At 60.8% G+C, this 56,113-nt stretch carries 53 protein-coding genes and 4 pseudogenes (1 of these 57 only partly in view); 37 read left to right on the top strand and 20 right to left on the bottom strand.

What is annotated here, in order from left to right:
• Nucleotides 1-243: 243 nt before the first annotated feature.
• From P6U23_RS12040 to P6U23_RS12090, 11 genes are all read left to right on the top strand, one after another.
• Entirely contained in the window at nt 244-441 is a 198-nt protein-coding gene (locus P6U23_RS12040; protein WP_407181428.1) for a hypothetical protein, read from the top strand.
• Nucleotides 442-501: 60 nt separating this feature from the next.
• On the top strand, nt 502-1,527 hold the full coding sequence (locus P6U23_RS12045) for a FecR family protein (RefSeq protein ID WP_407179985.1): 1,026 nt from the start codon (nt 502-504) through the stop codon (nt 1,525-1,527).
• Between the two features lie 189 nt (nt 1,528-1,716).
• Nucleotides 1,717-4,335: a TonB-dependent hemoglobin/transferrin/lactoferrin family receptor gene (locus P6U23_RS12050; protein WP_407179986.1), complete on the top strand. Its 2,619-nt coding sequence runs from the start codon at nt 1,717-1,719 to the stop codon at nt 4,333-4,335.
• An 83-nt stretch (nt 4,336-4,418) separates the two neighbouring features.
• Nucleotides 4,419-5,186 (top strand): hypothetical protein, encoded by a 768-nt coding sequence (locus P6U23_RS12055; protein WP_407179987.1) that lies wholly within the window; start codon nt 4,419-4,421, stop codon nt 5,184-5,186.
• A complete protein-coding gene (locus P6U23_RS12060) occupies nt 5,186-7,027 on the top strand; it encodes a type I secretion system permease/ATPase (protein ID WP_407179988.1) in 1,842 nt (613 codons plus the stop codon). The genes P6U23_RS12055 and P6U23_RS12060 overlap by 1 nt, the downstream gene beginning before the upstream one ends.
• On the top strand, nt 7,014-8,324 hold the full coding sequence (locus P6U23_RS12065) for an HlyD family type I secretion periplasmic adaptor subunit (protein ID WP_407179989.1): 1,311 nt from the start codon (nt 7,014-7,016) through the stop codon (nt 8,322-8,324). Before P6U23_RS12060 ends, P6U23_RS12065 begins: the two co-directional genes overlap by 14 nt.
• Nucleotides 8,325-8,384: 60 nt before the next feature.
• Nucleotides 8,385-9,038, top strand: a complete 654-nt coding sequence (locus P6U23_RS12070; protein ID WP_407179990.1) for a biliverdin-producing heme oxygenase — start codon at nt 8,385-8,387, stop codon at nt 9,036-9,038.
• 83 nt (nt 9,039-9,121) lie between these two features.
• On the top strand, nt 9,122-9,490 hold the full coding sequence (locus tag P6U23_RS12075) for a hypothetical protein (RefSeq protein WP_407179991.1): 369 nt from the start codon (nt 9,122-9,124) through the stop codon (nt 9,488-9,490).
• Nucleotides 9,491-9,815: 325 nt separating this feature from the next.
• Nucleotides 9,816-10,976, top strand: a complete 1,161-nt coding sequence (gene exbB, locus P6U23_RS12080) for a tonB-system energizer ExbB (RefSeq protein ID WP_407179992.1) — start codon at nt 9,816-9,818, stop codon at nt 10,974-10,976.
• Between the two features lie 5 nt (nt 10,977-10,981).
• Nucleotides 10,982-11,497 carry a TonB system transport protein ExbD gene (exbD, locus tag P6U23_RS12085; protein ID WP_407179993.1) on the top strand — a complete coding sequence of 172 codons (516 nt, stop codon included), beginning with the start codon at nt 10,982-10,984 and terminating at the stop codon, nt 11,495-11,497.
• Nucleotides 11,494-12,357: a TonB family protein gene (locus P6U23_RS12090; RefSeq protein ID WP_407179994.1), complete on the top strand. Its 864-nt coding sequence runs from the start codon at nt 11,494-11,496 to the stop codon at nt 12,355-12,357. The genes exbD and P6U23_RS12090 overlap by 4 nt, the downstream gene beginning before the upstream one ends.
• Before the next feature lie 177 nt (nt 12,358-12,534).
• On the opposite strand, the gene P6U23_RS12095 is transcribed toward P6U23_RS12090, so the two are convergent.
• Together P6U23_RS12095 and P6U23_RS12100 are read right to left on the bottom strand one after the other, a co-directional pair.
• Complete coding sequence (locus P6U23_RS12095) at nt 12,535-13,203, bottom strand: siderophore-interacting protein (RefSeq protein WP_407179995.1); 669 nt, start codon at nt 13,201-13,203, stop codon at nt 12,535-12,537.
• 75 nt (nt 13,204-13,278) lie between these two features.
• The gene (locus P6U23_RS12100; RefSeq protein WP_407179996.1) at nt 13,279-13,974 is read right to left on the bottom strand and encodes an O-methyltransferase; all 696 of its coding nucleotides are present in this window, start codon (nt 13,972-13,974) and stop codon (nt 13,279-13,281) included.
• Nucleotides 13,975-14,128: 154 nt separating this feature from the next.
• On the opposite strand from P6U23_RS12100, the gene P6U23_RS12105 reads away from it, so the two are divergent.
• Entirely contained in the window at nt 14,129-14,941 is an 813-nt protein-coding gene (locus P6U23_RS12105; RefSeq protein ID WP_407179997.1) for an AraC family transcriptional regulator, read from the top strand.
• Nucleotides 14,942-15,120: 179 nt separating this feature from the next.
• A pseudogene (locus P6U23_RS12110) lies at nt 15,121-15,248 on the top strand (IS21 family transposase); the annotation flags it as partial.
• Nucleotides 15,249-15,288: 40 nt separating this feature from the next.
• On the opposite strand, the pseudogene P6U23_RS12115 reads toward P6U23_RS12110, so the two are convergent.
• From P6U23_RS12115 to P6U23_RS12125, 3 genes and pseudogenes are all read right to left on the bottom strand, one after another.
• Nucleotides 15,289-15,666 (bottom strand): annotated as a pseudogene (locus P6U23_RS12115) (alcohol dehydrogenase catalytic domain-containing protein); the annotation flags it as partial.
• A gap of 107 nt (nt 15,667-15,773) precedes the next feature.
• Nucleotides 15,774-16,172 carry an Hsp20/alpha crystallin family protein gene (locus tag P6U23_RS12120; protein ID WP_407179998.1) on the bottom strand — a complete coding sequence of 133 codons (399 nt, stop codon included), beginning with the start codon at nt 16,170-16,172 and terminating at the stop codon, nt 15,774-15,776.
• Nucleotides 16,173-16,234: 62 nt separating this feature from the next.
• Nucleotides 16,235-16,660: an Hsp20/alpha crystallin family protein gene (locus P6U23_RS12125; protein WP_407179999.1), complete on the bottom strand. Its 426-nt coding sequence runs from the start codon at nt 16,658-16,660 to the stop codon at nt 16,235-16,237.
• Between the two features lie 225 nt (nt 16,661-16,885).
• On the opposite strand from P6U23_RS12125, the gene P6U23_RS12130 reads away from it, so the two are divergent.
• Nucleotides 16,886-17,113, top strand: coding sequence for a hypothetical protein (locus P6U23_RS12130; RefSeq protein WP_407180000.1), 228 nt, complete (start codon nt 16,886-16,888; stop codon nt 17,111-17,113).
• A gap of 516 nt (nt 17,114-17,629) precedes the next feature.
• Here the strand turns inward: P6U23_RS12130 and P6U23_RS12135 are convergent.
• The 5 genes from P6U23_RS12135 to P6U23_RS12155 form a co-directional block, all read right to left on the bottom strand.
• A complete protein-coding gene (locus P6U23_RS12135) occupies nt 17,630-17,992 on the bottom strand; it encodes a hypothetical protein (RefSeq protein ID WP_407180001.1) in 363 nt (120 codons plus the stop codon).
• 84 nt (nt 17,993-18,076) lie between these two features.
• Nucleotides 18,077-19,714, bottom strand: a complete 1,638-nt coding sequence (groL, locus tag P6U23_RS12140) for a chaperonin GroEL (protein ID WP_407180002.1) — start codon at nt 19,712-19,714, stop codon at nt 18,077-18,079.
• A 38-nt stretch (nt 19,715-19,752) separates the two neighbouring features.
• Nucleotides 19,753-20,067 (bottom strand): co-chaperone GroES, encoded by a 315-nt coding sequence (locus P6U23_RS12145; RefSeq protein ID WP_407180003.1) that lies wholly within the window; start codon nt 20,065-20,067, stop codon nt 19,753-19,755.
• A gap of 90 nt (nt 20,068-20,157) precedes the next feature.
• Entirely contained in the window at nt 20,158-21,093 is a 936-nt protein-coding gene (rpoH, locus tag P6U23_RS12150; RefSeq protein ID WP_407180004.1) for an RNA polymerase sigma factor RpoH, read from the bottom strand.
• A gap of 418 nt (nt 21,094-21,511) precedes the next feature.
• Nucleotides 21,512-22,249: a hypothetical protein gene (locus P6U23_RS12155; RefSeq protein WP_407180005.1), complete on the bottom strand. Its 738-nt coding sequence runs from the start codon at nt 22,247-22,249 to the stop codon at nt 21,512-21,514.
• Between the two features lie 94 nt (nt 22,250-22,343).
• Between P6U23_RS12155 and P6U23_RS12160 the strand changes: the two genes are divergently transcribed.
• Nucleotides 22,344-23,024: a hypothetical protein gene (locus tag P6U23_RS12160; protein WP_407180006.1), complete on the top strand. Its 681-nt coding sequence runs from the start codon at nt 22,344-22,346 to the stop codon at nt 23,022-23,024.
• Between the two features lie 239 nt (nt 23,025-23,263).
• On the opposite strand, the gene P6U23_RS12165 is transcribed toward P6U23_RS12160, so the two are convergent.
• The gene (locus tag P6U23_RS12165) at nt 23,264-24,400 is read right to left on the bottom strand and encodes a glycosyltransferase family 4 protein (RefSeq protein WP_407180007.1); all 1,137 of its coding nucleotides are present in this window, start codon (nt 24,398-24,400) and stop codon (nt 23,264-23,266) included.
• Nucleotides 24,401-25,109: 709 nt separating this feature from the next.
• Between P6U23_RS12165 and P6U23_RS12170 the strand changes: the two genes are divergently transcribed.
• The 3 genes from P6U23_RS12170 to P6U23_RS12180 all read left to right on the top strand — a co-directional run bounded on the left by P6U23_RS12170 (nt 25,110) and on the right by P6U23_RS12180 (nt 27,062).
• The gene (locus P6U23_RS12170; RefSeq protein ID WP_407180008.1) at nt 25,110-25,565 is read left to right on the top strand and encodes an Hsp20 family protein; all 456 of its coding nucleotides are present in this window, start codon (nt 25,110-25,112) and stop codon (nt 25,563-25,565) included.
• A gap of 84 nt (nt 25,566-25,649) precedes the next feature.
• Nucleotides 25,650-26,147 (top strand): Hsp20/alpha crystallin family protein, encoded by a 498-nt coding sequence (locus P6U23_RS12175; RefSeq protein WP_407180009.1) that lies wholly within the window; start codon nt 25,650-25,652, stop codon nt 26,145-26,147.
• A 693-nt stretch (nt 26,148-26,840) separates the two neighbouring features.
• Nucleotides 26,841-27,062 carry a hypothetical protein gene (locus P6U23_RS12180; RefSeq protein ID WP_407180010.1) on the top strand — a complete coding sequence of 74 codons (222 nt, stop codon included), beginning with the start codon at nt 26,841-26,843 and terminating at the stop codon, nt 27,060-27,062.
• Nucleotides 27,063-27,156: 94 nt separating this feature from the next.
• Here P6U23_RS12180 and P6U23_RS12185 read toward each other — a convergent pair whose 3' ends face one another.
• Nucleotides 27,157-28,863: an ATP-binding protein gene (locus P6U23_RS12185; RefSeq protein WP_407180011.1), complete on the bottom strand. Its 1,707-nt coding sequence runs from the start codon at nt 28,861-28,863 to the stop codon at nt 27,157-27,159.
• The gene (locus P6U23_RS12190) at nt 28,850-30,337 is read right to left on the bottom strand and encodes an ATPase domain-containing protein (RefSeq protein ID WP_407181429.1); all 1,488 of its coding nucleotides are present in this window, start codon (nt 30,335-30,337) and stop codon (nt 28,850-28,852) included. Before P6U23_RS12190 ends, P6U23_RS12185 begins: the two co-directional genes overlap by 14 nt.
• Before the next feature lie 317 nt (nt 30,338-30,654).
• Between P6U23_RS12190 and P6U23_RS12195 the strand changes: the two genes are divergently transcribed.
• Nucleotides 30,655-31,281: a MarC family protein gene (locus P6U23_RS12195; RefSeq protein WP_407180012.1), complete on the top strand. Its 627-nt coding sequence runs from the start codon at nt 30,655-30,657 to the stop codon at nt 31,279-31,281.
• A gap of 311 nt (nt 31,282-31,592) precedes the next feature.
• Here the strand turns inward: P6U23_RS12195 and P6U23_RS12200 are convergent, their stop codons facing one another.
• Together P6U23_RS12200 and P6U23_RS12205 are read right to left on the bottom strand one after the other, a co-directional pair.
• Nucleotides 31,593-31,829, bottom strand: coding sequence for a Lar family restriction alleviation protein (locus P6U23_RS12200; protein WP_407180013.1), 237 nt, complete (start codon nt 31,827-31,829; stop codon nt 31,593-31,595).
• A gap of 161 nt (nt 31,830-31,990) precedes the next feature.
• Nucleotides 31,991-32,173: a hypothetical protein gene (locus tag P6U23_RS12205; protein ID WP_407180014.1), complete on the bottom strand. Its 183-nt coding sequence runs from the start codon at nt 32,171-32,173 to the stop codon at nt 31,991-31,993.
• 404 nt (nt 32,174-32,577) lie between these two features.
• Between P6U23_RS12205 and greA the strand changes: the two genes are divergently transcribed.
• From greA to P6U23_RS12260, 11 genes and pseudogenes are all read left to right on the top strand, one after another.
• On the top strand, nt 32,578-33,051 hold the full coding sequence (greA, locus tag P6U23_RS12210; RefSeq protein ID WP_407180015.1) for a transcription elongation factor GreA: 474 nt from the start codon (nt 32,578-32,580) through the stop codon (nt 33,049-33,051).
• A 294-nt stretch (nt 33,052-33,345) separates the two neighbouring features.
• Nucleotides 33,346-33,660, top strand: coding sequence for a co-chaperone GroES (gene groES, locus P6U23_RS12215; protein ID WP_407180016.1), 315 nt, complete (start codon nt 33,346-33,348; stop codon nt 33,658-33,660).
• Between the two features lie 48 nt (nt 33,661-33,708).
• The gene (groL, locus tag P6U23_RS12220) at nt 33,709-35,328 is read left to right on the top strand and encodes a chaperonin GroEL (RefSeq protein WP_407180017.1); all 1,620 of its coding nucleotides are present in this window, start codon (nt 33,709-33,711) and stop codon (nt 35,326-35,328) included.
• A gap of 1,255 nt (nt 35,329-36,583) precedes the next feature.
• Nucleotides 36,584-36,875: pseudogene (locus P6U23_RS12225) on the top strand (group II intron reverse transcriptase/maturase); the annotation flags it as partial.
• Between the two features lie 355 nt (nt 36,876-37,230).
• Entirely contained in the window at nt 37,231-37,929 is a 699-nt protein-coding gene (locus P6U23_RS12230) for an enoyl-CoA hydratase-related protein (RefSeq protein WP_407181430.1), read from the top strand.
• Between the two features lie 38 nt (nt 37,930-37,967).
• On the top strand, nt 37,968-38,828 hold the full coding sequence (locus tag P6U23_RS12235) for an FAD binding domain-containing protein (protein ID WP_407180018.1): 861 nt from the start codon (nt 37,968-37,970) through the stop codon (nt 38,826-38,828).
• A 4-nt stretch (nt 38,829-38,832) separates the two neighbouring features.
• Nucleotides 38,833-39,315 (top strand): (2Fe-2S)-binding protein, encoded by a 483-nt coding sequence (locus P6U23_RS12240; RefSeq protein ID WP_407180019.1) that lies wholly within the window; start codon nt 38,833-38,835, stop codon nt 39,313-39,315.
• The gene (locus P6U23_RS12245; RefSeq protein ID WP_407180020.1) at nt 39,312-40,073 is read left to right on the top strand and encodes an N-acyl homoserine lactonase family protein; all 762 of its coding nucleotides are present in this window, start codon (nt 39,312-39,314) and stop codon (nt 40,071-40,073) included. The genes P6U23_RS12240 and P6U23_RS12245 overlap by 4 nt, the downstream gene beginning before the upstream one ends.
• The gene (locus tag P6U23_RS12250) at nt 40,066-42,468 is read left to right on the top strand and encodes a xanthine dehydrogenase family protein molybdopterin-binding subunit (protein ID WP_407180021.1); all 2,403 of its coding nucleotides are present in this window, start codon (nt 40,066-40,068) and stop codon (nt 42,466-42,468) included. Before P6U23_RS12245 ends, P6U23_RS12250 begins: the two co-directional genes overlap by 8 nt.
• On the top strand, nt 42,461-43,210 hold the full coding sequence (locus P6U23_RS12255; protein WP_407180022.1) for an SDR family NAD(P)-dependent oxidoreductase: 750 nt from the start codon (nt 42,461-42,463) through the stop codon (nt 43,208-43,210). The genes P6U23_RS12250 and P6U23_RS12255 overlap by 8 nt, the downstream gene beginning before the upstream one ends.
• 9 nt (nt 43,211-43,219) lie before the next feature.
• Nucleotides 43,220-44,761, top strand: a complete 1,542-nt coding sequence (locus tag P6U23_RS12260; protein WP_407180023.1) for a class I adenylate-forming enzyme family protein — start codon at nt 43,220-43,222, stop codon at nt 44,759-44,761.
• Nucleotides 44,762-44,775: 14 nt separating this feature from the next.
• Here the strand turns inward: P6U23_RS12260 and P6U23_RS12265 are convergent, their stop codons facing one another.
• The gene (locus tag P6U23_RS12265) at nt 44,776-45,816 is read right to left on the bottom strand and encodes a winged helix-turn-helix transcriptional regulator (protein WP_407180024.1); all 1,041 of its coding nucleotides are present in this window, start codon (nt 45,814-45,816) and stop codon (nt 44,776-44,778) included.
• 187 nt (nt 45,817-46,003) lie between these two features.
• Between P6U23_RS12265 and P6U23_RS12270 the strand changes: the two genes are divergently transcribed.
• The 3 genes from P6U23_RS12270 (at nt 46,004) to P6U23_RS12280 (ending at nt 49,318) form a co-directional block, all read left to right on the top strand.
• Entirely contained in the window at nt 46,004-47,227 is a 1,224-nt protein-coding gene (locus P6U23_RS12270; RefSeq protein ID WP_407180025.1) for an ABC transporter substrate-binding protein, read from the top strand.
• A 63-nt stretch (nt 47,228-47,290) separates the two neighbouring features.
• Nucleotides 47,291-48,844 (top strand): 4-hydroxyphenylacetate 3-hydroxylase family protein, encoded by a 1,554-nt coding sequence (locus P6U23_RS12275; protein WP_407180026.1) that lies wholly within the window; start codon nt 47,291-47,293, stop codon nt 48,842-48,844.
• Nucleotides 48,845-48,880: 36 nt separating this feature from the next.
• Nucleotides 48,881-49,318, top strand: a complete 438-nt coding sequence (locus P6U23_RS12280; protein ID WP_407180027.1) for an SRPBCC family protein — start codon at nt 48,881-48,883, stop codon at nt 49,316-49,318.
• Nucleotides 49,319-50,081: 763 nt separating this feature from the next.
• Here P6U23_RS12280 and P6U23_RS12285 read toward each other — a convergent pair.
• Nucleotides 50,082-51,048, bottom strand: a pseudogene (locus tag P6U23_RS12285) (ABC transporter substrate-binding protein).
• A gap of 137 nt (nt 51,049-51,185) precedes the next feature.
• Complete coding sequence (locus P6U23_RS12290; RefSeq protein ID WP_407181794.1) at nt 51,186-51,440, bottom strand: hypothetical protein; 255 nt, start codon at nt 51,438-51,440, stop codon at nt 51,186-51,188.
• Between P6U23_RS12290 and P6U23_RS12295 the strand changes: the two genes are divergently transcribed.
• Nucleotides 51,343-51,603 carry a PfkB family carbohydrate kinase gene (locus tag P6U23_RS12295; RefSeq protein WP_407181431.1) on the top strand — a complete coding sequence of 87 codons (261 nt, stop codon included), beginning with the start codon at nt 51,343-51,345 and terminating at the stop codon, nt 51,601-51,603. The genes P6U23_RS12290 and P6U23_RS12295 overlap by 98 nt on opposite strands.
• On the opposite strand, the gene P6U23_RS12300 is transcribed toward P6U23_RS12295, so the two are convergent.
• Nucleotides 51,572-51,808: a hypothetical protein gene (locus P6U23_RS12300; protein WP_407181795.1), complete on the bottom strand. Its 237-nt coding sequence runs from the start codon at nt 51,806-51,808 to the stop codon at nt 51,572-51,574. The genes P6U23_RS12295 and P6U23_RS12300 overlap by 32 nt on opposite strands.
• Before the next feature lie 167 nt (nt 51,809-51,975).
• Here P6U23_RS12300 and P6U23_RS12305 point away from each other — a divergent pair, with 167 nt between their 5' ends.
• The 3 genes from P6U23_RS12305 (at nt 51,976) to P6U23_RS12315 (ending at nt 55,492) form a co-directional block, all read left to right on the top strand.
• Complete coding sequence (locus tag P6U23_RS12305) at nt 51,976-52,566, top strand: hypothetical protein (RefSeq protein WP_407180028.1); 591 nt, start codon at nt 51,976-51,978, stop codon at nt 52,564-52,566.
• A gap of 1,273 nt (nt 52,567-53,839) precedes the next feature.
• Nucleotides 53,840-54,154 (top strand): hypothetical protein, encoded by a 315-nt coding sequence (locus P6U23_RS12310; protein ID WP_407180029.1) that lies wholly within the window; start codon nt 53,840-53,842, stop codon nt 54,152-54,154.
• 1,047 nt (nt 54,155-55,201) lie between these two features.
• The gene (locus P6U23_RS12315; protein ID WP_407180030.1) at nt 55,202-55,492 is read left to right on the top strand and encodes a hypothetical protein; all 291 of its coding nucleotides are present in this window, start codon (nt 55,202-55,204) and stop codon (nt 55,490-55,492) included.
• A 458-nt stretch (nt 55,493-55,950) separates the two neighbouring features.
• On the opposite strand, the gene P6U23_RS12320 is transcribed toward P6U23_RS12315, so the two are convergent.
• Nucleotides 55,951-56,113: the 3' end of an ATP-binding cassette domain-containing protein gene (locus P6U23_RS12320; protein ID WP_407180031.1), read on the bottom strand. 2,339 nt of this gene lie beyond the right edge of the window; the window shows 163 of its 2,502 coding nt (coding positions 2,340-2,502); its start codon lies beyond the right edge, outside the window — the gene reads right to left on this strand; the stop codon is at nt 55,951-55,953.

Genomic DNA, 56,113 nt, shown 5'->3' on the forward strand with positions numbered 1-56,113 from the left:
ACGAACGACACGATGCCGGCAATCCACCTAAGGGCCTAATCTGTTCCGCGTGGAGCGCAACTCCGCCGTCGACTTGCTGCGAGGAAGAAAGCTGGAGAAATAACGGAAGGGGCACAGTGCGCCGGCTTGGGCGAGCCCTCAGCCCATGACCCACCAGAGGAGGCCGTTCTCCGCTGCAAGAGCGCACGGCGAGCCATGGATCTGATCACCCAACTGCCGGAAATCCAACTCATCGCCCTCGAAATGCATCGGTTCAGCGGACACTCGGTCGAACAACTCGCCACTCACCTCGGGGTCTCTGTTCCTAGCGCCTCGTCTGGTCCAGACACCGGTCGCGACGACTATTCGGGCGAGAACCGGACAGTCAAAGCCAGGGGCCCTCGCGATCTCCGAAATAGTTCTGTAAAGAAGGACCGGAAGCGACAATTTCGTCCAAGCTAGGGCGATGGCTGAGGGGGATGGACATCGACAAAACCATCGACAGAGGGGAATATTCGGACGTTGGCGAACGAGAACGCGGAGCGCGAGCTACTTGAGGAAGCAACCGGCTGGATTCTGAAATTGGAGGGCGCCCCCCAGGGCTCCGCAATTTTTGAGGAATTCAAAGTCTGGCTTGCTGCCTGCGACGAACATCGCGTTGCGTGGGAGCGCGTCAACAAGACATGGACTGTTCTCGGCACGGTCAAACCAGCCTACAATCAAAAGTTTTGGGCCGACGTGACCCCTCTCTCGAAACGAACCCGGGCAAACACGCTCCTACCCACTCCTGCTGCGCGCGCCCCGGTGGCGCGCAAGCCGTATCATCGCCCGGTCACAACTGTAGTCTCTGCTCTTGTCGCCGCATGCGTGCTGTGGATCTCCATTCCTGGAATTCTCATAGCGATGCGTGCGGACTACCGCACCGCGGCCGGTCAGACCGAGCGCGTGCAAATCTCCGACGGCTCCGTCATCGATCTCGGCGGAAGCAGTGCAATCAAAACGGACATCGGAACGGAGCAAAGGCGTGTCACGCTCCTGGCCGGCGAAGCCTTCTTCAACGTCGTGACCGACAGCACACGACCGTTCATCGTTGACGTGCAAGGCGCTGAAGTGAAGGTGCACGGCACCGCCTTCGATGTTCAGGTATCATCAACGAGCACGAAAGTTGCTCTTCTGCGCGGCTCGATCGAAGCCTCCCTGGCCACAGAGAGCGCGTCGCCGCCCGATATTCTCAAGCCCGGCGAAATGTTTGTTGTCGATCACGCGACAGGTAAGATCAGCGTCGAATCGATTTCGCTTGAGGACATCGGGTCCTGGCGTGAAGGAAAGATCTTTCTCGCCAATGCAAGCGTCAGATCCGCCATCGAGCTGATCCAGCGCTATTCCTCCGCCTCCATCCTGATCCCCGATAGAGGCTTGGCCAACCTCAAAGTGAGTGGTCTCTTCGACCTGCGCAATCCCGATCGCGCGCTCATCGGGCTCGTCGAGCCTTTCGGCGGCAAGGTCCGATCTGTCACGCCGTTCTTGCGGATCGTGTCGCGTTTGTAATCGACCTCGATCGAAAGAAATCGCGATTGTTCAGAAAAAATGATTCTGCCGTGAGAATCTTGCGGAGCTCTTCGTCTTTACGGTCGGAAGCGCATGCCAAAGCAGGGGCGTGCACCATGACAGGTAGAGGTAAGAGACTCGATGTATATTGGGGGCGCATCAAGAATTAGAACGATTGCGGACGGGACGTTGGGGCGCGTCTCAATCCGCTTGTTGCAAAGTGCCGCGATCTGCGCGTTGTCGGGCGTGGCAGCGCTCTATCCGCAGAGCGCGTTGTCGCAAATCGTGCAAGAGCAAGGTTCAAAGTCTTCTGCTGCGCGTCAATTCAACATCGCTGCTCAGCCGCTGACAAGCGCGCTCAATCAGTTCGGTCGTCAGTCCGGGCTTCAGGTCTCGTTCCCCGCCGAAGCGTCGCAAGGCCTGCGTTCGAACGCTGTCATTGGTAGCTTCACTCCTGAGCGGGCGTTGGCTGCGCTTCTGCGTGGGACGGGGATCAGCTATCGTATCAGCGAAGGAACCGCTGTGATCGGCGGCCGACCATCCTCTAACGTGTCGGATGCCGGAGCTGTGCCGCGTGCGGACGGCTCCTTAATTCTCGATACAATCAACGTTGCTGGCCAAGGTGATCGCAACGCATCGTCTGGCTCCGGATTTCAGGGCTCGCCCGATTGGGTCTACCAGACGCCGGACAGCATAAGCGTTGTCTCGCGTCAAGCGATTCAGAATCAGCCCGCACGAAACACCCGTGACCTACTGTCGGGCGTGCCAGGTGTTCTTGTTTCAGACGACAACGCCCAGAACCAAGGCATCAACGTCAACATCCGCGGCCTGCAGGACCAAGGACGCGTCGCGATGATGATCGACGGCGCGCGTCAGGACTTCCAGCGCAACGGCCACGGTTCGACCGGCTACATGTATGTCGAACCATCGTTCCTTCGCGAGATTGACGTCGAGAAAAGCGGCACATCGACAATGGGCGGAGCCGCGATGCTGGGAGGCTCGGTGAATTTCCGCACGATAGGTGCCGAAGACCTCATTTCTCCCGGAAAACAGGTCGGCGGATTTGTCGACGCCACGACCGGTACCAATGCGTATCATTTCAACGGCTCGGCAGCGGTCGCGGCAAAGGCCTCTGACAGCTTCTCCATTCTCGGCGGGCTCAGCTACAAGAATCTCGGCGAATACGACATCGGCAGGAACGGTAAGCTGCCGGTGGGTTCGCTGGGGACCGACGGGCCGCTTCTGTTCATGGGTTCGGAGAGCTGGTCCGGCCTGTTGAAGACACAGATGAGGCCGACCGAAGACACCAGCCTTGACATCAGTTGGCTGCACTACGCGACCCGGTTCAAGCAGGGCGCCGGCCGTGATGTGCCCGACGACAACCATGTTACGAACGATACCGTCGCCGCGGCGTTCGGCTGGAAGCCCGACAGCGATCTGATCGATCTCAAGGGGCGGCTGTGGTTCAATCGAGCCGACGACAGAAGCAAGGTTCCCCAACAGTCGGCATTGGTACCCGCTACCGATAACGATTACAAAATGTCGTCCTGGGGCGGCAGTCTAGAGAACACCAGCCGCTTCGTTCTGCCGCTGGGAAAGCTTGCGTTGAACTATGGCCTCGAAGCCTGGCGTGACCTCGGCGACACCGTGGCCCGAGGGCCCGGTGTCGATAGCGATCCAAATCAAGCGTGGTGGTTCAAGGGCCTCACGCCCTCGGGGCGCCGCGACGTCATCAGCGGCTTTGGCAATGTGAGCTACGACGTTACAGAGTGGCTGACGCTTTCGAGTGGCTTGCGTTACGACCACTACCACTCCGAGGGTTCAACGACAGTGTTCGGAGTCCGGACCATCGAGGTTCCGGGTGTCTGCGGCCTGTACTACCCGCCATCGCGCGGCGGTGGGTGCAGGATCTGGACTGTCTATCCCCACACGGAAACCACGAGCGCACCCTACAACGTAGATATCGATAAGTCGGGCGGCGCATGGCTGCCGGCAGCCAAGATCGCGATCAAGCCGATCGATGGTGTTGAACTGTTCACGAAATATTCGCAGACCTCCAGGCCACCATCGGTTATGGAAACCTTCACCGGCGGCACCCATCCGGGGGGCGGGTTTACGAATGCTTTGTATGCGCCGAATCCCGGGCTGGTGCCCGAAAGAGCCAATACCTATGAGGTCGGCGCCAACCTCTCCTATGACAGCATCATTCAGGCCGGCGATACCTTTCGCGCCAAGGTCGTCGGCTTCCACCGCGATGTGAACGATTACATCGCGCTCGGACAGATTGCCTTCGCGCCGGGCTCGGCGACTACGCAATCCTACAACGCCTATGTCAATCTCGACGGGCCAACGCGAATGAACGGCGTCGAGCTTGAAGCAAACTATGACGCCGGCGACTACTATCTCGGCGGCTCGTTCAGCTACATCAATGCCAAATACGCGTCCGCCTATAGCTATAACGGCACCTCGCAAACGACGGGAAGCCTGGTGATCTTCGTACCGCCGAAGGAGAAGCTCGTCCTGGACAGCGGCGTGCGACTGTTCGACCGCAAGCTGACGATCGGTGGAAGAGTTTCCCACTTCGGAAAAGCCAATGGCAATATCGGCGGCTACGGTTTGCAGGGTGAGTACAACACCAACGCCTATACGCTGTTCGACCTCTACGGCTCCTACGCGATCAACGATTCCGCGACGCTGCGCTTCGCCGTCAACAACATCACCGACGTCGCCTACATCCCGGCCCTCGGGTTTGACACCTATCCCGGTCCCGGGCGCACGGCAACGGTTTCGCTGAACATGAAATTCTGAGTTTCCGGCGGAATCGCCGGAAAGCATCGGTTCATCGCAGATGAACCGCCCGCAATGGCTTGGGCCAAACAAGGAGCAATATCATGTCCGCGGTCGACATTTCTCTGACTTCCGCCAGTTCCGACCTGAAGGGCTATCTGGACAACGTGATTGGGGAGAGTACCTCCAATTCCTATGGCACCTTCAACCCGGCGAGCACGCCTTTTGACCAGTGGTATCACGGCGGCGATACGTCCTCGGCGCATGCGGAGATCCTGAGTGGTGATTTCACCAGCTACTCTGGAGGCAATTTGACCGGAACCGCCGACACTCTGACCTTCGGCACAGGCCTGTCGGTCAACTCCTCCACCGGCAACGCCTCGCTCGCCAATACCGAGCTGACCATCGACTACCATCACGCCAATATCGATGCCGGCCCCAATTCCTTCGACTACTCAATCTATGGGATCATCAAGCAGACCCCGAGCTACTTCTACACTTATCTCGGCGATGCGGGCACGAACCAGCACGGCACCTCCGGGGATGATATCCTTTACAGCTTCTACGGAAACGACATCCTCACCGGAAACGGGGGCAGCTCGGATTTCGACACGTTCAAGTGGGATCATAGCCTCTATGATTCCACACACGGTTTTGGCAACGACACGATCTCTGACTTCGTTCACGGTAACGATCTCATCGACTTCAAGGGTTATGGCTGGAGCAACTACAGCCAGTTCATCAGCGACAGCCATGTGAGCGTCGCCGGGAACACCATCACCTACGCCGATCCGACCACTTCGGGTCTACACAGCACGATCACGGTCGATGGTGTGTCGAGCCTGTCCGCGTCCGATTTCGCCTTCGTCTGATGGTCGCCTCAGCAGGACGATACAGGAAGCGGACACCGCCGCAGCCCTTGGCTGCGGCGGCTGTTTCCCTTTTCAAACAAGGCGCCGTTGCCTTGGCGCTGGTCAGCGGGGTCATCAACATCCTCGGCCTGACCGCGCCGCTGTTCATGCTGCAGGTTTACGACCGCGTGTTGGCAAGTCGCAGCATCGCGACGCTGGTCGGTTTTGCAGTGCTGGCGGTGATCGCCTACGCTTTTCAATTGCTTCTCGAAGTTGTTCGATCTCGCGTATTGCTGCGCGCTGGTGAATTATTCGACCATCAGCTTTCCGGCCGTGTCCATGAGGTGATCGTTCGGCTTTCGCTGGAGACGCGCGTCCCGGGCGATGGTCTCCAGGCGCTGCGCGACCTCGACAACATCCGCGGCTTTCTTTCCGGACAGGGCCCCTCCGCCTTCTTCGATCTGCCCTGGGCGCCGCTCTATCTTGCGGTTTGCTTCGCCTTACATCCGTGGATTGGTCTAACCGCGCTGGTGGGGGCCATCATCCTGGTGGCTCTGACCACCCTCACTCACATGCTTTCAGCCAAACCTGTTCTCGACACCGTCGGCTATGGCATGCAGCGCAGCGCCCTCCTGGAGGGCCACCGACGCAATGCGGAAATCATCCGGGCCTTGGGACTCGGGCCCAGAACGGCCGATCGCTGGGCTTCGGCTAATTCCGACTACCTTCGTGCCAATCGCAGAGCGGGGGACATTGGCAATGCGCTTGGCAGCACCGTCCGCGTGTTCCGGATCGCGCTTCAATCGACAATCTTGGGCGTCGGCGCCTATCTCGTCATTCGACAAAGCGCCACAGGCGGCGTCATGGTCGCCAGCTCGATCATCATGGGCCGTGCCCTTGCGCCCATCGATCTGGCTGTTGCCACCTGGCGCTCCTTCCTCATGGCCCGGCAGAGTTGGGCGCGGCTGAGCGAGCTGCTGGCTCTGGTCGCGCCGGCGGACAAGGTCACAGCGCTGCCCAAGCCGGAAGCAGCCCTGACTGCGGAATGCGTGGCGATCATCCCGCCCGGGCAGAAACACCCGACCGTTATCGACGTGAATTTTGGCGTCCGCGCCGGCAGCGCGCTTGGTATCATAGGCCCGAGCGGAAGTGGCAAATCCACCCTGACGCGCGCGCTCGTGAACGCCTGGTATCCGGCTCGCGGCAAGGTCCGCCTTGACGGCGCCTCGCTCGATCAATGGGACAATGAAGCTCTCGGCCGCCATGTCGGCTATCTGCCCCAGGACGTCGAACTATTCGAGGGAACGATCGCCGAGAATATTGCTCGGCTCGATCCCACTGCCGCCCCCGAAGACATCGTGAAAGCTGCGAAGGCAGCCGGGGTTCACGATCTCATTCTCCGTTGCGAGAACGGATACGACACCATAGTCGGGGAAGGTGGCGCGGCCCTTTCCGCAGGGCAGCGGCAGCGCATCGGCCTAGCCAGAGCGCTATACGGGGATCCTTTCCTCGTGGTTCTCGACGAGCCCAACGCCAATCTCGACGCGCAAGGAGAGGGGACCGTCATTCAGGCGATCGCGGCCGTGCGCGAGCGAAACGGCATAGTGGTCGTTGTAGCGCACCGGCCGAGCGTACTCGGTGTAGTCGATCTCGTGCTCATGATGGAGAACGGTCGCTCGAAAGCCTTCGGGCCGCGCGACCAGATCTTGTCAAGAATGCTGCGGCCGACACTTGGCGCATCCGTGCCGAAAAGCTCTTCAAGCGAGCAGACCAGAATGAATCCTCTCGGACAGCTTCGGGTCGTGGTGGGCCCCGAGGAGGCATCGGCGGCCTCGATGGAGGAAGACGATGTCAAACACTGATGCCGCTGCAGTAGTGCGCTCCGTGAGAGTCCATGTTGCGCTCGGAATTCTGGGCGTGCTTGCGTTCGTCGCCTGCGTCTGTGGCTGGGGCACCGCAACCGAACTGGCCGGCGCAGTCGTCGCCAACGGCACCTTCGTGGTCGAATCTTATGTGAAAACGATCCAGCACCCGACCGGCGGCGTTGTCGGTGAGCTGCTTGTCCATGAAGGACAGCGGGTCAAGGCGGGTGACGTTCTCATCCGTCTCGATGCAACGCAGGTCAAAGCCAACCTTGCAATCGTCACCAGGCGCCTCAATGAACTGACCGCCCGCGAAGCGCGGCTCGAGGCCGAACGCGACGACAAGGATGCAATCAGGTTTCCGCCGGGGCTCCTTGCACATGTGAACGAACCGGAAGTCGCACGTGCGATGCAGGGTGAACAACATCTGTTTCAGTCCCGACTTGGCACACGGATCAGCAAGAAAGCGCAGCTGGCCGAGCGCATCAAGGAGTACCAAAACCAGATCGCCGGGCTCAAAGCGCAAGAGTTGGCGTTCGAGCAGGGCATCGAAGTCCGCGAGCGGGAGATCGTGAGCCTCCGCGATCTTCTGGCGAAGGGGATTACGTCTGTCCAGCGGCTCAACGAATTGGAGCGCGACAAAGCGACGCTCGACGCTTATCGGGGGCAAGTCGTTGCCGGCCAAGCGCAGGCAGCCGGCACCATCGACGAAGCTCGGCTGCAGATTCTCCAGGTCGATCAAGACCTGAAGACGGAAGTCGCCAGTGATCTTCGCGACACGCAGGCACAGATCGGTGAATTCTCGGAACGCAAGATCGCGGCTGAGGATCAACTCCGCCGCGTCGAAATGATCGCGCCCCAAGACGGCGTCGTTCACAATCTCTCCGTCCATACTGTCGGCGGCGTCATCTCGCGCGGTGAGACGGCCATGGAAGTCGTCCCGGATGAAGACAGCCTTGCGCTTGAGGCACATATCAACCCGCACGACATTCACGACGTTCAGTTGGGCCAACCCGCCGCCCTGCGCCTGATCGCTTTCAATATGCGCACGACACCGGAACTAAACGGCACTGTGAGCCGCGTCGGTGCGGACGTCACGCAAGATCAACGCACAGGCGCTTCCTACTACGTCATTCGCATAACGATCGCGCCTGAGGAACTGGCGCGCCTGGCCCAGCTGAAACTCGTTCCTGGAATGCCCGCCGAGGTGCAGGTGCAGACAGGCGAGCGAACCGCGTTTTCCTACCTCATGAAGCCGCTCCGCGATCAGATCGCCCGAGCTTTCAAGGACGATTAGGGCGCGAACGGGAATGCAGATACGGAGCTTAACCCAGGACAAAACGGCAGGGAGCCAAGCATGAATACGATTGCAATAGCATCTCGAGAGGCCGACGAACCGCGGGGTCTGGCGAAGCGGTTGAAGGCCGCCACGCACAACCAGCATGATGCGCTCGACAAGCGCATTATGGGCGTCGATCCATTCGGCAGTCGTGCGCGCTATGCGACATTCCTAAAGATTCAGCACGAGTTTCATCAGGAGGTCGATCCACTTTACGACCATCCGGGCATCGGCGCATTCATGGCGGATCTCAGGCAACGGCGACGCCTCGATTTGATCCGGCAGGACATCGTGGATATAGGTGGCACGCCGTCGAATATCCGGCAGTCCGGCGAGTTGTTCGCCGTGCCGAATGCGATTGGCTGGCTCTATATCGCCGAGGGCTCGAACCTCGGAGCGGCCTTCCTCCTAAAGCAGGCGGAAAGACTGGGCCTGTCGGAAAGCTTTGGCGCCCGCCATCTTGCCGGCCATAGCGACGGGCGAGGGCTTCATTGGCGCCGCTTTACGGCGGCCATCGATGCGATGCCGTTCACGGCAGCCGACGATGCGCGCGCCATCGAGGGAGCCAAGCAGGCCTTCGCCCGCGTGCGCTTCCTCGTCGAAAAACATTTCGGAACGATCAACGACAATGAGCGTGTTGCGAAAGTGAACCCCCCGCCAACGGCTCAATGACGGCCATTCGAGATTTTCGGTCCAATTCATAGCGCAGAGGCCGCATCGAACTTGATGCGTTTCCGTCATCATTGGAGATCCCCATGAGTGCTGTCGCGTCGCATATCCAACATAAGCTATTGAGTTGGACGAAACTTCTATTGAGAAGAAAACCGGTCTTTTGCGATGAAACGACATTGTTCACCGACGACCAGGTCAGATTCCTCGCCAGCCGCGGCGTCATCTATCTGACCGTGCAACCGAACGGTGAATTTAGCACCATCATCGCACAAGACGCCGGAACAGCAGCTAATGTCGCGTTCTGGCGTAATGCTCAGGAGAGAGTCCTCGGCCAAATGGGCTTTGGCTTTCTGCGTCATCTCAGAGATCCATCCCTCCAATGGCAGCCGATGCGTGATCCCGAAATGGTTGGCGAGATCACCTCGACGAATTCTAAAGCGCTGTACGCCTGAGATGAAGCGCCCTCGTGATAGCATGCGAGTGATGGCGCGCCAGGTCGAGCGGATCGGTTGGTTCGCCATGCGCTTGGTTGGGCGTCCGACATGTGGAAGGAAGGGCTGCAACGCAACGGACCCGCCGATCCGGGATCGGCTTCCGGTGGAAGGCTCACTCGCTGAAGTTTGCCTGCTCCAACTGCGGCATTATCGGCCCTCCGCAGCACACGAAACTGTCTGTTCCCGTTACACCTGTCGATGGTCTTCATCCGTCTCCGTGGACGTCGGCTTCGATAGATTGTCACCGATGCGGATGGTCTTTAAAAGGAAGGACCCGTACCTCATGCTTGGCATCTTCCTCGTTGAATGGAGTAAGCCACAACGCACTTGTTCACGTCGCCTACGATCAAGTGTGATCGGCGCGATCGCCACGCTTGCGATCCTCGCACAGCCGAGTAGCGCCCAGGACGGGGCAGGGGGCGAGTCAACACCGGCGACCGTCAATCAGGGTAAGGTGAGAACCGACACGTCGGCGCCCGCGCAGGTTCTCACGCAAACTGGGCGCGAGAGCGCGGCGGCTCCGACGGTGCAAGCGCCAGCCGCGACAGTTCGTGCATCAACACAAGTGTTGTCTGCTGAAACCCCCGGCGTCAGCATAGGATACTCTACGGCGGGTCGATCGCAGCAAGCGGCTAGCGGCGATATGAAGCCGATGCCGACGTTTCTTGACGAGGCCGCAGAAGCCCTGCGGCAGATGTTGACGCCAACACAGCGCGTCGACCTACCACATGATCTGTCGCTTTGGGGCACGTTCTTACGAGCCGATACGATCGTGAAGAGCATAATGGTCATTCTTGTCTTAGCATCATTTGTGACCTGGACAATCTGGCTAGCCAAACTCGTCGAACTTGCCTGCGCGCGGTCACGCATCAACCGCGCGATCGAGATCGTTCGCACATCAAAGACCGTAGACCAAGCCATCGCCGCGACGATGAGGCGCGGCGGCCCCGCGGCGTTGATGCTGCGTGCTGCCCAAGAGGAAATACAAGTCTCCGATGCTGCCATTGCCTACGCGGGTGGTACCGGTCTGAAAGAACGTGTCGCTTCCGTTCTCGATCGTATCGAGGCATTCTTTGGCCGTCGCATGTCAGGGGGTACTGGCGTGCTTGCTACGATAGGTGCGACAGCGCCCTTCGTTGGCTTGTTCGGAACCGTCTGGGGAATCATGAACGCCTTTATCGGTATCTCCCAAGCCCAGAGTACGAACCTTGCCGTCGTCGCGCCTTGCATCGCTGAAGCCTTGCTCACCACGGCGGCAGGTCTGGTTGCGGCGATCCCGGCCGTCATCATCTATAATGTATTCGCCAGGTCCATCACCGGCTATCGCCATCTCTTGAGGGATGCCGCGACCTACGTCGAGCGCTTGGTCAGCCGCGAGCTCGATTTCCGCTTTGTGCCGTCGGACGCGGGAAGGCACGGCGCACGCGCGATAGCCGCGGAGTGATTGCCATGGTTCGCGGAATGCGCCAGGGCGGTGACATCGATCTGGATGTCAATCATGAGATTAACGTCACGCCATTCATCGATGTGATGCTGGTTCTACTTATCATCTTCATGGTCGCGGCACCCCTCGCAACCGTCGACGTCCGTGTCGAGTTGCCCGCCTCGACGGCACGGCCAATCTCGCGCCCCGACAAGCCGCTTTACCTGACTGTGAAGCGCGATCGGACGCTGAGCCTCGGCGAGACGCCTGTCACGGAGGAAGGCCTACAGCTGGCCATCGACCTCGTTAGCAAGGGCGACAAGGAGACGCGTATCTTTGTGCGCGCAGATAAGACCGTCGAGTACGAAAGCCTTATGGCTGTGATGAGTCGGCTGCGCGATAGCGGTTATCTCCATATCGCTCTCGTTGCTCTAGAAACTGCGCCACGGCCGCTTTCGAGGCAGGAGAGTAGTGCCAGCGATAATCAAGGCGCGTCCGCAACTGACCAGATGACGACTTCGCCGCGGAATGCCCGCCAATGACCGACTGGGTCCACACCATAAGCCGGCGACGCCGCCCTCTGGAAGCAGCACTCTGGGGCGCAGCCGGGCTCATCGCTCTTAGCACGCACGCTGGAGCCTTGATTTGGGCCACGCGCGAGTCGCAAGTCACAATCGCCGATCCAGCTCCAGCACCGTCTATCATGATCGAGATGGCGGCGGAGCCACAAGCCGTCCATAGCGACGTGAACCAGATTGTTGATCGAACAAAAGACGCGAGGGAAGCCGTCGGCGAGACAATGCAACGCCTTCAGGAAGAAGTTAACCCGGTCGGGCAGACGATGGAGAGTCAGCCTAACCAGGAGCCCGTCGAACCAACACCCGAACTGACGCTACCGATCGAGCGGGAAACCACGGTCAAACTCGCCAAGGTCGAACTGCCTCTCCCGGTCACCAAACCCAAACCGCAGAAGAAGACGACCGAAAAGAGGCCGCCTAAGAAGCAGAAGCAGCAGAAGCAGCAACAGGCGTCGGAAACGTCCTTCGCCGCGAGTGCACAGATAGAGCAGTCTGAGCGTAACGCTGCGCGCCAGACTGTGGCAAGCTTCGGCTTCGGATCGACTTCGCCCGCGGAGTGGCAATCCCGACTCATAGCTCACCTGGAACGACGCAAGCGCTATCCTCCCGCTGCACGCGAGAAAGGGGAGACGGGGATCGTCTTCGTGCGTTTTCGCATCGATGACGCCGGAAACGTCCTGTCCGTCACTCTTGCGCGATCATCCGGCTTCTCGGAGCTCGACGGTGAGGTATTATCGCTTGTCCAGCGGGCATCCCCCGTTCCGCCACCGCCGCCCGGCGCCAATAAGGTGATTACCGCGCCGGTGCGGTTCAGCTCGAGGTAAGAGCTGGCTCACTACCCGCGCAGATGCATTCGTGTCTCCCGGACTCCGAGAGAGTGTCCGCTCGCGGAGATCGCCGCGCCTGCCAATGTCTTCCTGGACCGCTGACAGTCGGCCTAACCGTGACATCCGCCGTCCGCACCTCTATTGCAGATGCTCGCCGAGCCACGTGCTCCACACTCAATCGAGACCGCGCTTGCCGGGCGCCCAATAAGCTTTGGCGACGATGTGCGTAGCGGGGACAGCCAAGCGTTTCATCGCCAGCCGGAGCCGCTGAATGGTGGAGGCCTTCCCGGTCAGCACGAAGGTCGTGCCCGCGGCGACAAGAGCAGGGAGTGTCGTCTCCATCTCCTCAACGTGCGCGTCGTCCTCTGTCCTTCCAAACAGCGCGGCATGACCAAGTCCGAGATGCGCCGTGACGCGGCGGCTGGCCTCTACATCATCAACCTCGAAGTGACACACCGCTGCTCGCACCCGATCCTGGTGTAGGAGCGCGTGGGCAAGCCCGATCGAGGTCTCATCACCAAGGATGGCAAGCGGACCTGTCACGCCACTCACATCCAGCGAGCGGCGCGGCCCGAAGACGTAGCATCCGGTTCCTGGTTTGAGGCCGCGAACCCATGCGCTTCCCGGCCCGTCGCCGTGCACATAAGCTAGGATGCGGGTGCGGCTGGTAGCTGCATCCCATTCGATCGGCGTGTATGTTCGCGCGACGAACCCCGAGCCCATCGCTATCTGGACCTTGTGACCGGGTATCCAGGCGCAGGCCCGGAGCGCGGGGCCTTCCAGCGTGATCAGCCGAAAACGCTCGGCAATCGTCTCACATGCGGCGACGGTCGCATGTTTCATGAATATACGCAGCAAGGCACTGCTTAGCCTTCGCGGTGCATTCGGCGCAGATGACGCGGACATAGCCATCGAGCATCACCGGGTGACGACGGTAAATTCGTTGCCACGACCTTGGTCGAGCGGGAGCGGTCGCGAGACATATCCGTTCGCGGGATTGCGGACATAGTCCAGATATCCCGGCTCGAAGGCGTTCTCGCCAAGCACCACTGCTCCAGGCTGCAGCCGAGCTTCGATCAGCTTGAGGATCGGCAGGTAAAGGGCGAATGCGCCGTCGAGCAGCAGCAAATGGACCTCACCGCCGACATCCCTCAGCGTCTCGAGCGCATCGCCTTCGCGGATATCCACCAGATCGGCAAGGCCCGCCGCGTCGAGGTTGGCGCGCGCCCGCGCCACCTTGGCGGGTTCGAGTTCGGAACCGATGAGATGCCCGCCACCATTGTCCCGGAGCGCAGCGGCGAGATAGATCGTCGAGATTCCCATCGATGTGCCGAACTCGACGATGCGCGTCGCCTTGCTGGCTCGTGCGATCATATACAGGAAACGGCCATAGGTCGGCGAGACGTTCAGGAAATTGTCGGCGTAGCCGTGATAGATCGCCCGATAATTCATCCGTTCCTCGGCGATCATCTCCGCGGCGGCTTGCTCCAGTGTTGCGCCGGAGCGCTCCATAGCCGTTATCGTCGCACCGACATACTCCCGATCCGCCGCTTCGGCGTCCTGATGAAGCTTGTCCAGGACTTGGGCGACTCGCCCGCTGCTCAGTGTCTTCATGATTTCCTATTCCGATCGTGGAGGCTGTAGAGGCTCGACTGGTCCGTACCGATCGGATAAAGGGAACCAGCCTTGGCGTCATTCCCAAGGCTGGACAGAATGTTATTCAATCTCGCCATTTCGCCATTTCGGCTTTCCTGTCTGAAGGCGGACCATGCCCATCCTCAGCGCTCCTCCCAAAGAGTCCGAGTGGATCGATCCCGACGAGGTGCCCCGTTCCGTCGTAACCTTTGGTTGGGCGACGACCGATTTCGACGGGATCGAGCTGGACCTCCACCGGCACAGGAAGGGCCAGATTCTACTGGTGCAGCGCGGCGCGCTGAGCTGCGAGGTGGAGGGTGGGCTGTGGATTGTGCCGCCCCGCAGTGCCGTTTGGATTCCCGGCGGAGCGCTGCACACAGTCAAAGCGACAGGCGCACTCCAAGGCTATAACGCTTTCGTCGATCCGGATATCGATGCGCGCCTTCCCCAGGTCTGCTGCGCCGTGTCAGTGACGCCGCTGCTGCGCGAGCTTCTGGCGCGCTCGGCGAGGCTGCCTGCCCTCTACGAGGAAGGCGGCGCGAACTCGCGCCTGGTGGCGGTGCTTCTCGACGAACTCGCGGCGGCGCAGGTCGAGACCCTTCATCTGCCGATGCCAGGCGATGCCCGCCTGCGCCGGATCGCCGACCTGATGATGGCCTCGCCGGCGGATCGGGGAACGTTGAAAACCTGGGCGAAGCGAGCGGGCATGAGCGAGCGGACATTGGCGCGACTGACAAGCCGGGAGACAGGCATGAGCTTCGGCCGCTGGCGCCAGCACCTCGGCGTCATGCTTGCCGTGAAGTGGTTAGCCGGCGGTGCTTCGATCCAGCAGGTCGCTGCCAACCTCGGCTACGATAGTGTGCCCAGCTTCGTGACGATGTTTCGGAAAGCGCTTGGGACCTCGCCAAGCCGCTACATGGCGGAACGACATTCTGGAGGAATGTGAGACTTCAAGATAAATGGCGCTTCCCTGCCATAGATCGCTGTTGATGTCTGGGTAATTCTCCCCAGAAGTGCCGTTTGAAAAATCCCAGGTGAGCGTGTCGCCCATCCCCCAGGGCGCGCCCCTGAGGATGGACGGCGATTCGATCACCCGACTCTGCCCAGAACGAGGGAGCGGGTCCGGTGATCAAGCTTGGAGAAGTCATCATCATACTTGATCCTCATCGGCAGGGACTGACGGTCTCGGCGATCGCCCGCGAACTCGGGATGGACCGAAAGACCGTCGCAAATGCACCGTGCGTGGCCTGGAGCCGCTCGGGTGCGAGGGCCGCCTAGGTGATCGCTTCGCGGCCCCGCGGTGGTATGGCCGAAAAGCCTATCCGCGATTTTCTTTTTCGATCGGTTCTTTCACAAACGGAAAAATTGCATCGGCGGCACTGCTCGCATTCGCCACAGATGATCGTGAAGGGAGCACCACAGGGCTCGGCCGACCTTCAGCGCGTTCTTCGCAGCCGATCCGATCTCAAACCACCTTGCCCATGGTCTGGTGGCTCATGATGTCGGTCTGGTGGCTCATGATGTCGCTCGACTTCATGCCGGGCATGAAATGATCGTACAAATGCAGATCGGAGCCGCAGATCGCGCAGCTCGCAGATCCCTGTTCGATGGCTGGACCGGGAACGTTTCGCAGCTGGTGTCGGCCGTGCCGTGCCAGACAAGCGCTTTCATGGTTTTCCTCTGTCGCGAGCCTCTGTCAGCAACAGCACGCGACGCCGTTCGTTCCCGACCCAATTCAACAAGTGACCCGGTCGAAGACGTCACTCCATGGCATGCCCTCAATTGACCTGAATGGCGCGCGGCTTGGCTTTTTCGGCAAACGGCAGCATGAGTGACAGCACGCCGTCCCTGAGCTCAGCCGCAATCTTGCCCTGGTCGATCTTGTTTGAAAGCCGAAAGCTTCTCGAAAAGTGGCCGACGTTGTATTCCGTATAGAGCGGTTGCAGCCCCTCGTATTTGGAGAAGTCGAGCTTTCCGTCGACCTTCAGCACGTCGTCCTCGACCCGGATATCGATGCTGTTCCTGTCAACTCCCGGCATTTCGAGGACCACGCCCAGTCCGTCCTTCGTCTCGTAAATGTCGGCATTCGGCACGAATATGCGCGCCGGAATAGTGGTCTCCTCCTTCTTTTCCAGCTCACGCTTTTGCGCAACCTGCAGTTCCTGTTTCGAAGCCATGTTGTGCCTCCTAAAACACCTTGCTGAACCAGAGTTTCGCGAGCGACAGATGCATTTGTGGCTCAGGTGATCTTGATACTGCGCGGCTTATCGCTCTCAGCACGCGGAAGGAATAGCGCCAGGATGCCGTCCCGATACTCGGCCTTGATTCCATCCGGCTCGATTTGCAGTGGGAACGATAGCGTGCGGTCGAACTCGCCAGAGACGCGCTCCCGACGGTGCAGACTTGCTTCATCGGGGTAGCCGATCGTCTTCTTGCCAAAGATGCGGATGGAGTTTTCCTGGGCCTGGATCTGCAGGTCGTCTTTGTTCACGCCCGGCAGCTCGATGATGGCCAGGATGTCATCACCCTGCTGGAAAACGTTGATCGGCGGGAACGGGCCGCGACTTGGAGTCAGGTCCTGCAACCAGTCGCTGGACAGAGTCGCTTCTAGGGAGCGTTGGAGGTTGAGCAGCGTGTCGAACGGATCAGCAAATCCTATCAGCATGTTTGAACCCCACGGCAGTTATTGGCGGGGCGAGGAAGCACCACGGTCGCCCCTCTGCAGATTCATCTGGGTGGGGTATTTGTCAGTGTCAAGAGCCGAGTGCTAATCGGCTGGGCTCCAGCGGGGGCGGCCGCCTTGGTCGAACGAGCTCGATCAGTCTTTCGATCTCGAACCGCGGAAGGCGAAGCCTTAAACTTGCATTAGACCAAATCCGGAGGACAAGAGATGACTGCAGATTCATTGGCTCAGGTCAAGATGGGTACGGAAGCTCTCGCTCTCTGCATTGCAGGAGTTCTGTGCGAACGCGATCCCTCGCTTCTTCCCGCGTTCCAGGAGAGCGTAGAACTGCTCTACCACGTCCTCGATGATCGCGGAGACCACGACGCGGCGGCTATGATCGCTGCCTTTGGAAGAGCCTTGGCCGATCCGGCATTCAAGCGTCCGTCGAATTAAAGCAAACATGTTGCAGGGTGAGTTCGCAGCTACAATGATCGCTGCTTTCCAAAAAGCGAGCTTGAAAATACACAGTTCTCTTTCCAGCTGTAGTTTTGAATCCAGACCGGAGCAAGACTACGTTGAGGAAGTACGATGCGCAGCCTTCTTTTAGCTATCCTTGTCGCGGTACTGACGACGCCTCACGTCTTAGGATCCGACGATCCGCGCCGGGCAATCGCCGCTGGGCAGTCGGTTAAGTCCTTGGATCATGTTCTCCTTAGCAGTGATCGCTCTGTCTCGCGAAAACACGGTCGCGAACCGCGCGGCATCGAGGCCAAGCAGATCATCCCAGATATTTGCAAGGGTTGCTGAACAGGCGAGGCCGCCCACCGTCGGGCGGCGGTATTCAATGCACGTTCGGAGAAGGGCGCTTGATGTCTTCGCGAGACCAGGACACGTTGCGGCGATGCTCAGCATCCCACAGGACGAGCAGGGCGCCTAGACCAGCGAACGCAAGAAGAAGCACGAGTGCGTTCATGGTTCTAACACAGCACGCTCGTGCGTTGACCCATCCTGATAACGTCCGACCCAATCGCCGGCGGTCGGGGACGGCACGGCCTTTTCCGCCTTGGCGCCTTCGTGGCGGCCCGCGCCAGCCTGCGATTGGATCGAGGGCGCATCAATTACCTGGATGATACAGCGTGCCGAAGCAGGTGGCCCTTGGCGCCGTGACACGCCTTCTGCATGTCCATCACTCAAAAACACAACATCGGCGCGTTCGCCCGAAGACGAGCGCACATTTTCCACTGATCCACGTGATCGCAAATGCAGCGCTTGCGAGGCGACGAACGGTAGGGTTAGCGCCGCACTGAAAAGATTGGCGATCGTGATCGCCATCACCCTTTCCGTGATCATTGTGACCGGTCCCTCAGTTGCCGAGTCGGAAGGTCGGATGCGCCCGCCCTTGACCGTATGTTGCTCCTAAGCAGCCATTTCGTTGGCGCCCGGGTAAGCGCCTTGGCCAGCGCCGTCCTTCTTCTTGGGACCATCAGTGACCATCGCCTCCGTCGTGATCAACAGGGCTGCTATGGATGCGGCATCCTGCAGCGCCGACCTCACGACCTTGGTCGGATCGATGATGCCCTTGGCGAACAGGTTGCCGTACTCTCCCGTCTGCGCATCAAAGCCCCAGGCATATTCCTTGTTTTCGAGGATCTTTCCGAGCACGAGGGATGCTTCTTCGCCCGCATTCTCCGCAATCTGCCGCGCCGGCCAGGTGATTGCCCGCTTCACCGTTTCGATGCCATGCCGCTGGTCCTCGTTGGCGGGCTTGAGCTTGGAGAATGCAGAGGTTGCACGGAGTAGGGCCACGCCGCCGCCCGGGAGGATACCTTCCTCGACCGCCGCGCGCGTCGCATGCATCGCATCATCGACGCGATCCTTGCGCTCCTTGACCTCGACCTCGGTTGCACCTCCCACCCGGATGACCGCCACGCCACCTGCAAGCTTTGCAAGACGCTCCTGCAGCTTCTCGCGGTCATAGTCGGAGGTGGTCTCTTCGATCTCGGTTTTGATCTGTCTGACCCGCGCCTCGATGTCGGATTTCTTGCCGGCGCCGCTCACGATCGTTGTATTGTCCTTGTCGATCATGACCCTCTTGGCCCGCCCAAGCATATTGAGCGTGACTTTCTCGAGCTTGGTGCCGAGGTCCTCGCTGATGAAATTACCCCCAGTGAGGATCGCGACGTCCTGCAGCATTGCTTTGCGGCGGTCGCCGAAGCCCGGCGCCTTGACGGCGGCAACCTTCAAGCCGGCGCGCAGTCTGTTGACGACGAGCGTCGCCAATGCCTCGCCCTCCACATCCTCCGCGATGATCAATAGCGGCTTGCCGCTCTGAACCACCGCCTCCAGCAGCGGCAACATCGGCTGTAGGCTCGATAATTTCTTTTCGTGGATCAGGATGTAAGCATCCTCTAGCTCGACACGCATCTTCTCGGAATTCGTCACGAAATACGGAGAGATGTAACCGCGGTCGAACTGCATCCCCTCGACGACTTCGAGCTCGGTCTGGAGCGACTTGGCTTCCTCGGCGGTGATGACGCCCTCGTTGCCCACCTTCTTCATCGCGTCGGCAAGGAACCGGCCGATCTCCTTGTCGCCATTGGCGGAGATGGTGGCAATCTGCGCGATCTCCTCGTTGGAGGTCAGCTTCTTCGAGTTCTTCTTCAGCTCCTCCACCACGGCATCGACGGCTAAATCAATGCCCCGTTTGAGATCCATCGGATTCATGCCGGCGGCAACCGCCTTGGCGCCTTCGCGCACGATGGCGTGGGCAAGCACGGTCGCCGTGGTCGTGCCGTCACCCGCTTGGTCTGAGGTCTTCGTTGCGACCTCGCGAACCATTTGGGCACCCATGTTCTCGAACTTGTCCTCAAGCTCGATCTCCTTGGCCACGGTAACGCCGTCCTTCGTAATCCGAGGTGCGCCAAAACTCTTTTCGAGCACGACGTTGCGGCCCTTCGGCCCCAGCGTCACCTTGACGGCATTGGCGAGAATATCGATGCCGTGGAGCATTTTCTCTCGGGCGTCGGTTGAAAATCGAACCTCCTTTGCGCTCATGGTTCTTTCCTCCCGAACTAGCCTGTTCTTTCCAGGGACTAGGCGGCCTTTCTCGCGTTTGCACCTTCTCTGAGCACGCCCAAGACATCACTCTCCTTCATGATCAGATACTCTGTCCCGTCGAGCTTGATCTCCGTTCCGGACCATTTGCCGAAGAGAATGCAATCACCAAGTTTGATATCGATGGGCGTGAGCTTTCCGGATTGGTCCCGGCCGCCCGGACCGACCGCAACCACTTCGCCCTGTTGCGGTTTCTCTCGCGCGGTGTCGGGGATGATAATCCCACCAGGCGACTTCTCGTCGGCTTCGATGCGCTTGACGAGCACACGATCATGCAGCGGACGAAACCTCATGGCCTCCTTCCTCCCGTTTTTCCAGCCTGTCTAGCTACTGCGGCTGGAGGCGCCCAGCCGCCAATCAGCTGGGCTTCATAGCTGCGATTTTCAAGGGCCGGCCGCCTGCTGTGAGTTGTGTAGGCCCTGGACTGCGTCTGGAAGAACCGGCGCAGCACCACCGGCAACCCGGGCACGGACCGCTCGCTTGACCCGCTCGAAAGCGCGCTGCTCGATCTGGCGGATGCGCTCCCGCGAGACATGGTATTGTTGCGCGAGCTCGTCGAGCGTCTTCGGCTCATCAGCAAGATATCGTGCTTCGAGGATTGCGCGCTCCCGTGCAGACAGCGCATTGAGTGCCTCTGACAGCGCAGCTTGCCGACGCCGAGACTCGTCAGCATCCGTCAGAGCGCTCTCCGGATCGGGTGAAGGGTCGAGTAGTCGGTCCTGCCATTCTTCCGTGGTCTCGTCATCACTGATCGTGAGGTTGAGCGAAGCATCCCCGCGAATTCGCCGGTTCATCTCGACCACCTCCGGTGGGCTCACCTTGAGTTCTTCGGCGATGTAGCTAACCTGGTCCGGGTGGAGATCGGAGTCATCGGCGGCTGAGATCCTGTTCTTGAGGCGGCCCAGCTTGAAGAACAGCTTTTTCTGGGCAGCCGTGGTGCCCATTTTCACCAGCGACCATGACCGCAGGATATATTCCTGGATCGATGCCTTGATCCACCACATGGCGTAAGTGGCTAGCCGAAAGCCCATGGCCGGGTCGAACCGCTTGACGGCTTGCATCAAGCCAATGTTGGCTTCTGAAACAAGGTCAGCCATCGGCAGGCCGTAGCGGCGATATTGCATCGCGATCTTCGCGGCCAGCCGAAGATGGCTTGTGACCAAGCGGTAGGCGGCCTCCCGGTCTCCGCGATCCCGCCACCTCCTGGCATAGGTGGCCTCCTCGGAGGCTGTCAGGAGCGGAAACTTCCGAATTTCGATCAGGTAACGAGAGAGGCCTCCCTCCGCGGAGACAGAGGGCAGCGTTGCGATAGCCGACATGACGATCGCTCCATTCTTCCGAATTGCAGGCGCGAAGCTTATGAAGAGCTGGTGGCGTTCTTGGTTGCCACATTGCTGACGAGGGATCTGAGCTTGCTGTGCAACTTCGAAAGCGACTTCGCCAAATCGGCTTTCGCAGCGAAATAACGGCCCGTGTCAGCGCCACGCCCGGCAAACAGTCCGGCCGTTTGGCGACGGAGTGCGCGGACCACGCGGATGAGGACCAAGTTGGATCGCCGGAGAAGGGTCGAGATGTGTCCCATATCCATATCCTCCAAGAGCAAGATGGGTACGAGCTTTGCCGCCCCTGCGTTTGTGGACCCTTGCAGGCGTCCGTTCGCAGGTGAAGCGTCCACAGAACGCAAGCGGGCGAAAGTTGTTCCCGGCCAGCCGTGGCGGTCGCGCAGACTGACCGCCCTCAGTATCGCAGGAGGGCTCGCAGCGGCCCCATACCCGCAAATGCCGACCGGCACGCGGGATCGCGAATGAATTCGATGTGCGCCTTGGCGTCGATCGCCTGCTCAAGCGCTGCTTCCACGAGGTCGTCGATCGCTTCCACATCGGCGGCTCGGCAGATTGGGCAGGTTGAAACCTGTGTGGCTTCGAACAAGCTCTGGCATTGCCGGCAGTGGCTGCCGGGTGTGGCGTAGCTGTCGTCGGCGACCAGCGTGAGGACGCGCCCCTCACGCAGGCAATCCAGCGTCTCCTGCGTTCCGGTCGAAACCGCCGCGGGATCCGCCTCCAGCAGCCGCCCAACAAGCTCATGCTCCTCTCGGACCCTGAGCTGCTCTTGCGCGGCCGCTGCCGCCGCGCCAATCTCTGCCGCCGAGGCATGGACACCTGCTTCGAATGACGCCAGCCGAGCCAAGGCGGCCTTGGACAGATGGTCACGAAAGGCGGCGCCCATGTCCGGTGGGGCGCATAGCAAGACGTAAGATGTTTCGAACTCGCGGCCGATCGTCTCCGCGATCGAGGCCAGCGCCTTCGCCTCGTCCTTCAGGATCTGGCTCGCCAGCGCGTCCCGGCGGTCGCGCGGGACCCGGTCCGTCAGCATGCCGCGGATGCGCTGTCCCTTGACCCGGTAGACCTCCTCGACCGCACCGAGGTGGCTGACAAAGAACCGGCTCTGCTCTCGCGACAGCAGGACAACCAGCATGCGATCGCCGCGGCCCCGATTGCGCAGTAGCGGCCGCAAGTAAGGCCGGGCGCGCAATACAGATACGGTCCGGCAACGGGATCGGTAGTGCGATTTGGTGCCAGATCCCGCGCTCGCGGCAAACGAAGAATGCGGCCCCACGCCCCAGTTCGGGCAATTGGTCGTTGAGCGCGCGCTCGATCGCCTCGATGTCGGACTCCGTCGCGGCGCGGACAGCACGGTCGGTCGTTTGAGGGATCGTATGGATCAGCGCGGAAAAGTCCGAGTGCCAGGCGCGGCCGACGCGCCGCTCGGGGGTCAGCTGCAGGTACAGGCTGACCAGGGGAGGGCCGCCGGTATCGAGTCGCGCAAGACCGCGAAAGTGCTCGGGCGAGAGCAGGCTGTAAAAGTGGTTCTGGATGCGCGCACGAACATTCTGGACGATCCGTTCCCGCAATTCGGGGGTGAGTGGGTGGTACGCATCAATGGCGAGGGCGAACAGGTCAGTCGCCGGCTCCGGATGAGGCTCATCGCTGAGGACATCTTCCCAACGCACCAACTCGTCCGGCTGGAACCACTCCCAGAAACCTTCGTCATCGTCATAGATGGGCCGCTCCGGCGCACGCGCTTCGAGGGAGGCGGAGATCAGCCGCCGAAGCAGTTGCTCCTGCCGCACGATGCGCATCAGCACCCGAAACTGCAGGCCGAGCAGCCATGCCCGAATGCCGAGAGATCGTGGCCGGCTTCGGCGGTCGCGCCAGCCGCGCAACAACGCCGACGAGCTCTTCGGGGCTGAGATCACGGTCTCCAAGATCGCCCACCGCGACGTGGTAGCGGATATCGCGCTGCGCAGCAGCGAAGAGCTCGTCCAAATGAGGGGCGACACCCCCTGGAAGGCGTCCCGATCGCCTTCCAGGCAGTGCGACCAGGCTGCTGACTGCTCGGCAGCAGTGGTCTGGGCCGACGCTGCGGCGGGTGGGCGGGTGTTCGCGACCTCGTTGGGCGGCATGATCACCTTCCCTTGGCGTGCCCCCCTCAATTTGTCTCGCGTTGAGTTGCGATGGCTGCCGACGCGTGCCCGGCATGCCCGTTCATTACGGCCGAATGCGCTGCCAACATCGAGAGCTCGCGCTCGGGCGCCGGGCGCTTGCGCAGCAGCTTTTGGTATACCCTCACATAGTCGGCGGCCATGCGGGTCGCGGAGAAGCGCTCCTCGAAGCGAGCCCGGATCGCCCGTCGGTCCAGCGCGAGCAAGCTCGGCATGGCGTGCACGGCATCTTCGACGCTTTCCACGATGCGTCCGTTGATGCCGTCTTCGACGATTTCGGCGACTGAACCGCCGCGGAAGGCCAGCACCGGGGTGCCGCACGCCATGGCCTCGATCATGACGAGGCCGAAGGGCTCCGGCCAGTCTATCGGAAACAGCAGTCCCGCTGCGTTGCCGAGGAATTCCGTCTTTTCGCTCTCGTTGATTTCGCCGATGAACTCCACTCCGCCTCCGCCAAGCATCGGCGCGATGACCTCGCGGAAGTAGGTCTCATCGGCCTTGTCGACCTTCGCCGCGATCCTCAGCGGCAGGCCTGCCGCCCGCGCAATCGCAATGGCGCGGTCCGGCCGCTTCTCTGGGGAGATGCGTCCGAGAAAGGCGAGATAGCCGCCCCGCGATTCGAACGTCGGCTTATGCAGGTCGAGGGGCAGGCCGTGGTAGACCGTTGCCACGAAATTGGCCCGCGGCAGCGGCGCGCGCTGCGCATTCGAGATGGAGACGAGCGGCATCTCGGGGAAATGGGCGTAGAACGGCATGTGGTCGGCAAGGTCCTGCCGGCCGTGCAGGGTTGTCAACGTTCGCCCCGCTTGGCTCCGAAACAGCGGGAAATGCAGGTAGTCGACGTGGAAGTGGAGGATGTCGAAGTGCTCCGCATGCTCGCGAACTTTGTCCAAGAGCAGCATCTGATGGGGCAGGGGGTCATGGACATCGCGATCCAGCCGCAATGCCTGCGGCGTGCAGGGGACGAGCTCGGCGGAAGTGATGGAATCCCCGCTCGCGAACAACGTGACCTTGTGCCCTTGCCTGACCAGCTCTTCGGTCAGATAGTACACGACCCGCTCGGTACCGCCATAAAGTCGCGGCGGTACGCTCTCGAACAGGGGGGCAATCTGCGCAATCCTCATTCCATCCTCCGTGCTTGCTTAATCAATTCCTGTGACTCGGCGAGCCGTCCGGCATCGCCTTCCATCCACTCCGCCCAGCCGGACCGGCGCGCGGCAGCGCTATGAACCTAAAAGGGATGCACTCGTTCCCGCAGATACAGTGCTATGCAGCGGGTCAACCTGTTGGCGATGTTTGAGCGCGATCGCTCGGGGCCACGAGATTTTGGCGACTGTCTGGCTCTCATCGGAACAGGACGAGACGGCTCGGCAAAGCCAAACAGCTCTCGCGCTTCATCGGCGCGCCCGGGAGCGCCGAGGTTGACACCGCGCGCGGCGAAGCACGGGGAATCGCTCGCCGGAAAAGATTCCAGAAGCGCCGTATCGACGACATCGTCTCTGACTACCGTCATGCTCATCTCAGAATTTAGAATTGGTTGAGGGAAGGCCCGGCCTATGGATAGCGCAGGAGCGATAAGCACCAACTCCCGACGCTCATCCCAGCCGGACACAGGAAAGAAGATGGATGAGCCGTTGCTGCGTTCGCAAGAGGTTGCTGCGTCCGCAAGAGACGGATGCCCCTTGAAACGGCACGTCACGCTTCTAATTTCATGGGTGCGCGCACGAGGGATCGTGCGGGCACCGGGCGCCCGGTGTAAGGGCCCGGTCCGAGGGCGCCGGGACACGGTGTCCGAGGCGCTCGTAACCATGTTGCTCGAAGGAGGATATGGCTATGACCAGTCTTGATCTGACTCCCCTGTGGCGGTCGACGGTTGGGTTCGATCGCCTGATTGACCTCATTGAGGACTCCGTGCGATGGACGGGCACCGACAACTACCCGCCCTACAACATCGAACGCGTCGGTGAGGATCACTACCAGATCGCGCTGGCGCTCGCCGGCTTCACGCCTGACGAGGTTACCGTCACTGCCGAGCAGAACGTGCTCACGGTGGAGGGCCGCAAGGCCGAGAAGGGCAGCCACCAGTATCTCTATCAGGGCATCTCTTCGCGTCCGTTCCGACGGACGTTCAACCTGGCGGACTACCTGCAGGTGAAGGGAGCCTCATTCGAGAAAGGCATGCTCAAGATCGACCTGGTGCGTGAGGTCCCCGAGGCTATGAAACCACGCCAGATTGCGATCAACGTAGCTAACGACCACCAAAAGCTTGAACAGCAGCAGGCGGCGTAAATCGAACGTCCCTGTGCCTGACAGCGTTCGTGGCGTGGCGGTCGCCGCGACCGCGGACGCTTGCTCGAGAGAAAGGAGAAAACGATGGCTATGACCGATCTGATTCCCTGGGGCCGCGGTCGTGATCTAACCACGCGCCGCAGCGAAGACTTTAATCCTATTCTCGCTCTCCACCGGGAGATGAACCGCCTCTTCGATGACGCTTTCCGAGGCTTCGAACTTGCGCCCTTCAGCGGCAGCTTGTTCGAGTCGTCGATCAGGTGGCCGAGCATCGAGGTCAACGAGACCGAGAAGGACGTGAAGGTCACGGCGGAATTGCCAGGGCTTGATGAGAAAGACGTCCAGGTCGAGCTCGCCAATGGGGTCCTCGCGATCAAGGGCGAGAAGAAGACCGAAACGGAAGACAAGGATCGCCGATTCAGCGAGCGGTACTACGGCCGGTTCGAACGGCGCATCCCGGTCGCGGACGTGGATCAGGACAAGGTATCCGCCGCGTTCAAGAACGGTGTGCTAACGGTTACCATGCCGAAGCTGCCGCAAGCCGAATCCAAAGTGAAACGCATCGCGGTGAGCTCGAAGTAACTGCAACAGATGGGAGACGCCCGCTCCCATCGGCACCTTTTTTGACGGGAGGATTCGATGGGCATTGTTTCCCCGCTCCCCGAAAGTGAGCTGGGAGAATCTGAACGCAAAATATTGGCGGTCTTCGAGCGTCACGGCCGGGATGGCCGCGCCATCACGACGGAGAGTCTCGGAGCGCATACGGGCATGTCGGTTGGCTCTCCAGAATTCGCGAGACCCGCGAAGGGCCTCTTGGCGCGCGGATTTATCAAGCGAGCGGGCGGAGACCCGATACCGGGCACGTCCGTGGCGTCTCGGCTTGCCGCGGACGTGCCTACTAGTATCGTGGGTGCGGCAGCTGGCCGGCGAAGTACGGATCCGTCGAATCAATCGGACCGAGAGAACCAACGCGCGGCTGGTTCTGCTTCCGAACGGGAAATCCGGATGTCGAAAGGGATTCTAGCCTAGCTAGTAATAACAGTGTCTCTGGGACGAGAAGCTGGTTCAAGATGGACACGAAACGGAGACCAAGTTTTGCAGGAGCATGTTGTCGCGCATGCGGAAGCGGCGGATCGACGCCTGAAAGAGCTGCGCCTTGCTCGCGCGAATGGCGACAAGAGCGCGGCGCGCAGAGCTCTGCGCCAGGCGATCAGCGAGCTCGAACTGGCCCGCGCCATGTTGCGGATTGGAATTGATTAACCGAGGGAGGCCATCATGGCTACGAACCTCCACGAGGCGGTAACGGACGCGCTTGAAAGCATCAAGGCGGGCGGCCTCATCCGCAAATACAGCTTTGTCTTTAGCGGTCGGAGTGAGGCGCCGCGTATTGCTGTATGGAAGGCGGCTGATCTTTCAGATGACGAGTTGCGCCGCAAGCTCGCAGATTCCTTGGCGGGTCTCGCAGCTGAGGCGCGGTTGACGATCGAAAAGGATTGAGGAAGAGGTGCGTCTAGCGGACTGCATGAGCGCGAAGCCGGGCGCGCCGGGTGGGATCTGGTCGGCGATCAGCCGAGGCGAGTCACAATCAGTACTATGACTGATCGGTCCCCGCCTCCAAAGAAGCGCTCGCCGCTTTGGCACGAAGCATCGATTCAATCTTGGCTGAGAGTTCCCTGGATGAATAGGGCTTGCTCAGAAAGAGGCCGCCACCGATGCGCTTGCTTGTGGCTTCGACAAGGTCGGGATAGCCACTGCAATACACAATTGGCAAGCCAGGCTGCCGTCGCTGCAGTTCGAGCCCGACTTCCAAGCCGGACACACCGGGCATCGCGAGATCGACGATCGCCAGATCGAGGACCTGATCAGAAATCTCCGCTAGCGCGGCGTCCAGGTTGTCAGCCGCGATTGCTCGGTATCCCAGATCGTCCAGTATGCTGCGCGTCGTTTCCAAGACGCCAGGATCGTCGTCGATCACAAGGATCAACTCCTTTCTACCTGCACCTGGCGAGCCGGCCAGGTGGTTCTCCTTTTTGACAGCATCCATCGAGCGTGGCAGCAAAATGCGCACCACCGTCCCCCGGCCAACTTCACTCTCGATTTTGGCCGTTCCGCCCGACTGACGGGCAAAGCCGTATACCTGCGACAACCCGAGGCCTGTCCCCTTACCGGGCGGTTTCGTTGTGAAGAACGGGTCGAAGGCTCGAGCCAGAACCTCCGGCGGCATACCGGTCCCGGTATCTCTCACTGCAATCGACACATACTGGCCGGGCTTCAGGTCCGCTTCCAGATCACCGGGAACGCAATCCACGCCGGTCGTCTCGATCGTAATGAGACCACCTTGCGGCATCGCATCTCGCGCGTTGATCGCCAGGTTAAGCAGCATCAGCTCCAGCTGCGTTGCATCGACCAACGCGGGCCAAAGGTCCTTTTGTGTGACCACGTCGACCCGGACCGCCGTTCCCAAAGTTCGTGACAGCAGCTCCGCGACCGTCCGCACCAGCTCGTTGGTATCGACAGGCTCTGGAGTAAGATGTTGCTTGCGAGAGAACGCAAGCAGCTGCTCGACGAGCTTGGCTCCGCGTTGGGCGCCATGCATGGCGTTGCGGACATACTTCTGAACGCGCTCGTCGTTCGCCCGAACCGAGATCAGCTCGAGGCTTCCCATGATCGCCATCAACAGATTGTTGAAATCGTGCGCGATGCCGCCCGTGAGTTGCCCGACCGCTTCCATCTTCTGTGCCTGACGCAGCGCGACTTCGGTGCGTTCACGCTCCGCCATCTCCGCCATCAGCCGCCTGTTCGCTTCGGAGAGCTGCTCGGTCCGCTCTTCCACACGCCGCTCCAATGACGCCGCCAGCTCTTTCAATTGCCGCAGATATTGCTCGGCCTGACGCTGGCGCCTGCGAGCTCGAATAGCTGACCAGACCGCGCTCTTGAGCGACGTCGCGGCCAACGGTCGCTCGAGCACGGTGACGTTGCCAAGCAGTTCGATCAGCTCCCCCAGAGCAGGACCATTTTGTCCTGTGCGCAGCGTGAGCAGTACGAAGGGGAAGTCCGACCACGGCGGTTGGCTCGCGATCCACTGTGCCAGGGCGCCGCGATTCTCGTGCATGAGCGCTTCCTCGGCGAGGACGGCCGCAGCAGCCCGGCTGAGATTGCCGACTAGTTGCGGAAGACTGGATTGCTCCAGAGCCTCGATGCCGGCCTCGCGCAGGGTCGCACGCACCACCTCCGCATCACGGCCGAACGGTGCCAGCACGAGCACCGGCTCGGCCAAGTCTCGTTCAAGGCTGTCCATTGGTTCTCGCCGTAAGCAGCGCGCCATGTCGCCCGGTATATGTCGGCGAACCGGACAAAACACCTTGGAACTCCGAGAGCGGGGGACCGACGCGGATCCCTCGATTGTCGAAGCGGTATTCCCGGATCTCGTCTTCGTGGCGGCCGGTGCGCTTCTTGAGTACCGAGATGGCGCGGCGAATCTTTCCGGCGGCCTCAAAGAAGCGCAGGAGCAGAACAGTGTCGCTCAGATAGGTCAGGTCGACGCTGGATTGCATCGAGCCGACCAAGCCGTGCTGGGCCAATGTCAGGATCGTCACCACCCCACGATGGTTGAGATACGTCAGCATTTCATGCATCAGCAGCAGCATGAACTGCTCGGCAGGCATCGCGTTCTGGTAGCCGCTCAAACTGTCCAGCACCACGATCCCAACATGATCCGCTTCGACCCGCCGACGGAGCATCCCCGTCAGTTCTCCCGGAGAGAGCTCGGCGGGATCGACCTGTTCGAGAATCAGCTGTCCGGAGGCGACCGGCCCTTCCAGGAGCCAGCCCATGCCGGCTGCGCGCTTGCTGAGGATCGCCTTTGTCTCGTCGAACGTTACAAAGAGGGCGCGCTCGCCACGCTGAAGTGCTGCCATGACGAACTGCATTGCGAGAGACGATTTCCCTGATCCGGAGGGCCCCATCAGTAGCGTGCTGGTGCCGCGGTCGAGCCCTTCACCGAGCAACTGGTCAAGCTCAGTGATACCGCTCAGGAGCGGTTCGGTAGCCGTCGCGCTGTCGGCGTGCTCGGCTGCGATCAGCCGCGGGAATAGCGCAATGCCGCCCTTGCGAATCACAAAATCATGAAAGCCGCCGCGGAAATTGCGTCCGCGCATCTTGAAGATGCGCAGCCTCCGCCGCTCGGCTCCGTATTGCAGGGCATAGTGATCGAGCCGGATCACACCGTGCACGAGGCTGTGAAGGTTGAGGTCATCGCGCTCCTCGGTGAGATCGTCCAGAAACAACGCGGTGCACTTCTGTTGCGCGAAGAAGTGCTTGAGCGCGATCACCTGCCTGCGATAGCGCAACGGGTTTTGCGCAAGGAGCCTGATCTCGGAGAGGCTGTCGAAGACGACGCGGGCAGGGGCTACCCGCCTGACTTGGTCGAAGGTCATTTTTATGGTTTCGCCAAGCTCAAGATCCGAGGCATAGACCACGGTTTGCTGTTGCTTGGGATCCAGGCTGAGCTCCGCTGGGACGAGCTCAAAAATTTCGATGCCGTGGAGATCCCAGCCATGGGTCTCGGCCACCTGCTCTAGTTCGTCCTTGCTCTCCGATAGAGTGATGTACAAACAACGCTCGCCCCTCGCAGCCCCATCGAGAAGAAATTGAAGCGCAAGCGTCGTCTTGCCCGTCCCTGGCTGGCCTTCGATCAGATGCACCCTGTTTGAAGCAAATCCGCCATCAAGGATACCATCAAGACCGGCGACGCCGGCCGAGACAGCGCTCATCTTGGCGCTAGGTTTGGGATCGTTCATGGGCTTTCCGGTCAAGCGGCTGCGCACGGTCGCGCGCAGGTTTGGCTCCGCCCGATCGGCAACGAGTTGATAGATGATGTCGTGGTTCCGTGAACGCCGCGCCAAAGCCCGTGAACAGGCACCCTGAAGGGCTCCACAGCGGCCATTTTGGTACGATTTTCTGGCGTCCTGTCAAGCCGGTGGTTGCGGTCATCGCTGAGCACCAAATTGGCCTGGGCAGTCTGTCTTAGAAACACCCAGTGCACCGAGGGCCGTCAGCATCGCAATTGTTGGCACGTTTGGGTACATCTATGGACAGGATCGTTGTTGCAGACGTTCAACAAACGACTGCCATGGCTTGGAATAAGTTTATCGGCATTACGATGTTGCTCTACGCGCTGACGAACCCCGTCGGCGTCATTCCAATATTCTTGGCGCTGACGCGCCAGGCAGGGACCATCAAAACGCAGCGTATCATTCTTCTGGCTTGTTCAGCGGTGGCGGTCTTCTTTGTTGGATCTGCCGTGCTTGGAAAGGAGATCCTGCAGTTCTTCAATGTCGGGCTTGATGACTTTCGCATAGCAGGTGGGCTACTCGCGCTGGTAATCGCATTCGAAATGTTTCAGGCCCAATATGGGAAATTCGTTCCACGGGCCGACGAGACAAGCGGTGGCGAGGTCGATATCCGCGGCCTCGCGATTACGCCTTTCGCGTTTCCGCTGCTGGTCGGACCGGCCGAGATGAGCATCATGATCACTCTTTCCAATGACAATCCTGACTGGATCGCCAAGGCGCTGCTCGCGGCAGCCGCACTGGTCGCGACCGTCCTTATCGCACTGACGCTCTGGGCGGCTGCAGCCATAGAGCGCTTCTTGGGCAGAACCGGCATTAGCGTCATGACCGGGTCATGGCTCTCGTCGTCGCAGCGATCGGCGTGAACTTCATCATGACCGGCATCAGAAATGAGTTGCCGGGAATGGCGAGTCCATAGTGTCCCGATCGCGCTCGCTGCACAGGGCAAGGCTTCCGACGAACGGGGTGAACGGATCGAAGGGCCCAAATCCGGTTCCGCGTCCCTGTCAAATTGGTACGCTGGATGCCGTACCGGCGATGCTGACTCTCCTTCTCTGTCTGCCGATGGACTATCAAGAGAGGCGTTGGATATGACTCCATGCGAGACCGGCACGGGTAGTGCCTCTGTGCAGTGCCAGCGCAGTTACGCGAGGGATCGAAAATCGCCGACTAGCTTTTAGCCCGACCTAACCGCGGGCGTGGCAGCGCGTTTGTTCCAGCGCTCAATCGCCTTTGAGACGGTCGGCGCCGTAGGACCGAATGCCGAGCATTTTTTGCATGCAACGAATTTGGGATCGAGATCGCGGTTTACCCAAATCTCCAGGCTGCCGCAGAAAGGGCAGGGTAGCATTTGTCCAGAGGACGGGATACCGCCCACTGGATCAGTGGGCGCCTGGGTAGGCCTTCGAGGCATGTCGTCCTGTCCTGTTGAATGCTTGGCGAGAAGGCCATGCGGGAAACTGGATTGCTTCGAGCTACATTGATCCAATTCAGGACAGGGTCCTGTGCACGCGTTAATGGGTTCCGAGTTGCAACGATTAGGGCCGTCCGCGCTCGGAAGCGCGGCCCAAGCCCCTAAAGCCTGTCGGGGCTGTCCACCGCGTTCAGTTCTTCATCGATTTTTTCGAGGAGGCGCTCGATCTCCTCGCGCTCCTTAGAGCCAGGATATTCGTCCAGCCGACTGAGCAAATCCTGCTTTCGCGTCAGAAGCGCTGCAATGCTCGTCAGCGGAGGAGTAGGTCCGTGATGCTGCAACATTGGTCAACCCTCCATCTTCCCATCGATGGCGCAGCCCAACGCTGCAAGGCGCAGCCGGGTTGGACTGCAGTCGCTGCGGCATGCGAACAAAACTCACGGGCAGAGCGCCGGTTCCTGGGCCAATGCGAGCGACAAGTGCGATCTGCTGCCGGACAACAGTTCATTCGGCTTATCGGCCACCAGGTCGTAGACTGCCGCTCGCGATCAATCCTCTGCAATGGAACTACCACGCTTATGCCTCGTTGGGCCCGGCTCCGCGAAGCGAAGCAAAACGGCGGATTGATTTCGAAAGCAGCCGCTACCGGCAAGGCACTAAGCCGTAGGAGGCCTAAGCGCCCTTCCAGCACTTGTCCGGGTGAGTGTGCATTTTCGCGAAACGAAATGTTGGTTCAAGAAGTTGACCGATGAAATATCCTATGACCGCGGCGGGCCATGCTGCCCTTGAGAATGAGCTGAGGGATCGCGTCCGAAACGAGCGGCCTCGCCTCGCCAAGCGGATACACGAGGCCATCGCCGATGACCCCAACTTGGTTGAGAACTCCGAATATCAGGCCGCGCTTGCCGACCAGAGCGTCAACGAGGTGCGAATAGCCGAGCTGGAGGACAAACTCGCGCGTGCGGAAGTCATCGATGTCTCCAAGCTTTCGGGCGAAACAGTCAAATTCGGCGCGACGGTAACGCTGGTGGATGAGGACACCGGCGAAAAGCGGATCTGTCAACTCGTCGGCGAGCCAGAGGCCAACGCGAGCATGGGCAAGATCTCTGTTGCTTCGCCAATCGGCCGCGCATTGGTCGGGAAGGCCAAAGGCACAGCCGTTGTCGTGGAGGCTCCTCGGGGCGAGAGGACTTACAGGATCGAGAAAGTTGAGTGGCTGTGAGGAACGAGAGAAGTCCCGGGCAGCAGAGCAGTGCGGGATTTGTCAATAACCGATTGTAAAAACTCGTATTTCATACCAATAACCCCTCCTGGTGGATTTCGAGCCGACAGCGGCAGTCAGATTCGACACGGAACGGCCCTTCGAAGGGCGGCTGGCACTCTGCCTTTCAAAGTGCCAAAAATTTTTTGCGACCCTCTTGAACCGTTCCTGTTCTTTCCTAGCTCGTTTCTCGCCCGGGGGCTGGTTCCAGCCTCGGGTCCTATGACATCGCTGACCTATACAAGGAGGATGTGCATGCATTTCCGTCCGCTGCACGACCGTGTGCTCGTGCGCCGCATCGATGCGCAAGAAAGGACCAAAGGTGGGATTATCATTCCCGACACCGCAAAGGAGAAACCGCAGGAGGGCGAAATCGTCGCTGCGGGCCCCGGTGGTCGGAATGAGCAGGGCCAGTTGGTCCCGATCGACGTCAAAGTCGGTGACCGCGTCCTGTTCGGGAAATGGTCCGGGACCGAGGTGAAGATCGACGGCCATGACTACCTGATCATGAAGGAGAATGATCTGCTCGGCGTCGTCGAGACCAGCGCTTCGCTCAAGAAAGCCGCCTGACGCTGCATCAAAGCTGACAGTCATTGAAGGGAAAGGAGTCTTGTAATCATGGCTGCCAAGGACGTTAAATTTTCCACCGAAGCTCGCGAGCGGATGCTGCGGGGCATCGATACGCTGGCCAATGCCGTGAAGGTCACGCTCGGTCCGAAGGGGCGTAATGTCGTCATCGAAAAATCGTTCGGTGCGCCTCGCATCACCAAGGACGGCGTCACCGTTGCGAAAGAGATCGAACTCGAAGACAAGTTCGAGAACATGGGCGCGCAGATGGTCCGGGAGGTGGCGTCGAAGACCAACGATCTCGCCGGCGACGGCACAACCACCGCGACCGTTCTGGCGCAGGCGATCGTCAAGGAGGGCGCCAAGGCCGTTGCCGCGGGCATGAACCCGATGGATCTCAAGCGCGGCATCGATCTGGCTGTCGACGCGATCGTGTCCGATCTGAAATCGCGCGCCAAGAAAGTCACTTCCAACGACGAGATTGCGCAGGTTGGCACGATCTCGGCCAATGGCGACACCGAGATTGGGCGCTTCCTGGCGGAAGCCATGCACAAGGTCGGCAACGAGGGCGTGATTACGGTGGAAGAGGCCAAGAGCCTGCACACCGAGCTCGACGTGGTCGAGGGCATGCAGTTCGACCGCGGCTATGTCTCGCCCTATTTCGTCACCAACGCCGAGAAGATGCGGGTCGAGCTGGAAGACCCCTACATCCTGATTCACGAGAAGAAGCTGTCGGGCTTGCAGACGATGCTGCCGCTGCTTGAAGCCGTGGTGCAATCCGGCAAGCCGCTCTTGATCGTGGCCGAAGACGTCGAAGGCGAGGCCTTGGCGACACTTGTCGTCAACAGGCTGCGCGGCGGGTTGAAAGTCGCGGCAGTGAAGGCGCCGGGATTCGGCGATCGCCGCAAGGCCATGCTGGAGGACATCGCCATCCTCACCGGCGGCACCGCGATCGCGGAAGACCTTGGCATCAAGCTCGAGAACGTCACGCTTTCGATGCTCGGCCGCGCCAAGAAGGTCGTGATCGAGAAGGAGAACACAACCATCGTCGAAGGTGCCGGTGCCAAGAAGGACATCGAGGCTCGCGTCGCCCAGATCAAGGCCCAGGTCGAGGAGACCACCTCCGACTACGATCGCGAGAAGCTACAGGAGCGGCTGGCGAAGCTCGCCGGTGGCGTCGCGGTGATCCGCGTCGGCGGCGCGACCGAAGTCGAGGTCAAGGAGAAGAAGGACCGCGTCGACGACGCGCTGCATGCGACGCGAGCGGCCGTCGAAGAGGGCATCCTGCCGGGCGGCGGCGTGGCGCTGTTGCGCGCGCTGAAGACGCTCGATGGCGTGAAGACGACCAACGCCGACCAGAAGGCGGGCGTCGATATCGTTCGTCGCGCCATCCAGGTACCGGCGCGCCAGATCGCGATCAATGCCGGCGAGGATGGCTCACTGATCGTCGGCAAACTGCTTGAGCACGCGGAGTATAATTGGGGCTTCAATGCAGCGAGCGGCGAATACCAGGACTTGGTAAAAGCTGGCGTGATCGACCCCGCCAAGGTAGTCCGCACGGCACTGCAGGACGCTGCCTCCGTCGCATCGCTTCTGATCACCACGGAAGCGCTGGTGGCGGACAAGCCGAAGAAATCCGAAGCGCCGACTGCTCCGGCGATGGATTACTGAGGCAAACGGGCCCGGCCCTGCGGGCCGGGCCTTGCGCCGAGGATGTCCAAGACGATGTGCTCGCAACGGTGGTCGTGAACAGACTGCGTTGCAGCCTGAAGGTCGCTTCCGTCAAAGCCCTGGTTTCGGGGACCGGTAGAAAGCGATGCTGCAGGACGTCGCCGTCCTTAGGGTAGGAACTTAATCAGCTGGTCTCGGCACTCCGAACACGACCCACTTGATCCCACGCCGCCGTTGGTGGTTCGCCGATCGCTTGAAGCAATACGTCACCTCGAAGCCGCTGTCTCGAACTCACACAGATCACTGGGGATTGTCCTTCGCAACGTTGGATTCTATGGCCCCGATAGGCCGTATGCTCGATCCTTTGTTTGTGAACGGAGCGGGGCGCGTCGCGTGATTCTTATCGGCCGCGGCGATGGCTTGTGATGATTCGTCAATCTGGAGGATGCAGCGACGCAGCGGCTCTGGCGTCGGTTGCTCCCGCGCTGCTGAGCGGCGAGAACCACTGCCGTGCTCATCGCTAAGTTGACCGAAACGATCCGGCCAGTAAAGCGATCCACCTGACGAGCGACGTCTAGCTCGCTTAAGTTAAATGGCTGTTCAGAAACATGAAAATGGAATCCTCCGGTGAACCACCGTGGAGCCTTCGCGTTTTGCTGCATGATTGGTTCTTCAAAGGAGGAATCCCGATGAAGATAAAGGCAACTCTCGTTGGTCTGATAGCTTTGGCCGCGAGCGCGGTAGCCATGCCGAGCGCGATGGCCATGCCAAACGGCCTGCCTCAGGCTCAGCAGTTGTCAAACGGCGAAACCAACATTGAGCAGGTCCGCTGGGTCTGCAATCCGTGGGGCCGCTGCTGGTTGCGTCCGAATCTCTATGGCGCCTATGCCTTCTATCCGCCTCCGCCACCTCGTGTTTACTTCCGGCGGCCGTGTGGCACCGCCCGTGGCGCTACTGGTGGTGAAGACAAAGCTTTCGGGGGCCCCTTCAGGCCCCCGATTTGCGACTAAGCGGACCGGCGGCCAACCTTCCTCGGCGACAAGTTCCGCAACCATGCGCTCACGCAACTGTTTGGTCCGGCTGCGGCGGACAGTAGGATCGTCTCCCGTACACCCCCAAGACGTCGTCAAGAAATGCGGCGTTTATCTGTGTATTGGCTTCACTTCCCAGTCCTCCTATCGCTCCTCGTAATGGAGTCGGAGCGAAGGGATCGGCTGGGCTGGCCATCGTTGCAACTGGTGACAGGAGGACGTCGATGAACCACCTGAGCAAGCCGTTCAACATCGACAAGGGAGAGGTGTACGAAGCTTATCTGCAGGTGCGATCCAGCGCAGCCGGTGTCGACGGATTGACGAATGAGCAGTTCGAGTCCGACTTGAAGAGAAATCTCTACAAGGTTTGGAATCGGATGAGCCCAGGCGCGTACTTCCGGCCGCCTGTTCGGGCCGTCTCCATTCCAACGAGGAGGGAAGGCCAAAGGATCCTGAGGGGTGCCCACCGTGGCGGACCGCGTGGCACAGACTGTTGTTAAACAATTGATTATGCCGGTTCATCGCCAGCGCCAAGCTCAACGACATCCACCCGCAGGCTTGGCTTGCGGACTGTCTTGGAATTGGCATCCTCACAGCGCTGCTCACGCCGCCTGAGCGCAGTCAGCTATTCGCCAAAATGGCTTAACCAGGGTCTTCACTGGATGCGTACACGGTGCGGGCCCTGCGGGGGGCTTGACGAGCCTGAATGGATCAGTCTACTTATGCAAGTGACAAAGGGCGCCGACTGTTCGCCGGAAGTCCCTGAATTCGCCGGCTGCGCGCCAGAGAGGTCACGTTGGAGGAAATTCGTATCGAGCGGCGTGACGGTATCGTGCACGTCATTCTAAACCGACCTTCCGTGAAGAATGCTGTGACGCTCGTGATGTGGCGCGAAATGGCCGCGATCTTCGAGAGGCTCGCCAGCGACCGGGAGGTGCGAGGCGTCGTCCTCAGGGGCGCTGGCAAGGACTTTTCGGCCGGCGCCGACATCTCTGAATTCGAGAAGAGTCGAGACGACAGGCAGCAGAGTGCCGCCTACGAGGTCGCGGTCGACGCCTGTTCGGACGCGATCGCAGCGCTGGGAAAACCAGTCGTGGCCGCGATCTCGGGCTATTGCCTGGGAGGCGGCTGCCACCTCGCGCTGGCATGCGATTTCCGCTTCGGCGATCGCTCGGCGATCATTGGCATTCCCTCGGCCAAGCTGTCGATCGTCTACGGCGTGCACAGCGTGCAACGTCTCCTGGCGCTCACCGGAGTGTCCAATGCGAAGCGTATACTCTATTCGGCGGACCGCTACCCGGCCGAGCAGGCCGTATCGATGGGACTGATCGACGAGCTGCACGAGGATGTGGAGCTCGCCGCCGAGAAGTTCCTGCGGCACTTGGCGGCCAACGCGCCGCTGTCGATTGCGGGCGCCAAGTACATGCTCAATGGCCTTTCGATGGGGCCTGGGGCGCTTGATCTGGCCGCGACGCAGCGGCTCATTGACGCCGCCTCCGAGAGCGAAGACTTCAAGGAAGGCCGGCGGGCTTTCGCTGACAAACGGTCACCGCGTTTTCGCGGCGAATAAGACCGGACAGGGAAAGGAACGAGCTTGGAGGGCGAGCGATGAAGCCTGCCAAATTTTCCTATGTTTTGCCGGCGACGGTGGACGCCGCCGTCGAAGCGCTCGTCGCGTCGAACGGCGAGGGAAAGGTGCTGGCTGGCGGTCAAAGCCTGCTGCCGCTTCTGAACTTCCGGATGGCCCGGCCCTCGGTGCTTGTCGACCTTAACGGCATCAATGGATTGTCGTACATCGAGGATCGGGGCGACCGCATCGCCATCGGCGCGCTCACGCGTCATCGCGAGCTCGAACTCTCCCCGCTCATCGCCGCGAAGCTGCCCGTGATGGCGGCGGCCATGCGACACGTGGCACACCTTGCGATCCGCAATCGGGGCACCATCGGCGGCAGTCTGTCTCACGCGGATCCCGCTGCCGAGCTTCCGATGCTCGCGACATTCTACGACGCCCAAATCTCGGTACAGGGGCCATCCGGCCGGCGGAAGATCGCACCTGAGGAATTCTTCGTCGACGCTCTGACGAATTGTCTGGAGCCCGAAGAGATCGTGGTGGAGATCGAATTTCCGATCCTTACGCAGGATGCCTGGGCGTTCGAGGAAGTCGCGCGCCGCTTCGGCGACTTCGCGCTCGCCAGCATCGCGGTCGCCGTCCGCCGCGGGCCGTCCGGACTGGAGGCGGCGCGCGTCGCCGTGATGGGCGTGGCCAACACACCGCGCAGGCTGACGGAGGCGGAGAGCGAACTCGTCGCGATGCAGCTCGACGACAGGACGCCGGATCGTTTCTCGGAGATCGTTGTTTCCCTGGTCTCCCCGAACGACGACCTCCATGCTTCGGCCGACTACCGGAAGCATCTGCTCGCGCAATTGGCAAAGCGCGCATTACGGACGGCGTTGGCGATGAAGGGCTGATCCGATGACGACAAATCTATCTGTGACTGTGAACAGCGCAAAGTATGACATTCCTGACGTCGAGCCGCGCATGCTGCTGTCCGACTTTCTGCGTGACCGGCTCGGACTGACCGGCACCCACGTTGGATGCGAGCACGGCGTGTGCGGCGCCTGCACGGTGCTGGTGAACGGCGACAGCGTGCGCTCCTGCCTGATGCTGGCCGTTCAGGCTAACGGCGCCGACATCGTCACGGTCGAGGGGCTCGGATCGCCCGAAGACCTCAACGAACTGCAGGCACAATTCCGCGAGCACCACGGACTGCAATGTGGCTTCTGCACGCCCGGCATGCTGATGACGGGCGAGGATCTGCTCCGCAAGTACCCGCTGGCGAGCGATGACGATATCCGGGAGGGGCTCTCGGGAAATCTCTGCCGCTGTACCGGGTATCAAAACATCGTCGTGGCGATCAGGAGTGCCGCCGCCAAGCGCACGGAAAAAGCGTCATGAAACTGAACTTCCTTTCCGCCGGCCGCCTTCGCATGAAGAAGAGCATCTACATGTCCGTCGCCGATCGCAGCGAAACCATCGATCTTCCTGTCTCTAGCGCGCTGATCCGGCACAAGCAGGGCAACGTGCTGTTCGATACCGGCTGTCATCCATCCGTGGTCGACGACGCCGAGGGTCGCTGGGGGCCGCTCGCCAAGGTCATGAAACCGCTCATGAGCGCCGATGAGACCTTGCTGCCGAGCCTCGCTCGCACCGGACTCGGACCCGACGACATCGACATCGTCGTGAACTCGCATTTCCACCCTGATCATTGCGGCTGCAACCAGTTCTTCCGGAAGGCGACGATCCTGGCTCACGCGAAGGAGATCGAAGCCGCGAAGGCGCCGGGCGCCGACGCGGCTGGCTATCTCAGGGCCGATTGGGACTACGGGCAGCCGATCGAGGCCGTGAGCGGAGAGAAGGATCTGTTCGATGATTCCAGCGTCGTGCTGGTGCCGCTGCCCGGCCACACGCCGGGAACGCTCGGCGCGCTCGTCAGCCTCGATCGCGACGGCCAGTTTCTGCTGGCGTCGGACGCCGTCAGCCTGCGCCAGAGCCTCGATGCGGATACTGCGCCCCGCAACACCTGGAACGTCGACCAGCAACTGAAGACCCTCGAGGAAGTGCGGCGGATCGAGAAGGGGGGCGCCACCGTCATCTGCGGTCACGACGAGGCGCAATGGCAAAGCCTGCGCAAGGGATCCGAGGGCTATGAATAGCGATCGGCACGTCAATCCTTCCGACGTCTTGAGGCCGCGAAACGTCGGTGCGCCCATCAAGCGCACCGAAGACCCACGTCTTCTGACCGGCACCGGCGAATACACGGCCGACCGCAAGCCGGACCGGCCGCTCCATCTTGCATTCCTTCGCAGCGCCCAGGCGCACGCGCGCATCGAACGGATCGATACCACGGCGGCGCAGGAGGTGCCTGGCGTGGTCGCCGTGCTTACGGCGGAGGACATCGCCGACGACTTCAAGCCGGTAATCCCGTTCTCGCGGATGCAGAACTATTATGCGACGCCGATCATGCCTCTCGCCTCCAAGAAGGTCCGCTATGTGGGCGAGCCCGTCGTCGCCGTTGTCGCCGCCTCGCGGTATCTCGCCGAGGACGCGCTCGAACTGATCGAGGTCGATTACGAGCCGCTCGGCGCGATCTCACGCGCCGAACTGGCCGTCGCCGATGGCGCCCCGCTTCTGCACGAAGAAGCCGGCACCAACGTCCTGATCGCACGCGAATTTAAGAAGGGAGACGTCGCCGCCGATCTGCAGGTTGCGGCGGTCAGGGTGGGCGGGCGCTTCGAAATGACGCGCAAGGCGCCGCTCGCGATGGAGCCGCGAAGCTACGCCGCGGAGTATGACAAGCGCCGCGAAGCGATTACGCTCTACACCTCGTCGAACATTCCCGGCATTGTTCGCGACGCCGTCTCGGAGTCGCTTGATCTCCCGGGCCACCGGCTGCGGGTGGTCGCACCGGAGGTGGGCGGAAGTTTCGGCTCTAAGGGCTCGCTCTATCCGGAGGAGCTTCTGATCTGTATCGCGGCACGCAAGCTCCGTCGATCGATCAAGTGGACGGCCGACCGTCTCGAGGACGTCAGCAGCAGCAGCCAAGCCTTTGCCGAGATCGTGGACGCGGAGATGGGGTTCGACGCGAACGGCATCGCGACCTCGCTGCAGGCGGACGTGATCGGAGACGTGGGCGCATTCTCGATCTATCCCTGGACCTGCGGTCTGGAGCCCGTCCAAGTCGTCAGCTTCCTTCCGGGGCCCTACAAAATCCGATCTTACAAGGGTACCGTGCGCGGCGTCGCCACCTGCAAACCGGCGACCGGCCCGTACCGCGGCGTCGGCCGACCGATCTCGACCTTCGTCGCCGAGCGTCTGATGGACCTCGGCGCCGCGGCGCTCGGCATCGATCCGCTCGAGATCAGGCGCCGGAATCTGGTCCGGGCCGAGGAGTTTCCGTACCGGATCGCTTCCGGAATCATCTGGGACAAGACCGGCTTCATCGAGTGCCTCGATGCCGCCGCGGAAGCGGCCGGTTACCATCAACTGAGAAAAGAGCAGGCCGAAGCGCGGAGGCAGGGGCGGCTGTTCGGCATTGGGATCGCTTCCTACGCCGAACTGACCGGTATCGGGTCGAGAATCGCGGTGGCCCCGGGCATGCCGATCAACACCGGGTCGGAAACCGCGAAAATCAGCATCGACTCGACGGGCGCGATCACCGCGGCTTTCGGCGTCGCGTCCCATGGCCAGGGCCTCGAGACCACGCTGGCGCAGATTGTCGCCGACGACTTGGGTGCTCGGTTCGAGGACGTGCGCGTCATCCAGGGAGACAGCGACGAAGTGCCGATGTCGACCGGAACCTACGCGAGCCGCAGCGCGGTGCTCGGCGGCGGAGCGGCGAAGCATGCTTCGAAGATCCTGCAGGAGAAGATCAAGCGGGTTGCCTCGTATCTCCTGGAAGCCAGCGCGGACGACATCGAGGTAACCGGAGGTAAAGCCGTCGTACTCGGTACCGATCGCATGGTGACCTTCAAACAGATCGCCAAAGCTGTCTATTCCGACATGAAGACCTTGCCGGTCGAAGCGCGCGAGGAGCTGAGTGCCACCTACACCTACGATCCGATCAACGGAACGACCGCTGCCGCCACCCACATTGCTGCCATCGAGATCGATCCGACAACGTGCTTCGTACGGATCCTCAAATTCGTCGTCGCGGAAGACTGCGGTCGGATCATCAATCCGATGATCGTCGACGGCCAGGTGCACGGCGGGGTCGCGCAGGGTATCGGCGCAGCCCTGTTCGAAGAGCTCATCTACGACGAGGACGGCCAACTCCTGACCGCAAGTCTGGTCGACTACATGATCCCATCCGCGCCCGAAGTCCCCCTGCTGGACGTCGTCCATGTCGAGAGCGAATCCGCCGTCGCAGGCGGCTTTCGAGGCATGGGCGAGGGCGGCACGATCGGCGCGCCGGCCGCCATCGCAAACGCGATCGCCGACGCCCTGTCGCCCTTTGGTGTCGGCGTCTCGATCCTCCCGATGACGCCGGAACGCATCTTCAGACTGATGGAACAAGCGAAAGTCAAAGCAAAAGGAAAAGCAGATGAATGACTTGAAAGGACGCGTTGCCCTCGTGACGGGAGGCGGGCGGGACGTCGGCGCAGCTATCTCCAGGATGTTTGCGCAACATGGGGCGAGCGTCGCCGTCAACTATCACAGTTCGAAGACTGAGGCCGAGGCGGTGGTCGCCGAGATCGAGAAGGCCGGCGGGAAGGCGAAGGCCTACCAGGCGGACATTGCGGACGCGGGTGTCGTCAAGAAGATGGTCGCGGATATCAAGAATGATTTCGGAGGCCTGGACATCCTGGTGAATAATGCCGGGCTCGTCTTCCGCAAGCGGTTCAGCGAGAGCACGCCCGATGACTGGAAGAAACAGATCGATACCTGTCTCTACGGGGCGCTGAACTGCTCCCACGGCGCCGGTCCGCTGCTCGAGGCATCAGGCCACGGCCGCATCATCTCGATCATGGGCGACTCCTCCAGGGTCGGCGAATCCGGACTGGCGCTCGCGGCTGCGGCGCGCGCGGGCACGATCGCCTTGATGAAGTCGCTGGCCCGCGAATGGGGTCGTTCCGGCGTGACGGCCAACTCGATCTCGCTCGGCCTGATCGAGACCGCCCACGACAAGACCTGGGTTGACGCGAACCGAGAGAACCTCGTCAAGGCCTACGCCATCCGCCGGCTCGGATTACCCTCCGACGTCGCGCCCCTGGTCACTCTGCTCGCGTCCGACGCCGGAAGCTGGATCACCGGCCAGGTGATCAGCGTCAACGGCGGATACAGTATGGTCTAGGAGGGGGGCATGCTTCACGTCGATCTGATCGCGCCTATCGCGACACTGCTCGAGCGTCATGCGAAGCAACGACCGGACCAGGTAGCATATTGGGATTCGTCGCGGTCCGTCACCTACGCAGAGCTTGCCGGGCGGACCGCTTCGATCTCGGCCAACCTGACGAAAGCCGGTCTGCGCGACGGCGACAAGATCGCGATTTACCTGCCGAACGGCGTCGATTGGATTGAAGCATGCTTCGCCGCGCTGCGCGCCGGCGCGGTCGTGGTGCCCATTAGCTATGATGCGGCGGAAGGCGAGATCAGCTATCGTCTCACGGACGCCGGCTGTGGATTCGTCGTGACGACCGTCGCCAGGAAAGACCTGATCGACAAAATCTGCCGCGATGCTTGCATCGCGGCCGCGTCGATATTCGCAGGTCCCGACGCGGATAAGGCGGGCGTTGCACTGGCGGCGCTCGCGTCCGGTGGGCCCGCATCGCCGGCGGATCCCGACGACATCGACCGTTCGTCCTTCATCATCTATACGTCCGGAACGACCGGGCGGGCGAAGGGCGTCCTGCTCTCGTTGCGCGGCATGCTCTGGATCGCCGCGTCCTGCTGGGCGCCGATCGCGGAATTGACGGAAAAGGATGTCGTGCTGTCGCCGTTGCCTCTGTTCCACTCCTATGGTCTCAACCTGTCCGTGCTCGGCGTGTTCGCCGTCGGTGCGAGCGAGCACATCATGGAGAAGTTCTCGCCGCAGCAGGCGCTCGATCTGCTGCAGACGGGGAACTATTCGGTCCTGCCCGGCGTGCCCACGATGTTCCACTATTTCCTGCATCGCGCGCAGGAGATCGGCATCGAACGTCTCGGCGCGCTGCGCCTCTGCATCTCAGCGGGCGCCATCATGCCGGCGAGCCTGAACAAGGCGTTCGAAGAGCGCTTTAAGACGCGGCTGCTCGACGGCTACGGCATCACCGAGACGTCGACCATGGTGACGATGAATTGGTTACGTGGCGCCCGGCCCCTGGGGTCGTGCGGCTTGCCCGTGCCCGGACTTGCCGTGCGCATCGTCGATCCGTCGTCGGCCGAGGACGTCCCTATCGGCGAAGAAGGCGAACTGATCGTGCGCGGTCCGAACCTGATGCAGGGCTACCACAACAAGCCGGCGGAGACCGCCGCCGCGCTGCGCAAAGGCTGGTATCACACCGGCGATCTCGCGAGGTCGGACCTGTCAGGCTACCTGACCATTACGGGACGGATCAGGGAGCTGATCATCCGCGGCGGTCAGAACATCGCGCCCGCCGAGATCGAGGAGATCGTCGTCCGGCATCCTCAGGTCAGGGACTGCGCGGTCGTCGGTTTGAAGCACGCGACCTTGGGAGAAGTGCCTTGTCTCTTCGTCGTGGCGAAGGAGAACGGGTTGGATGTTCGTTCGCTCACCGATCACTGCCGGTCCCATCTGTCGGCCTACAAGATTCCCGAGGCGATCCATCTCGTCGACCAAATCCCGAGAACCGGCTCCGGGAAGATCATGCGCTTCAAACTGGTCGAAGCGTTGAACCGGGCGTGACGGGACGGGATCGTTCAGTCGACTGACCGCGGCCCCAAGGCGCCGAACGACTTGGGATCATACGCCAGCCGATATCGCATGTCCGAGGCAACGATCGGCTGTTTGCAGCGGTCGCAAGCCACTGATGGCTGGAAATCATGTCCGCACTTGAGATGAGTGAGGATCAGCGGAGGCTTGCCCTTGGCGAGCCAACGGTCTCCCCATTGCAGCATCGCAATGAAGGGGCCATAGAGATCCAGTCCCATTTCGGTGAGAAGATATTCGTAACGGTCGGGAGAGCTCTGGTACTTTCTGCGATAGAAGATGCCGCTGGCGACAAGGCGATTGAGCCGATCGGTCAAGATGTTCGGCGCGATCGCGAGCTCAGTCAAGATCTGCTCATAGCGACGGTTGCCGAAGAACCCCTCGCGGACGACCATGAAGCTCCACTTGTCGCCGATGATCTCCAGCGCGCGCGATACCGAGCTCGGGCGGCCAAGGAGGAACCGACTTCCGTCGGAAGCCCGCCTGGTATTGCGGCCCGGCTTGGCGGGACAACGCCCGGCGCCGGGGCCGTCACGGTACTTCGCGTCGCGCGCGCCGAGGCTCTCGCCGCAATGGGAGCAGGTGACGACGGGCTGGCTGTCGCAACCGCATGTCGCGTGGACCAGCGTCAGCGGCGGCGGCTTGCCTTTTGACAGCCAGCGGTCTCCGAACTGCATGAGAGCGATGAAGCTCGGATACAGATCGAATCCCATCTTCGTCAGCCGATACTCCTTGCGCTGGGAGGATCCGGGCGCGACCTGGCGGAAGATGGCGAGCTTGGTCAGCTTCTTCAGCCGATCGGTCAGCGTCGCCCGCGGGATGCCGAGCGCCGAGCGGAACGCCTCGAACGTCTGCGTCCCGAAGAAGGCCTCGCGGATGATCAGGAAAGCCCACGCGTCGGAGACGACGTCCAGCGTGCGGGCGACCGAACAATTGCGATCGGTTCGCCCGACTGTCGTCCGGACCGCGGTCGCCGCCGACCTTGGCTTGGCCGAGTCTTTGGTTGTCTGGATCTTGGCTGCGACGGGCATTCCGGATGGTCCATTCACGCAGTCGCCGGGACGGCGGCTGCCCTCGAAAGCTGCGCACGTCTAGCACATCGGCGAGATTGACTCGCCGAAAAAATCAGTCTAGTTACGCATGTGACATAAGTCTAGTTATGCTAGCCTAGTCATAAAATCGAAGTCGACGGCGTACGAACCCAGGGGGAGGAATCTCATGAAGCTGAGAATTGGCTGCGTCCTGATCGCGTCGGCGGCGATCCTGATGGTCAACGGTGCCGGCGCGCAGACGGCGCGTATCTCGGACGACGTTGTCAAGATTGGCGTGCTGACGGACATGTCCGGGCAATTCTCGCACGAATCCGGAGAAGGCTCCGTGACGGCGATCAAGATGGCGGTCGAGGATTTCGGCGGCAAGGTTCTCGGGAAGCCGATCGAGGTCGTCGTCGCCGATCACCAGAACAAGCCCGACGTCGCCTCCGCGCTGGCGCGCAAATGGTTGGATGTGGACCACGTCGACATGATCGGCAACCTGATCAATTCGTCGATCGCGCTCACGGTTTCGGGACTCGCGAAGGAAAAGAACCGGATCGCCATCATCAACGGTTCCGGTTCGTCTCGTCTGACCGGGGACGCATGCACACCGAACAGCGTTCACTATGCCTACGACACCTACGCGCTCGCGCGCGGAACCGGCACGGCGTTGGCCAAGGCGGGCAAGAAGTCATGGTACTTCCTGACGGCAGACTACGCGTTCGGGCACGCGCTCGAAGCCGACACCGCGGCGGTGGTGAAGGCGCTGGGAGGCGAGGTCGTCGGATCGACTCGGTATCCGCCGGATTCGTTCGACCAATCGTCGTTCCTGCTGCAAGCGCAGTCGTCGAAGGCGCAGGTCGTGGGGCTGGCCGGCTCAGGCAACGTGCTGGTGAACTCGATCAAATCGGCGCAGGAATTCGGCATTCCGGCCGGCGGCCAGACTCTCGCTGGCCTCCTGGTCTGGATCACCGACGTGAAGAGTCTGGGACTCTCGGCCGCGCAGGGGCTCGTTCTCACCAACGCCTTCTACTGGGACCGCGACGAGGAGACGCGTGCATGGTCGAAACGCTACTTTGAGCGCACGAAGAAGATGCCGCACATGGGTGACGCTGGCGACTACTCGTCGACCATGCATTACCTGCAGGCGGTCCAGGCCGTCGGCACGGACGAAGCGCAGGCCGTCATGAGCAAGATGCGCGAGATGCCGATCAATGATTTCTTCGCCAAGGACGGGCGGATCCGCGAGGACGGGCGCATGGTGCACGACATGTACGTCTACGAAGTCAAAAAGCCGTCCGAGTCGAAAGGCGAGTGGGATTACTATAAGCTCCGCGAAGTGATCCCGGGCGACCAAGCGTTCCGTCCGCTCAAGGACAGCGCCTGCCCGCTTGTGAAGAAGGGTTGAGACAGGCCCGACAGGACGCCCGGATAGGTCACGGCGCGGGCCCGCTCCGATGGAGGCATTGTTATGGATCAGGAAGTCGTCGCCGCTGGTTCGATCGGGTCTCGCAATCCGATCCGATCCGGCGCCGAGTATGTCGAGAGCTTGAGAGGACGCAAACTCAAGGTGTATCTACTAGGTGAGCTGGTCGAAGAACCGGTCGATCATCCCATCATCAGGCCTTCGATCAACGCGGTCGCCAAAACTTACGATCTCGCCACAGAGGATCCTGAACTGGCTTCTGCGGTCTCGCCCCTCACCGGCAGTCGCGTGAACCGCTTTCTCCATATCTCGACGAGCCCTGGCGATCTCGTCATGCAGAACAAGATGCAGCGCCGTCTCGGGCAACTGACCGGCACCTGCTTCCAGCGCTGCGTCGGCATGGATGCGCTCAATTCGCTGCATTCCGTGACGTACGATCTGGATGAGAAACACGGGACCCATTACCACGCGCGGTTCAAGGAGTTCCTCGCTCGCATGCAGAGTGCAAACCTGGTGATCGGCGGCGCGATGACCGACGTCAAAGGCGACCGCAGCAGATCGCCATCGCAGCAGGTGGATCCGGATCTCTTCCTGCACGTCGTGCGCAGGACGCCCGATGGTGTCTACGTCAGTGGCGCGAAGGCGCACCAGACGGGCTGCCTCAATTCGCACTGGCTGATCGTGATGCCGACGATGAGGTTGGAGGCCGGCGACAAGGACTACGCCATCGTCGGTGCGATTCCCGTGGACGCCGAGGGCATCACCTACATCTACGGCCGGCAATCCTGCGACACCCGCAGCGCGGAGGAGGGCGACATCGACGCCGGCAACGCGCAGTTCTCCGGTCAGGAAGCGATGATCGTCTTCGAGGACGTCTTCATTCCCAACGAGCTCGTTTTCCTCGATGGAGAGTTCGAGTTTGCCTCCATGCTGGTCGAACGGTTCACCTGCTATCACCGCCGCAGCTACGTCTGCAAGACAGGCGTCGGCGATGTCTTGATCGGCGCCGCGGCGACCATCGCGGACTATAATGGGGTCGAGCGCGTCTCTCACATTCGTGACAAGCTCGTCGAGATGACCCATCTGAACGAGACGATCTACGGGACCGGCGTGGCCGCGAGCCACCAGGGGATCGCCATGAAGTCCGGAGCGTACCTACCGGACGAAATGCTCGCGAACGTCTGCAAGCACCACGTCACGCGCTTTCCCTACGAGATCGGTCGGCTGGCGCAGGACCTCGCCGGTGGCTTGATGGTCACCCTGCCGTCGCACCGCGAGCTGCGGCACGAAACGATCGGCCCTCTGATCGAGAAATATCTAAAGGGACGTCCCGAGGTTTCGACCGAGGACCGGATCCGGATTCTGCGGCTGGTCGAGAACATGACGCTCGGCAGGAACGCGGTGGGGTATCTGACCGAATCCATGCACGGGGCGGGATCTCCGCAAGCGCAGCGGATCCAGATCGCCCGCTCGATGCAGATCGAGTTCAAAAAAGAGCTCGCGAAGGCGCTGGCCGGCGTCGCTGCGGCCTCGCGCACGGAAATCTCGGACGACGTTTCCACGTACATGGCCCGCGTGTTTGCGCCTGTCCGCAATTGACGTCCGAGACTTGTTCTCGCGACATTGGAGAACCCCATGGCGATGACGATGAGCGGAGAGATTCAGCTTGCTGCGCCCAGGCAGGCGGTCTGGGAGAAGCTGAACGATCCGGCAGTCCTGAAGGCGTGCATCCCAGGATGCGAGGAGCTGGAAAGGGCCGACGATCAAGGGTTTGGTGCTGTCGCCAAGATGAAGGTCGGTCCCGTATCCGCGCGATTCTGGGGGAAGGTCACTCTTAGCGATCTCGATCCTCCAAACGGCTACAAGATTTCGGGGGAAGGCGAGGGCGGCGTCGCAGGTTTCGCGAAGGGCGGGGCCAAGGTCGATCTCATTGAACGTGAAGGCGGTACGCTCTTGAGCTACCACGTCGACGCGCAGATCGGGGGTAAGCTGGCGCAGTTGGGGCAACGACTTATCAACACGGCCAAGAAGTTGGCGGACGAGTTCTTCGCGAATTTCGCACGAGCTCTTTAGCCGCCTGGTCCCCACAACTAACACTCTCCCTTGATCCGGGCGGAACGGCTGTCACAGGCTGGCGATTAAACGTGGCTACGCCGGAGGGCCGCGATTACCCACGCTGCCAACCGAGGACTGGTCCGCTCGACCATGCGAGAAACGGGCTGCGAGTTCCGGATTTGAAGTTGCTCCCTAAACATTCACGACATGGTGCAAAAGGCCGCCTTCGGCAGGCCAGCAAAGCGCCACAACGTCAAATTACTCTGCTCGTCGAAAATTATGCTGCTCGTCGAAAAATTATGCTGCTCGTCGATAAGAGAACAACGGCTTTCGAAATGGTAGATTTAGCGGTGTAGCGGTCCCCGCTAGCAATCCTACGATTTTGCGCGCCAGACTAGGATGTTCTACGATCTCGTAGTTCGCGGATCGGCTTGGCGAGAAAACGGGCGGCCACAGGTGACTCTAAAATTCAGCGTCTCGCATTGAAGAGGCCGACCGAAGTAGTGAAATTGGAATAGTTAGGTCGGGATCGACAGACAATGAAGCACTGAAGCGCATCTGAGTGTACAGCAGGGCGGGGCTCCAAAGCTCCAGAGTCAAATCACCGCAGCAAGTCTCATACGAACGCGTACGAGTCCGTGCCGACCCGAACTTCTGTCAACGTCGCGGGCGCGACACCTGTCGGGCATGGTACCGGATTATAAACTGAGCCGAGAAAGCCCGAGCGCGCAGTACGACTGGTTCCATTGCTGGCACGCGTGCTTCTCAGTCTGTCAATTACTCACGCAATCGTCTTCAGGAACAGGCCCGGGTCGAAATATTTGCTCGCGGGCGTAAAGTCCTTGATGCCGGCATTGGCCATGAAGAAGTCAGTCGATTGCTGCAGCCAGTTGGTGACCGTGCCGTCGGAATACATCCGCTTCCAGTTCCGCGACGAGAACATCTTCTGCGCTTTGAACGACTTGTCGATATCGGCCATCGCCGTTCGGCTGTAATGGCCCTTCTGCAGCTTTTCCATGGCTTCGTTGCTGTTGGCGATGATGTAGTCATTAGCATCGGCCCAGCCGCGGATCAGCTTCACCAGCCTTGGCGGCCCAGCCGCCGATGATCGCGGCTTGCGGATAATAGGCGGAAGCATCGGCGAGCTTGACCGCGCCGGGCATCTTATCGCGAACGGTTACGTTGGAAGGCACCCAGAGCGCAATGGCAGGCACTGCGCCGGAGACGAATGCAGTCACCGCCGCCGGCATGGTCTGATTGACGAGTTCGATGTCCTTGGGATCGATCTTGTTGGCGCGCGGGGCGCGATCAAGGAACACATGCGCAGTGGTGCCGGTCGCGGTCGCGATGCGCTTGCCTTTCAGGTCCTCGAACGACTTGATGCCCTGGTCGCCGCGCACCCAGAGTTGCGCGGTCGCCACCTCGATGTCGTTGATCAAGAAGACCTTGCCCTGGCCGCGGGCCGGGAAGTTCGAGAGCACGGCGCCTGTCGCCAGCACGTCGAGGCTGCCGCCGATCAGTGCCTGGAAAATTTCGAGGCCGGTGTTGAACTGCCGCAGTTCGAGATCGAGGCCCTGCCTTTCAAAGGATCCGCGATCCATGCCAGTCCAGATCTGGCCGTCAACGGCAACGGTGTGGAGATATCCGACGCGAACCTTCGTTCTAGCCTGTGCGATGGCCGGAGCCGCCGCGGAGAAGCTTCCAAGTGCAAGCCCGGCCGTCGTGGTCAGAAATTGTCGCCGATCCATCGGTCACTCCTCCACTTTGCTGTTATTCCGAGAACGAGACGGGGCGCAGCTGCGGCTGCTCAGCGCGATACTCGTCCATCATAAGCTGCCTGATGTAGCCTCTCAGCTCGCCGAATTCGGGCCGCTCCTCGATCAATTCATCGCGCGGAAAAGCGAACGGTACGTCGATGATCTCCCTGATCCGTGCTGGGCGCCACGATGCGGGAGGCGAGATAGATCGCCTCCTCCACGGAGTGGGTGATCAGCATGACCGTCTTGCCTTCGGTCTGCCGCACCTTGAGCAGTAGGTTCTGCATGTTGGAACGGGTCCGGGCGTCGAGCGCACCGAAAGGCTCGTCCATCAGCAGGAACTGCGGCTTGACCGCGTATCCGGTCGATGTTGTCGATACCACGGGCGCCGGCGATGTCTTTCACGGCGCCTATGCCCTTGCGATCGGCGCCGGCCTTGATGTGCGCAACGCCATGGCATTTTCTGCAGCCACGGCCGCGATGAAATGCGCCACGCCGGCGGCCGCAACGGAATTCACAACATCAACGAGTGTCTTGCATTCATGAGGACGAGGCCATGAGAACGATTGGAAAGAACCGCGGGCTGGCACGCCGTGCTGACGCGGAAGGCCAGTTTCGCATGGTTGCGCTGGGTCAGCGGCCGCCACTGTTCGATGCCATTGCGAAGGCGAAGGGAATTACGCGAGATCAGGTCGAGTATTCCGACGTCACGGCCGCGAAGCGTCTTCTCATGGAGAATCTCGCGCCGCATTGCAGCTCGATGCTGTTCGACCCGAACTTTGCCGTGCCCGCCGCGATTGATCTGTTGCCGCCGCGCTGCCGCCTAATCATGACTCTGGAAGAGCATCGCGTCGAGGAGACCGCAGGCGGGCGCAAGTCGCGCGCGATCGCCAACTGGAATGTGGAGAAGATCCGGCCATGGGCGCCGACGCCGTCAAGGTGCTGGCGTGGTACCGGCCGGATGCGGACCCCGCCGTCAACGAGCATCAGAAGCGCTTTGTCCGGGAGATCGGCGAGGACTGGCCCGCCGCGACATTCCTTATGTCTTGGAATTGCTTGTCTATCCATTCCTCGGCAGCGCCAATCACACAGCCGACTACGTGGAGTCCCCGGGCAAGCTTCCCGGTCTGGTCATCGAAAGCGTGCGGGAGTTTTGCCGATCCGGAATACGGCATTGATCTCCTGAAGCTGGAAAGTCCGTTCGTGGCCGACAGCTTGCCGGCCCGTGACGCTAGTGCCGAAGCGAAAGCCGCTCAGAAGGAGTTTGACACGATCGGCGATATTTGCCTTGCACAAAGCGTTCCCTGGGTGCTGCTGTCGGGGGGCGCCGCGCCGGAGAAATTAGAATGCGTTCTCGACTACTCCTATGCCGCAGGCGCAAGCGGTTTCCTGGCGGGGCCGTACGATCCGGCTCGACGACGTCTTGAAGAATTTCCCGGATCGCGCGGCAGTGTCGGCCAGCCTGCGCAAGGATGGCCTCAGCTTGCTGGAAAGGCTCAATCAGACTGACCACGGCCAAGGGAACGCCTTGGAAGGCGCGATTTCCGGCGTTCACTGACATCAAACAGGAAGGAGATTTTGCGCGCATCTACTGAATGGTCGCGGCTAGGCGCGCGTTTTGGCTTCGGACGAAATTCGTGAGCCTGAGACGCACGGGCTGCGCCACATTATCCGGTCGAGGTCTGCAATCCCACCGCGTTTTCGTTTACCGGGTATTGCACCGCATTTGGTCGTACAAAAGCGCGGTGCGTCTGAAGCTCCAGCTGCGAGCACCATCAGGTTTTGGCGCAAAGCGGACGGACTGGAGGCGTATGGTGCCGCCTCCAGTCGAGGATCGGCAACGATTGATGGTTCGCAGGGAAGTCATCCGCTGCGACGCCAGCGGCCGAGAGATCTACGAAATAGGCTAGCTCGCGGGGCGCAGTTTAGACCCTATTGGCCAGCTTTGCGAGATCGACCGCAGTCATCCGAAGACCCGGCCCCTCGAGCGAGGTAACTAAGTAGCCCCGCTCTCTGTAGGAGCACGCTTCATCTACTGCCTGTTCCCTCGTTGAGAAAAAGCGTGACTGCTTTGCGTTCTGTTGCTTATCGACATAACGGAAGAACCAGCCATCGGCCATTTTTTTCTCCGGGGATAGTAGCCGGTGGCGAAAAGCCCGGCGGCGTCGGAACCGCCGGGGCGATCGCAAATATAACTCCGGCATCAAACCTAGCCAGCTTGGCGTTCGCATTGGATCTCGTCTGTTCGGCACCGACAGAACAGGCCCCTGAACGCCTCGGAATTCTTCAACACAAATTTCCGCTCGTTAACTTGCGTGATCACCGACCAAGAGCTGCATCGACTGACGGCGCTGGCCAGCTTTCGCGCAACGTTTCAATCGCAGCCCCAAATAGCTCACCACCGACCGCTCGCGCGCCGAACTGACCTCAGCAGGTAATCATTCCACCGATAAACGCGTGCGGCCAATCGGCCCCGTCGGCATGTCCCGAGAACCTGTGCCGTATAGGCGATCAAGTGCTGACGTCGGAGTTCTGTCCAGAAGATGACAATAGCTTCGCGGGACCGACTTGGGGATGTCAGTCTATACGCTCGCCTTGCTAAGCAAGCTTGGGAACATCGCGGGTTCGGCGGAACATCGCCGACGTAGCAGTTACGACCAGGAGTGCTGCTGTCGTGGTCATGCAGTCTGATGAGATAATCCGAACGCCTCTAACATAGGTTAGTTGCGGCCAGCAGACGTAAGTTCATGATGATGATTGGCAGGGCTGATTGGAGGCGAACGTGCTGAAGATCTTCCTTTCGTTATTGGCGTTGTCGGGAATCGCAAGCTCCTCTTACGTTTTCTATGCAGCGCGCTCGGGCCACGACGACAAACGTCATGAGGCTCGATATATCGAAGAGGGTTGGTCTCACGAGAACGGGAGACACGAGAGCTGGAAACACGAGAGCGGAAATCACGAGAATGGAAATGCCGAGAGCGGAAATCGCGGTGGCGTACATGGTGCGCCGGGGCCCGTTGCCGGGGCTGGCCTTCCAGTGATTGCGGTTGGCTATGGTGTCTACTGGCTCATGAGGCGGCGCCGCAAAACCGACTGAGAAGAGCTGGCGATTCGGAGGGCGCGGCTCTCTATCAAGCACGGCACTAGCCACCTTTGCCGTGAAGACATCTTCGCAGGCTTCGCCAATGCAATTGAATATCGCAATAGCTCTGTCTTGGAGCATTTTTGTCGCCGGATTTCTTCTTGGCTACAGTGTGAGGGCCCTTATTTCAGCCAAACACAGGACGCGAGCACTGCGTCGCAGTCGGCATAACTTCTTCGAGCATTGGCCGTCAGACGAGCTTCGCGTGGCCGTGCCCCCACGCGGTGAGGCGGATCGATCGCAACGGCCTTGATACACCGAAGCGCGACCAGATGATTGCGCTTTTATGGACATCCGCGAACGTCTGAGAAAGTCGTATCCCATACGTACGAACTATGATCCGATATTTTCATCCGGGACTTCTTGTGCGGCGTTGGTGCTGGCGCACGTTAACGGCGATGCAGCGTCCGGCCTTGCGCCAAACCGCGCGACCATCATCGGGGCGCCGCGCCCGACCAGCAGCGCCTGCGTTGCGGCCAGCCAATTCCGGCGCGTGATGTCTCGTGATTCGGAACGTTCGACGGGAGCCCTCCAGTATCACGTAGGATACACAGCTCCCACCATCAGGGCTGCGGGATCGGATCATCAAGGGCAGGGCCGATCCAGCCACTTACCGCGCGTCTCGTTCGTCAGTAAGAGCGGCTCCCGTTGTGTCTATGACTTGGGAGTGGAAAGACGGTGGAAGCATTGAAGTGATTTCCGAGCCTGAAGGACGGACACATAGGCAAGCGCGACGCTTCCGGCGAAGTCGCGGCAAGAAAGCGAATTGCAACACAGTTGGCGTCCGGCAACCATCAACTAATGAAGCACCGGCGGGAGCGAACTGCCGCTTCGAGCTATGATGAGCAAGCGCGGAATACCTCCGGCGGTAGCATGTTGCTGAATTTGCGTGACCACTTTACCACGTTAGCTCAAAAAACGTGCATTTTTAACGGTCTCTGCTGACATCGACGGCTCCAAGCGTTTACGACGAAACTCGGCGTAATTCCGGAGGAGCGTCCTATGTCCTTCTTTTGGAAAGCTTTTTGGAAAGCCCAGCCGTCTGATGATCGGCGTCAGCCAATTTCGCGTGCAGAACTGGAAGCGACGATCACCGAGGTGATTAGAAAAGCGGATCGAGCTTGTGAAGGCTTTAGAGGTGTTATCGTTCAGCCAAAGCCCGCGCCTCTCGATACCGAATGGGAGATCACGGGAATTCGGTTCGGTCGCTCCGACGTAGATATTGCCCGCAGGGCACTTGCGATAGTCGAAAGGCACATGCAACGCCAGTTTCGGCTTTCAAAGGCGGATTGAGCTCCGGCGGCTCTCACTCGATGGTCGCTACAGGAAGCACCGAGCGAGGCTTGTGCTCTGTGTGCGGGCTTCAGTCGGTAGAGCAAGGAGCGTTGATTTTCTCGATATAGATCCCACGGTACTGGACCGGCTGGACGCGTTGGCGTTGACCGGTTTACGTGCGGCGACCTTCTGGATCGGGAAGGGGCCGCTTCTCAACGAATTGATGCGGGTCTACCAGCTCTATCTGTGTTGGGCTGCTCTTTGCAGGAGCTGATCTGGGCAGTGAGACGGCGCATGCCGCCGTCAGGGTGACGGCGCTCGCCGCGTCCGTCGAGAGCTCGAATACCCGGCCACGGCGCAGCCGCGTTGCTCACATGCCCACCCGCACAGTAGCAGAAAAACGCCAGGTCTGGTTGCCATCCGACGCGCCGCCAAGGACAAAATACTTCATGGGGGTAGCCGAAGCGGTCAACACATTAGGCGACGCCGAGCAGCCGATTTTGTGTCTCGATGTCGTTTTGCAGCGCCGTACTGTCGCCCGCGTAGGAAATTTGGCCATTGACCATGATGTAAGCCCTATCGGCCAAATCGAGCACGAGATCCACCTTGTGCTCGACGAGCAGGATGCTCGTTCTGTGG

Origin of the sequence: Bradyrhizobium sp. STM 3562 (assembly GCF_045571435.1) — a bacterium.
Classification (GTDB): domain Bacteria; phylum Pseudomonadota; class Alphaproteobacteria; order Rhizobiales; family Xanthobacteraceae; genus Bradyrhizobium.

What these genes read in the sequence shown, in the direction of transcription:
- P6U23_RS12040 (WP_407181428.1), top strand. Translation starts at nt 244, where the DNA reads ATGCATCGGTTCAGCGGACACTCGGTCGAACAACTCGCCACTCACCTC.
- P6U23_RS12055 (WP_407179987.1), top strand. Translation starts at nt 4,419, where the DNA reads ATGTCCGCGGTCGACATTTCTCTGACTTCCGCCAGTTCCGACCTGAAG.
- P6U23_RS12060 (WP_407179988.1), top strand. Translation starts at nt 5,186, where the DNA reads ATGGTCGCCTCAGCAGGACGATACAGGAAGCGGACACCGCCGCAGCCC.
- P6U23_RS12065 (WP_407179989.1), top strand. Translation starts at nt 7,014, where the DNA reads ATGTCAAACACTGATGCCGCTGCAGTAGTGCGCTCCGTGAGAGTCCAT.
- P6U23_RS12070 (WP_407179990.1), top strand. Translation starts at nt 8,385, where the DNA reads ATGAATACGATTGCAATAGCATCTCGAGAGGCCGACGAACCGCGGGGT.
- P6U23_RS12075 (WP_407179991.1), top strand. Translation starts at nt 9,122, where the DNA reads ATGAGTGCTGTCGCGTCGCATATCCAACATAAGCTATTGAGTTGGACG.
- exbB (WP_407179992.1), top strand. Translation starts at nt 9,816, where the DNA reads ATGCTTGGCATCTTCCTCGTTGAATGGAGTAAGCCACAACGCACTTGT.
- exbD (WP_407179993.1), top strand. Translation starts at nt 10,982, where the DNA reads ATGGTTCGCGGAATGCGCCAGGGCGGTGACATCGATCTGGATGTCAAT.
- P6U23_RS12090 (WP_407179994.1), top strand. Translation starts at nt 11,494, where the DNA reads ATGACCGACTGGGTCCACACCATAAGCCGGCGACGCCGCCCTCTGGAA.
- P6U23_RS12095 (WP_407179995.1), bottom strand. Translation starts at nt 13,203, where the DNA reads ATGAAACATGCGACCGTCGCCGCATGTGAGACGATTGCCGAGCGTTTT.
- P6U23_RS12100 (WP_407179996.1), bottom strand. Translation starts at nt 13,974, where the DNA reads ATGAAGACACTGAGCAGCGGGCGAGTCGCCCAAGTCCTGGACAAGCTT.
- P6U23_RS12105 (WP_407179997.1), top strand. Translation starts at nt 14,129, where the DNA reads ATGCCCATCCTCAGCGCTCCTCCCAAAGAGTCCGAGTGGATCGATCCC.
- P6U23_RS12120 (WP_407179998.1), bottom strand. Translation starts at nt 16,172, where the DNA reads ATGGCTTCGAAACAGGAACTGCAGGTTGCGCAAAAGCGTGAGCTGGAA.
- P6U23_RS12125 (WP_407179999.1), bottom strand. Translation starts at nt 16,660, where the DNA reads ATGCTGATAGGATTTGCTGATCCGTTCGACACGCTGCTCAACCTCCAA.
- P6U23_RS12130 (WP_407180000.1), top strand. Translation starts at nt 16,886, where the DNA reads ATGACTGCAGATTCATTGGCTCAGGTCAAGATGGGTACGGAAGCTCTC.
- P6U23_RS12135 (WP_407180001.1), bottom strand. Translation starts at nt 17,992, where the DNA reads ATGGCGATCACGATCGCCAATCTTTTCAGTGCGGCGCTAACCCTACCG.
- groL (WP_407180002.1), bottom strand. Translation starts at nt 19,714, where the DNA reads ATGAGCGCAAAGGAGGTTCGATTTTCAACCGACGCCCGAGAGAAAATG.
- P6U23_RS12145 (WP_407180003.1), bottom strand. Translation starts at nt 20,067, where the DNA reads ATGAGGTTTCGTCCGCTGCATGATCGTGTGCTCGTCAAGCGCATCGAA.
- rpoH (WP_407180004.1), bottom strand. Translation starts at nt 21,093, where the DNA reads ATGTCGGCTATCGCAACGCTGCCCTCTGTCTCCGCGGAGGGAGGCCTC.
- P6U23_RS12155 (WP_407180005.1), bottom strand. Translation starts at nt 22,249, where the DNA reads ATGCTGGTTGTCCTGCTGTCGCGAGAGCAGAGCCGGTTCTTTGTCAGC.
- P6U23_RS12165 (WP_407180007.1), bottom strand. Translation starts at nt 24,400, where the DNA reads ATGAGGATTGCGCAGATTGCCCCCCTGTTCGAGAGCGTACCGCCGCGA.
- P6U23_RS12170 (WP_407180008.1), top strand. Translation starts at nt 25,110, where the DNA reads ATGACCAGTCTTGATCTGACTCCCCTGTGGCGGTCGACGGTTGGGTTC.
- P6U23_RS12175 (WP_407180009.1), top strand. Translation starts at nt 25,650, where the DNA reads ATGGCTATGACCGATCTGATTCCCTGGGGCCGCGGTCGTGATCTAACC.
- P6U23_RS12180 (WP_407180010.1), top strand. Translation starts at nt 26,841, where the DNA reads ATGGCTACGAACCTCCACGAGGCGGTAACGGACGCGCTTGAAAGCATC.
- P6U23_RS12185 (WP_407180011.1), bottom strand. Translation starts at nt 28,863, where the DNA reads ATGGACAGCCTTGAACGAGACTTGGCCGAGCCGGTGCTCGTGCTGGCA.
- P6U23_RS12190 (WP_407181429.1), bottom strand. Translation starts at nt 30,337, where the DNA reads ATGAGCGCTGTCTCGGCCGGCGTCGCCGGTCTTGATGGTATCCTTGAT.
- P6U23_RS12195 (WP_407180012.1), top strand. Translation starts at nt 30,655, where the DNA reads ATGGACAGGATCGTTGTTGCAGACGTTCAACAAACGACTGCCATGGCT.
- P6U23_RS12200 (WP_407180013.1), bottom strand. Translation starts at nt 31,829, where the DNA reads ATGCCTCGAAGGCCTACCCAGGCGCCCACTGATCCAGTGGGCGGTATC.
- P6U23_RS12205 (WP_407180014.1), bottom strand. Translation starts at nt 32,173, where the DNA reads ATGTTGCAGCATCACGGACCTACTCCTCCGCTGACGAGCATTGCAGCG.
- greA (WP_407180015.1), top strand. Translation starts at nt 32,578, where the DNA reads ATGAAATATCCTATGACCGCGGCGGGCCATGCTGCCCTTGAGAATGAG.
- groES (WP_407180016.1), top strand. Translation starts at nt 33,346, where the DNA reads ATGCATTTCCGTCCGCTGCACGACCGTGTGCTCGTGCGCCGCATCGAT.
- groL (WP_407180017.1), top strand. Translation starts at nt 33,709, where the DNA reads ATGGCTGCCAAGGACGTTAAATTTTCCACCGAAGCTCGCGAGCGGATG.
- P6U23_RS12235 (WP_407180018.1), top strand. Translation starts at nt 37,968, where the DNA reads ATGAAGCCTGCCAAATTTTCCTATGTTTTGCCGGCGACGGTGGACGCC.
- P6U23_RS12240 (WP_407180019.1), top strand. Translation starts at nt 38,833, where the DNA reads ATGACGACAAATCTATCTGTGACTGTGAACAGCGCAAAGTATGACATT.
- P6U23_RS12245 (WP_407180020.1), top strand. Translation starts at nt 39,312, where the DNA reads ATGAAACTGAACTTCCTTTCCGCCGGCCGCCTTCGCATGAAGAAGAGC.
- P6U23_RS12250 (WP_407180021.1), top strand. Translation starts at nt 40,066, where the DNA reads ATGAATAGCGATCGGCACGTCAATCCTTCCGACGTCTTGAGGCCGCGA.
- P6U23_RS12255 (WP_407180022.1), top strand. Translation starts at nt 42,461, where the DNA reads ATGAATGACTTGAAAGGACGCGTTGCCCTCGTGACGGGAGGCGGGCGG.
- P6U23_RS12260 (WP_407180023.1), top strand. Translation starts at nt 43,220, where the DNA reads ATGCTTCACGTCGATCTGATCGCGCCTATCGCGACACTGCTCGAGCGT.
- P6U23_RS12265 (WP_407180024.1), bottom strand. Translation starts at nt 45,816, where the DNA reads ATGCCCGTCGCAGCCAAGATCCAGACAACCAAAGACTCGGCCAAGCCA.
- P6U23_RS12270 (WP_407180025.1), top strand. Translation starts at nt 46,004, where the DNA reads ATGAAGCTGAGAATTGGCTGCGTCCTGATCGCGTCGGCGGCGATCCTG.
- P6U23_RS12275 (WP_407180026.1), top strand. Translation starts at nt 47,291, where the DNA reads ATGGATCAGGAAGTCGTCGCCGCTGGTTCGATCGGGTCTCGCAATCCG.
- P6U23_RS12280 (WP_407180027.1), top strand. Translation starts at nt 48,881, where the DNA reads ATGGCGATGACGATGAGCGGAGAGATTCAGCTTGCTGCGCCCAGGCAG.
- P6U23_RS12295 (WP_407181431.1), top strand. Translation starts at nt 51,343, where the DNA reads ATGTTGGAACGGGTCCGGGCGTCGAGCGCACCGAAAGGCTCGTCCATC.
- P6U23_RS12300 (WP_407181795.1), bottom strand. Translation starts at nt 51,808, where the DNA reads ATGCGGCGCGAGATTCTCCATGAGAAGACGCTTCGCGGCCGTGACGTC.
- P6U23_RS12305 (WP_407180028.1), top strand. Translation starts at nt 51,976, where the DNA reads ATGGGCGCCGACGCCGTCAAGGTGCTGGCGTGGTACCGGCCGGATGCG.
- P6U23_RS12315 (WP_407180030.1), top strand. Translation starts at nt 55,202, where the DNA reads ATGTCCTTCTTTTGGAAAGCTTTTTGGAAAGCCCAGCCGTCTGATGAT.